Here is a 57,671-nt window from a genome sequence, read left to right on the forward strand (position 1 = left end):
TCCATGATCACCGACGTGATCTCACCCGCTCCACAAAGGCCGCTCACCCCTTGAACTCCCAGCTCAGGGCACCCGTCGGCCGACTACGCAATCACCCTGCCACCAAGCCCGCTCACGCTGGTTCCACCAACGCACCCGACTCAGCCGCGCATACGTCCTGGTCAACTAGCCAATGGCGGCTGCCGTACTAGTCGTCAATGCATAGACTGAAGCAGATTGTTTGAAACGTGGGCGCAACATGGGACCTAACTGCACATCTATACATCATCCCGGCATAGACAGTAATCCCAATTGGACAGCCTACTGCTGCCGCGCGTTCCGCCCAGGCGACCGCTGCCCGGGTATACGTGCAGGAGCACGGCAACCATCACTGTATGCCGGGTGACCAATTATGTGAAGAAAGTGTCGAAAACTTCTGCTGTTGGCAGCCGCTTGCTCCACAGTAAGCCGCTCACATATCCGGCTGCTGTCGGCAACTTTCTCGTAGTGTCCGCCAATTATTATTGACTTCAGCAGCCTTTCGGCGTCAATAGCATCCGCCTTGTTCGGTGCCACTTTTTTGACCACGGCTGGAGTGACCTTGAACCGGGCTGGCTGCGCTTTCAGCGCATCCAGGTCCGCCACCAGCCAATTCTCGAACTTCCGGTCTTTAAGAACAACATGAATCTTGTCGCTGTACCGATTTCCTACGCTGAGGACCAGTTCTTGACGAATAGACTCTGCAACCATGCCACAGCAACTATCCTGCCCTTCTCGGTCCAGCAACAACACGACCAAGTCGGCGTTTTCGGCAAAGGCGAGCAGGATGTTGGAAATGCTCTGCCGGACGACTTTAGACACAGGAACGTCTGACGGCACATTGGTTTTTAGCACTTTAAGGGTATTCCTGCAGCTTGCCTGTATTTGGCTTGAGAGTTTGGGTAAGCCCCGATATTCGCCGACACCCTCGGTAATCACGAATACCTTCACTGCAGCTCCTCGTCGTCGGCCTCGAAGAGCGTAGCTTGACCCTGCACCTGGTCGCCCTGATCGGCGGCATAGTATTGAGGAACCGCTTCGGGAAAAAGCCCTGAGTCGTACGTATCGAACACCCGCACCTGTCCACTTTTCCACAACTCAAGGACGTTAGAGTTAAGCTTGCTCATATGCACGTAATGACTTTTTCCATTGCGAAGCCACATGAGCCTAAGACTTTCATGTGGCACGTAGTCCAGAACAACAGGAGAATGTGTAGTCAGGATTATTTGTTTGCTGTCGTCAGCTCGGCATAGATCGATGAACTGGCGCAGCACCCAAGGGTGCAAGGAGTTTTCGGGCTCCTCCACCACAAGGGTGGGAGAACGTCCATCGAATATCGCGGTAAACAATGCAAAGGCCTGTATTGTGCCATCCGACAATTCGTTGGTATTCCAACTCCGGCCAACGAATCTCTCTTTGAATTGGAGAGCTAGCCGCCGGTCCTCCGTGTGAGTGATCTGTATGCCCTCCAAGCGGGGCACGACCGCTCGCATGGCATTTACGATCTTTTCCCAAGACTCTGGCCGATGCTTCTGAAGGTAGTGGGCGACAGAAGGAAGATTCTCTCCGTACCGGCTTAGCGATGCGTTAGGCGTTGGCACTCCCGTGCTTCTACACTGCTGCGGATTTAACTGAAAAACGCGCGCATGCCCAATTGATCGCGCCAAACGCCATACACCGATGGAGCTAGCACCGAACTGGCGCATCATCAGATCGGTGGCTGGGATGGTTCGCTCTTGAAACAAACGCATAACGGATTGGTCGATGAACGGATAGAACGCGTACTGAAGAGCGTCAGCCAGAGCACCCTGCCCAGATACGGCCTTTTTGAGTCGATCAGACATGCTGATGCTCACGTTTTTGTCCGAGCCTCGCTCGACGCTAATAAGCGAGCCTGATTTGTTTGAAACATCCATCCTGTCGTGCTGGATGCTGAAATCCGACCCGATTGCTCTGCCAGCCGCCCGGAACGCGAAGGAGTGATGGAAGGTAAGCGAACCGAGGGACTTCAGTTTTGTACGCGAGATTCCCAAGTGAGCAGGAAGCGCGTTCGCTAGCTCCTCTAGCGAAATCTCTCCGTCGACTTCTATCGAGATCGGGGCCCTGGCTCGCGTGGAGCGCCGATAGGCAATGCTGTCGTAGCCGCCTGCACGCATGACGGCCATTTCGAGCCCTTCGCGATAAGTATGGGCGATAAAGTCCATCCCATCGGCCAGGTTGCTCTTGCCAGCACCATTGGCACCTGTTATGACTGTAAAAGCGTCAAAGTCGCACACGACGTCATGTAAGGACTTGAATGCCTTGAAGCGGACGCGACGGAGGCGCATGCAGTAAACCTATCAAATCGCTCGGATCGATCAAACCCCCGAGCAGCTACTCACTAGGGCCTGAACGACGCAGGGTTGCCGGTATCGGTGGCGGTTGCAACTAGCTTGTAGGGAATCCGACAGTGACGATGGCTAGGCGATCCGGCTTCGACGACCGCGCAACTTGCCTAGTTGTTCTGCCCACGGACGTTGGTGACAGGGGCTGGGATCTTGAAATGGGTGAGGACCTCCGGGTGAGGTGGAGCTAGTGCCCCGTCATGCAGCCTTGAACGGGTAATCCGGATGGCGGATTTTGGAGCCGACGGCGAATCCGGATTTCGGTTTGGCGCGCTGGTTGCGCCAGCGGATGTAGTCGCCGATGGCGGCGTCCTGCTCGGCGTGGCTGCGGTGGTCGGTGCCGTTGAGGGCGAAGTAGCGCACGGCAGCGAACTCGGCCTCGATCCAGTTCAGCCAGGACGCGTAGGTCGGGAGGAACACCAGCTCCACCTGGTTTGCGGCGCACCAGGCGCGGACCTCGGGGTGTTTGTGCGGGGAGAAGTTGTCCAGGATGACGTGCAGCCTCTGGTCGGGCCAGCGGCGGCGCAGGGTCTTGAGGAAGGCCAGGAACTCGCGCCAGCGTTTGCGGTCACGGATGCGGTAATGCAGCTTCCCGGTGGCCAGGTCCAGAGCGGCGATCATGTGCCGGACGCCCTGGTCGCGGGTGTAGGTGGCCCGCAGTCGCACGGGTCGTCCGACCGGTCGCCATGCCCGTCCTGGGCGGGGTTGCAGGTTCAGCGGCCCGAACTCGTCGACGCAGATCACCCGGCCGTCCGCGGGCGGGTGATCGTAGAGGTCCAGGACCCGGCGCATCTTCGACGTGAAGTCGGGGTCCGTGCTGGCCTTCCACGTCTTGGTGGCCTGCCACGACACCCCGCGCTCGTGCAGGACCCGCCGGACGGTCTCGACGCTGATCGCCGCGACGTAGCCAGCCTCGATCAGGTAGTCGCGCAGCTTCGACAATGACCAGCAGGAGAACGGTTTGCCGAGGAAGCGGGGGTCGCACCGGGCGATGACGCAGATCCAGTCGCGGGTCTGCTCATCGATCCGTCTCGGTGCGCCCCCGCTCCATTTTGGGTCCAACGCATCGAACCCCCGATCGTTGAATGCGTGGATCACATCCCGGACGTAGTCCTCGCTGGTCTTGAGCAGGTGAGCGATGTCCGGGGCCGGCTGCCCCTGGGCGGACATCAGCACCACGATCGCCCGACGCAGCTTCACCGGGTCCCTCGCCGTCCGACCGATGCGCTGCAACCGCTGACCCTCGGCCATCGACACCTGCCGGACGAACACCTCCGGGCGTCTACCCACCCGCCACCACCTCCCACCCTGAACGATGAGAGACAGCCTGCCGGACAAGTCCTCAGAACCGACGGATTACACGATCAACGTTCAAAGACGAGGCACTAGTTTGCCCCGGTGACGGATGTTGAGCGGGGCACGTATGAACACGTGATAACAAAGGAACTTGCTGCACGGCTCAAGCTCGTCGACCCCACCCTGGTCCAGCACGACAAGCTCGACCCAGCCGACGCCCACGACGTCCTCGCACGGCACATCGCAACCCTCGCCCGCCGCGCCCTGCTTGCCGTGGGTGCTGGCGACGATAAGCTCGCCCGCCAGGTCGAGCTAGCCAACCGGATCGCCGACAGGATCGCCCAGGCCGAGCCGCGCGCCGTCGGCGCCGACGACCAGGTCGCCGACGCGGGACGCCTGCTGCACGCCATCGCCGCCCCCCCGGCACCGCCCGCCACGCCCACATTTCCGGTGCGCCCCGCCACGCCGCTCGCAACCGGCGCGCTGCTAGTCAACGGCCATCAGCCGCGCATCGGCCACGAGGTCAACCACGAGATGGCCTCCGCCGACCAGGTCGACCTGCTCTGCGCGTTCATCAAGTGGCATGGCCTGCGCATCGTCGAGCCCGCTATCCGCGACCTGATCGCCCGCGGCGGCCGCGTCCGCGTCATCACCACGACCTACCTGGGCGCGACCGATCAGCGCGCCCTGGACCGGCTCGCCGAGCTCGGCGCCGACATCAAGGTCTCGTACGAGACCAGGACTACCCGCCTGCATGCCAAGGCGTGGCTGTTCCGCCGGAACAGCGGCACCACCACCGCGTACGTCGGCTCGTCGAACCTCTCGAAGGCCGCACTGGTCGACGGAGTGGAATGGAACGTCCGGATTTCAAACCTGGAACAACCGCACGTCATCGACACCTTCGAGGCCACCTTCACCGACTACTGGAACGACTCTGCCTTCGAGAAGTACGAGCCGTCGAAGGACGCCGAGCGGCTGCGCATTGCGCTGCGGGGTGAGCGCTCCGACGAGGCGCCGACCGAGTTCGCAAACCTAGACGTCCGACCGTTCCCGTATCAGCAAGAGATCCTCGACGACCTGGACGCCGAGCGGCTGGTGCACGGCCGGTGGCGGAACCTGGTGGTAATGGCGACTGGCACCGGCAAGACAGTGGTGGCGGCGTTGGACTATCGGCGACTCTGCAAGGCCGGCCGGGTCGACTCGCTGCTCTTCGTCGCTCATCAGGAGCAAATCCTGCGGCAGAGCCGGTCGGTCTTCCGGCAGGTCATGGGGGACGGCAGCTTCGGCGAAACCCTCGTGGGCGGCGACAGGCCGACAGACTGGAAGCACGTCTTCGCCTCGATCCAATCCATGCATCGCCAGGAGATCGCCCCTGAGGCGTACGACATGGTGATCGTCGACGAGTTCCACCACGCCGAAGCGCCGACTTACGCGCGGCTGTTGGAGCGGCTGCGGCCGCGTGTACTGCTGGGACTGACCGCGACTCCCGACCGGAGCGACGGCGGCGACGTGCGCCGGTGGTTCGACGGCCGCGCATCGGTGGAGCTGCACCTGTTGGAGGCGTTGGAGCGGCAACTGTTGTGTCCGTTCCAGTATTTCGGGCTCCATGACGATGTCGACCTGTCCCAGCTGCGGCGGAAGCGTGGGCAGGGGTACGACCCGGCCGAGCTGGACGGCGTCTACACCGGCAACCACGTCCGGGCCCGGATGATCTTGCGGGCGGTATCCGAGACCGTCGACGTGGGGCGGACGCGGGCGCTCGGGTTCTGCGTGAGCATCGGGCACGCGGAGTTCATGGCGGACTGGTTCACCAAGCACGGCGTACCGTCGGCCTCGGTGACCTCGCGGGTCGATGCCGCCGGGCGGCGGGCGCTGCTCACGGCGTTCCGCAACCGTGAGCTGCGAGTGCTCTTCACCGTCGACCTGTTCAACGAGGGCGTAGACCTGCCAATGGTCAACACGATCCTCATGCTTCGGCCCACCGAGAGCGCCACGATCTTCCTGCAGCAGCTTGGCCGCGGCCTGCGCCTGGATGAGGACAAGCCCTGCCTGACCGTGCTGGACTTCATCGGCGGGCAGCACGCCAACTTCCGATTCGACCTGCGTTGGCGGGCCCTGACGGGGGTCAGCCGGCGGGCCGTCGAGGCAGCCGTGCGAGATGACTTCCCGTCGCTGCCGAGTGGCTGCCACATTGAGCTGGACCGGGTTGCGAAGGAGATCGTGCTCGCCAACCTGAAGTCGGCCCTGCCGACGTCGAAGAACGGCCTCGTAAGCGAGCTGCGGCAGCTCGGCGACGTGAGCTTCGCCGAGTTCCTGCGGGAGACCGGCCTGGAGATCGAAGACGTCTACCGGTCGGCGAGCATCGGGGGGTGGGCCGGATTGCGGCGCCTCGCGGGGATCGACACCTCGGCCAGCGGGCCGGACGACCGCGAGCTCGGCCGCGCTATCGGGCGGATGCTGCATATCGACGATGTCGACCGGCTGGACTTGCTTGTTCGGGTGGCGAGCGGCGAGCAACCCGGCGGGGGACGGCTGCTGGACATGCTGCACTTCAGTCTCTGGGGGCCGTCGGTGTCGCTGACCGAGCGCGACGCCCGCCTGAAGCGGCTCTGGGCGGAGCCGGCGCGCTGCGCGGAACTACGCCAGGTCGCTGAGGTGCTGCGAGACCGGATCCACCGGGTTACGGAGAAGGCAGAATCGGGACCAGTGCCGCTGCGGGTGCACGCCCGCTACAGCCGCAACGAAGCGTGCGCAGCGTTCGGGATGGCGAATCCGGGGTCGCTACGTGACGGGGTGAAGTGGCTTGAGTCGGAGCAGGCTGACCTCTTCTTCGTCACCCTGGTCAAGTCCGAGGCGCACTACTCCCCCACCACGATGTACGCCGACCGAGCCATCACCGACAGCCTGTTCCAGTGGGAGTCGCAAAGCACCACATCGTCGGCGTCGGCTACCGGCCAGCGCTACATCCACCACGGCGAGCGCGGGTCGACCGTGCACCTGTTCATTCGGGAGACCAAGGTCCCCGACCGCGACCTCGGCGCGCCGCCCTACCTGTATGCCGGCTCGATGACCTACCAGGAGCACAGCGGCGACCGACCGATGCGGATCCTCTGGCGCCTGCAGCACCCGCTTCCCGCCGACATGTACGCCGCCGCCCGGGCGATCGCTGCCTGAGCTGCAGCATAGCTGAGCACCTTCGCTCCCTGCACAGCTACTAGGCGCGAAGCGATCATGAACAGCGGCATGTGCCAAGTATTGATATGCGCACCGCGCAAGAGGGGCAGATGTCGATAGGAAGGGTCGGATGTGCAGGCAATGCCAGTCCGAGACGTCTTCCCTCGGAACGGCCGCGCCTGGTCGGCGGTTTGTCGCTTTCCCTACGCGACGGGGCGGGAGCCTGCGCCTTCAGCACCCTTCGCACGTCTGCTTCTGTACAGGTAGCCCACCCGTACCTGCGCAGGTGACGCACAAGACCCGAGACATCCAAGAGGGGCATCCGGGTACGTGCTACTTGGACGGCCTTCTCAATCTCGCTCAGGATGCGGACGCCGCCACCCCCACTCGCCCGGCCTGTTCCCTTCTTCGTTCGGCCCGCCGGTTGCCCTTCAGAGCGGCGCTTCGAGGGCACCACCGCAGGGTTCTTCTCGCGAGCGGTGGCAGTCGGATGGCGTTGCAGCGCCGTACCGACAATCAGGTAGTCGACATGAGTCCACCCGCCTTGGCGAAGCCGCTTCGCGATGCCCTTGTAGCCGATATTGGGAATCTCGGATCGGATCGCGTGCGCAGCATCAGCGATTTGCCGCTCACTTGGGCCGTTGCGGGAGGTACCAGTACCACCGCCTCCGGCAGTGACACGACCCGCTTGCTGTGACTGGCCGGACGAAGCTCTGGTCATTCCCCGCCGCACAACGCCCTCACCCTGCGGAGCGGACGATGACGTCACCCGGTCGAGCCAACTGTCCGGTGAGCGGTCAGGCTGGTCGTCGTTCTCCCAGTCGTATCCTGGCGCGTCCCAACCGCGACCTTCGGCATCGGCGTAAAAATCGCCAATGCCCCCTCTTCCTACCACCAGCCACCCCCGAGATCCGATGGGGCCCACGCCGCGCGGCGACGAGATAGGCCTTGTTGGATTCTTCGACGAGGTCGGCCAACCAAAGAACCGTCGAACGGGCAATAGTCCTGGCCGAACGGCGGCTGGCAGCTCCGGCGGCCCAGCCACGCCCTGACAGCCAACAATTGCGCCGCCCGGGTGATCGCCGGATCACGATCTCCCGGGCGTCAGCACAGTCGGGTCACTCCGGCCGCGGCCAAGCCTTTAGCGCGAAATGGGCCAGCAGGAAAGTCCGCAAATCAATGTGATTCTCCGTCCATCCCTCCGACCACGTGCGGGCCGCCTCAGCCGGCATCGCCTCATGGGGCTGTAGGACGCTGGCGGCCGTCAGCAGGAGGACAGCGTGCTTGTTCAGCTCCGCACGCTTGCCGTGCCACGGGCCGTTGCTTATTGACGAGTTGAGCTTTGTGGTGGTGAGGGTCAGGTTGCCCAGCTTGTGAAGGGCGGCGCTACGCCGGCTCTTGGCTTCGTCTTCCGGCAGGTCGTTGGGGAGCGGATAGTGCTGCGCCCACTCCTGCGGTAGCAGGTGTTCAACGCTGAGGTTGGCGGCCTGGGCGGGGCTGAAGGTCAGCTCGGCCTTGTCGCCGCGCAGATAGGTCTCCAGACCAGCGAGCAGCACGCGCAGCCGTGGGCCGCGCAGGGTGCGATAGAGGTTGTTCTGGAGCAGGCCACCCACAAAGTCGCCGTCGTCGGGCCAGCGACGGGACTCGGCCATGTTCGCAGCGAGCTGGTCGCGGAGCAACTCCCCGACTACGGCGTCTTGGGCCTTGCGAATGTTCTGCAACACGGAGAGGAAGAGGCGGTTGTAGTCCTTGGTGGTGAGCCCACAGACGAACCGGCGCACAATCAGGGATTCGATGGCGTCGGCGGCCCTGGCACGTTGCTCTGCGCTGACTTCCTCTCTGGCCTGCAGGTGCAGAAGGATCGGCACCGGCGTAGTGGTCTTGAGCATGTCAAGCACCTGAAGCAAGCGCCCGGTGGGGTCCACTCCGGGGAGGTTCTCCAGGCGACGCATCGCCCGCCCATGGTGGGCCAGGTCGGCGAGCACCTCCGCCGCCGACGCGTGGGTGCTGGCATGCCAACGTCGGAAGTCGGCGAACAGCCGCTCAACCGGCACTTCGAGGCCGGTCTGGATGGACAACCAGTACGACAGCAGTAGGTCGATCCGAGCACGCTTGAACCGACCGGTGGTGACCTCCTCACCCCACCACGCCGACTCGAACGGAACCCAGTGCTCCTCGTGCAGGGCTATGACGTCCTGCCCCTGCTGTTCGGCCATCCGGAACAGGGTGTTTTTCACAAGGTCAGACGCGCGGAGTCGGGTGCCACGGTCATTCAGAGTTTCGAAGATGACTTGCGCGTCGTCCTGAGACTCCAGTTGAATCTCGACCAGGCCGAGCCGCTCACGTAGTGCAATGACCAGGGCGTCCGCCCGCTCGGCAGGCTTCGGGGATTCGGCGAGCCAGGCACTTACCTCGCCGTCGAAGTAGCGTCGCGCAGCGAGCAGGCGATGCTCGTTGGCGCGCTCGGGCGGCAGTTCTACGGCGAAGACCTTTTTGAACGTGTCCCGATCCGGCAGCGACGGCCATACCTTGTACCGCTCGTAGGGGTGGCTCGGGTGCACCAGTTGCGGGGTGTTGTGGAGGAACAGCCTCAGCAGCGCTTCCGCGTTGTCCGCGGCGTGTTCCTTGGTCGCCGCCCAACATGAGGCCAGCATGACCTGGAGGGTGGTGAGGCGCTGCTGCCCGTCGATCACGTTCATGGCGAGGATCCGGCCCGGCGCCGGAGGCAGCCGTTCCAACACGATAGCTCCGAGGAAGTGGGTCCGTGGCGACTGTCCGAATGCGGCCTTGGCCCCGTTGATCTCTGCCTCTACCTCTTCAGCCGCCATCCGGACATCCGACCAGAGTGGCTCCCAGTTGCGCTCCTGCTCCCACACGTACGGGCGTTGGAAGACCGGAACCACGTGCCGGCGATCGGTGCCGAAGACATGGACGAGCTGGACGGTATCTGCTCTCATACGTGTTCTCCCCGGAGTGGTGGCTGCATACGGCAAGGTGGCTCAGGAGATGCGCGAGGACGCTTCCACCACCCGGTTGCTGGCGATCGCCAACTCCTCGTCGGTGAACAGCGCCCGGAACCTCGGCCGGATGACGACCGCCTCGACGGTCAGGTCCACCCGCCCCCGCTCCCATAGCGCCGTGAACCCGTCAGAAACCCGGGTTGTGGAGCAGTTGCCGAGCCGTCGCCAGCCCCCCCTTCTCGGTGAGCAGGCGGAGGAACAGCGCGGCGTGGTAGTTCGCCTCGTCGCGGGCCCGCTCGTAGCTGCGGACCATGGCCTCGTGGAAGGCCGCCTCCAGCGCCCGCCGATCCCTCGTGTCACCCTCCGGCTCGTCGGGCACTTCCTCGCCGCGGTCGTAGGCCCGCGCCATCGCCTGGCTGAGCGTGTCCTCCAGGGTCGCCCGGTCGGTCGTCTCACGAACGGGCGACGGTGGCGCCGTGGGCACGGAATCCCGATCGTCACCCCCGCCCGACAGCCGCAGCAGCCGGGTGACGCTACGGAACCGGACCGCGGCTGGGCTGGTCGGCGGGAAGTACTGCACGAGCCCGGCGTGGCGGCCCCGGCTGTCCTCCACCGGCATGTCCCGCTTCATCGAGGCGCCGCCGATGACGGCCTTCGCCTCGTGCGGGCGTACCCAGCAGACCAGTCGCGCGCCGGTCGGGTGGGCCCGCTCGATGCGGACGTTGGCCCGATACTTGCGCGCCTCGGGGGATGCGCTGTCGTAGTAGCGGGCCCAGCCCAGCACCTTGCCTTCGTGCCGGATCGGCACATCCCGGCAGTGTTTGTAGCAGTCGACCGCGGCTACCGCCTCGTAGGGCCGCAGCCATGCGACGTTGCGGTAGCCGACCGGTACCGGCACCGTCCCGTCGTCCGCCGCGGGCACGTCGGCCGGCCGCGCGGCCGCGTCCGGCTCAGGCCGCTGCGGGGGTACGACGGCGGCCGGCTTCCGCGCGGGCTGCGGGGATGGCACGACGGCCGAAGGTGGCACCGGCTCTTGAGCGTCGGTCTCGACAGCTGTTGGCGTACCAGGATCGGGCGAGACGGCGACGGTCGGACCGTCTCGCCGACGTCGGGCCTCGGCGACTCGGTGTTGCGGGTGGCCGGCGTGGCAGGCAGCGTCAGCGCTACTGCGGCAGGGGCAGCTGGCACGGCAGGCGCCGGAGATACCTCGTCCACCGGCTCGACCATGATGGGCGCGCTGACGGGCGGCGAGTGCGGCTGCTCGCGGGGCGGCGTCACGGCTTCGGCCAGGGCGGGCTCGGTGGGCCGCGCCGAGGGGACATTCGGCCGCACGGACGGCGCAGACCGAGGCACCTCGACGGCTGGGGGCGGGACGCTGATGCCCAGCTCGTCGATCCGCTGCCACAGTGGCTCGAGGGCCGCCTCCGGGTCTCGGCTGAACACACTTCCCCGGATGCGGACGAAGACGCAGTTGCCGACCCGCTCCAGCACTGCCTGCCGGCGCATGTCGCTCTCCCACTGGTCCGGCCCGTGGTACGCGTCACCGTCGCATTCGATGGCCAGCCGGCGCCCGTCGGACGCGGGCAGGACGAAGTCGATCCGGTAGCCGCCAATGCGGAACTGGGGCAGCGGCCGGTACCCGCGGCGCAGGATGCGGCGCAGCACCTCGCGTTCGAAGTCGCTGTCGCAGCGCTTCTCCAGGTCGTCGTACGCCTCTTCGACGGCGGTGACGTTCTGGCAGTATCGGAGCAGCAGTCCGCGGGCGTCGTCCTCGCGCAGGTCTGCCGGCTGCACCGAGTGGAACACCCACAGTTGGTCTCGGGCGCGGGAGGCGGCGACGTTGACGCGGCGGTGGTGGTCGCGCTTGGTGAAGGCGGATACCGGGCCGTGATGCGGCTCGACGACCATCGACACCAGGACGACGTCCCGTTCGTCGCCCTGAAAGGTGTAGGAGTCGCCGACGCGTAGCCGGCGCCGTTCCATCTCCTCCTCGCCGATCTCCTCGCGGAGGCGGGTGAGCAGGTAGAGGGCCTGGCCACTGGTGCTGAGCAGGCTAACCACCCCGATGCTGCGTCCCTCGTACGCCGGGTCGGCGATGATCGCCGCGACCCGCGCGACGAGGGCTTCGGCCTCGGGGACGTTGACGTCGCCATAGCTGGCGACGTTCTGGCGGATGCCCTCCGGCACGTGCACCGCGATGACCGGGTCGCCGATGCCGGCGGGCCGGTCGGTCCGCAGCGGTTCGATTTCCCCGCCGTAGTACGTCTCGCTGGAGAAGCCGATGATCGCCGGCACCGAGCGAAAGTGCTCGGTGAGCAGGATGCGTTCCGGGGAACGTCGCACGGCGTGGTCGTAGAGGCTGCTCTCCGGGTCGAAGTGTTCAGCCGATGGCACGTCGACCAGGTGTGAGTTGATCAGGCCGGTGACCGTGCCGACGAACGAAAGCTGCGGGCCGATCTGCTGGTCGTCGCCGACGACGACGGCCCGTTCGGCGAGGCTGAGGACGGGCAGGGAGAACATGTCGGCCTGCGACGCCTCGTCGACGATCACGACGTCGAAGTGCGCCCCGCCGGCGAACTGCTCGATGGCCCGGTCGACGGACATGACCCAGACCGGCACGGCGTCCACCGCGGCGCTCATGGCCCGCTGGGCGTGGGCCTGCCACTGGGCGGCGTTCTTTCCCGTGCCCTTGCCGATCTTGCGGAGGGCGGTGGTCCAGTCGGCGAGCGCGGCCCGCCGGCGGTCGTCGAGCGCCTTGGAGACCTCCAGCCAGGAGGAGGCGACGACGAGTTCCTGGGTGAGCCGCCGGATCCGATCCCGGGTCTGCTCGACCCGCCGTCCCAGCGCGACCGGGTCGACGCTGCCCACCACACTGTCGAACCAGGTCTGAGCCCGGCGCCACTGCCACCGGTGCAGGCAGTCACCACCGGTGCCGGTCAGGGCCGCCGCAGTGCCCTCATCGATCTGGGCGGTCCAGGCCGGGGCGGCCGGGCGGAGCCGTTCGGCGAGGTCGGTGAATCGCTGCGCGTCGGGCCGCAGGCCGGCAAGCCGGCGTACCTCATTGAGGAGGCCGTCCCAGCCTTCGACGTCCGCCCGCTGGCGGGTCTGGTCCAGCAGTCGCCACAGCTCGCTGGCGTCGACGTTCGACATGCCCTGCTGCAGCAGCGCACCGAGGTCCTGCTCGTCGGTGACCAGTCGGTCGTACTCGAAGATCGCCGTGCACCGGGCGACCGTGTCGGTGAGCGCGGTCAGCCGACGTACGTCGACCGCCGGCTCGACCCGGGGCACGAGCCGACGGATCGCCGTGTGCAGGTTGGGCCAGCGCCGGCGGTCCCAGTCCAGGGCGGTCGCCGCGTCGGTGAGCAGCCGGCCGGCCCAGAGTTCGGGCTCGCCGGTCTCCTGCGGCAGGTTGAGCCGGCTCCGCCACTCCGTCCACCGGGTGGCCAGTTCCTGCCGGAGCCGCAGACGGTTGACGTACGCCAGGACGACGTCGACATCCTCGGTGGTGCGCAGGATCTCCCCGTCGAGGCGGCAGTCGGCGGCGAGCTTGGCGAGAGTGCCCTGGAACAGTTTGCTGACGCCCTTGCCGGCGGCGAAGCGCTGGCGCAGCTCGCCGAGCTGGGCCAGCAGCCGACGCGGCTCGGCGAGGTGGGGGTCGGCAACTGTCACCCGGTGCCCGGCGACGACCCGGGTCGCCGCGGCGAGTTCGGCGAGCGCCCGCTGGCAGGCCACGACGTGGTCCTCCCACATGGCCCGCCAGTTGGGGTCGGCCTGCAGCAGCTTGGCGAGCGCGTCCGTCCAGGCGCCCTCCCGGGCCGCCAGGACGGCGAGTGCCTCCCGCAGATGCCCGACCAGCTCGTCGACTGCGGGCCGGCCGAACGCGCGTACCTCCGGCAGCGCCACACCGTCCGCGATGAGCCGGTCCAGCTCGGCGCGGGTGGCGGCGAGTTCCCGCCGCGCCGCGAGGAGCGCCGAGGCGGTCGGCAGGGCGGCCGCCATCGGCAGGTGCCGCAGCGCCTGCGTGCGGTCCTGGCGCACGGTACGGCGGGCGATGTCGAGCAGGTCCGTGAACTCCTCGACGGTGAGCGGGGCGTCGAGGTCCGGGGGGATCTCGTCGGGGATGTCGCCGTACCGTTCGGCGCGATCCCGCAGCCAGCCGCCGACGTCGCTCGGCGACAGCCGGATGCTGTCAATCTCGTACTGGGCGGACTCGTTCTCCGCCAGGGTGCGCAGCGCCCCGAGCGCTTGGCCGAGGTCCCGCTCGGCCTCCTCGAGCTGGCGGCGCAGCCGGTCTACCCGCTGCTGCTCGCTCCGCTTGTCGAGGGTGGCGCCGCGGTCGGAGAGTTCCCGTGCGGCGAGCTGGAGCTGGACGAGTTGGTCGGTGGAGCGGCCGAGCACTGCCAGGCACAGCGACTGGATCTCCTGCGGCAGGCCGTCCCGCAGGACGCGCAGCGGGTCCTCCTTCTGCGCGACCACGAGGACCCGCTTGCCGTGCGCCATCAGGTGGCAGATCAGGTTGCGGATGGTGTGGGTCTTGCCGGTGCCGGGCGGGCCCTGGACGGCCACGTTGCGGTGCTGGGCGAGCCGCCGGGCGATGGACTCCTGCGCCTCGTTGGTGGGCAGCGGCATGAGCAGCCGCTCCCCCAGCGGCGCCCACCGTGCCGGCTGGTCCTGCGGCATCTCCAAGCGGCTCGGCTCGTGGGCGAGGATGGCGGCCAGCGCCCCGATGCTCGCGGTGTCGCCGCTGAGCAGGCGGGCCCGCAGTTCCTCGAGGAACCGGCGCAGCATCCGCTGCCTGGGCCGGACGAAGAGCACGCCGGTGTCGTGGACGTACGGGCCGGCCGGAGGGGGCGCGTCGGCGGCCCGGACGGTCGGATCGAGTCCGAGGCGGCGCAGGGCCCGTTCGAGGAACTCCAGGCGGGTGAAGTCGTCCCAGACGTCGAGGTCGAGCTGCCCGCCGGAGCCGGCGAGGGCGAGCAGTTGGCTGAGGTATCGCTCGTCGAGACCGGTCAGCGGGTCGGTCTGGAGGCGGCCGGCGCCCTGCGGCACCACCCGGATCATCGACCGGTCGGCGTCGAACTCGATGGCGACCGGGCTCACCGCCAGCGGGTACTGCACCCGATTTGCGCCGACGTCCGTGCGCAGGACGCCGTGCCCCCACACCAGCTCCTGGCTGGCGGCGTTCATGTCGACGCGGTGCATGAGGTCGAACAGGCTGCGGTGCAGTTTCCGGACCGCTTCGGCACGTCGGGCCTGCTCGGCCCAGGGACGCCAGTCCCGCTCCCGCCACTGCTCGAACCGGGTATGGAGGTGCTCGACCGTCTCCTCATCGCCGGCCAGCCGCGGTTCGCTCTCGTACCACAGCGGCCCGGCGAGATACGGGCTGAACTCGGCGGGTGCCCGCAGCTGCTTCGGCGCGGGCGGAAGGCCGATCCGCAGCCAGCTGCCGTCGTCAGCGGACACGCCTACCTGGCAGTCCGCGTGGACGGGTAGTTCGTGCTGCCAGAACGCGTCGGCCTGCGGCACCGTCCGAGCCGGCTTCTCCATCTGGGCGCGCACGGCCATCAGATAGTCGACCAGGGAGGTGGCACGGTCCAGGATCAGCGCCGGCGATTCCGTGGCGGACGGTGAGCGGGAGAGCATGTGACACCTTTTTGGTTCTGGCGGGTGGGACTGGCCCCGGTGACGAGGTCTGGTCCGATGTCAGCACACGTGATGCAGCACTCCCATCTCCCCACCGGCGGTGTCCAAAACACTACCTGCGGCACGCCAGCCAGCGGGACCCGCAGCGTTCCCCCGATCGGACGGCCCCGTCGGCCCGCTTAACCCTGTCAAGAACCTGCACCGGCAAATAGTGCTCGCAGCAACAATTGTCATCGGGAGCGTATGCACGCCACCCGGCATCCGACAGCGTCCGGCGCCGCGCTCCAGTACGCCCGAGCCACTCAGTACGGGCCGGCCTTCCACAGACTGGTGGCCGCCGACCCGTAGTCGACGGCCACCAGTGTTCAAGTGGTCAATTCGCTAATGGACGGCTACCGACTGCTTGTTGTAGTTCTTGCCCTCACCGTCCGGCTTGTAGCTGCTCTCCACGTTCCCGGCGATGTCGATCGAGAACCAATTCACGGTCGTATCGCTGTTCACCGTGATGCCCTGCACCCCCTCGCGCATCCCGGCCAGGGCCAGCTTGGGCGAGTTGTACGTCGGCCGGCTGCCGTCGAGAGTGTAGTAGACGTTCGCCGGCTCGCTGGTGCTGAAGGTGAAGGCGGTGGCACCCGCTTCCTGCTTGACGGTCCTCAGGCTGGTCCGCGGCTGGATCTTGTCCGTCGCGTACGCCCGGGCCACCTCGAGGATGGCGATGTTGCCGTTGGCGAACTCCATCGCCTCCTCGTGCCCCTCGGCGAACGGTGGCTGGAAGCCCACCGCGGTGAACCGCTTGGTGGTCGGGTTGTAGATATCCGCGCCGACCTCGAAGTCCCAGCCGATGATGCCCCGGTTGTACCAGTGCTCGTCGGCGCTGTTGCCGGCCGCCGAGTACAGCACGTCGGTCACCGGTCCGGTGCGGCCCGGCCAGATCGCCGTGCCACGGTATTCCTGCACCCGGGAGAGGATGTAGTCCGAGGAGGTCCAGAAGTACGCCTCGGTGCCCTGGTCCACCCGCGGCAGCACCTCCCGCCCCGCGGCCTTGTACGTCCCCGGCGGCCACATGAAGTACCCGCCGTAGGAGTGGGTGTTCATCGAGAGCTTGATGTTCGGGAAGTGGTCGACCAGCCAGACCTCGTTGCGCGCCTCCGGCTCGGACAGCTCACCCGGACCGGCGAAGGTCTCGCCGGTGCAGTTGGTCGCCGACGCGCCGACGTAGCCGTCGAAGACGGAACCGACGGAGAAGTTCCGGTTGATATCCACGCCCCAGGCGTTGCGGGCAGCGGGGTCCCCCAATGACGCCGAGCAGTAGTTGGTCATGTTCTTCCGCTGCATGTTGTAGTCGTACATGCTGTAGTGCGCGCCGTCCGGGTTGACGACCGGCAGGATGAAGATGTCCAGGTCGTCGACGATCGTGCGGGTGTTCGGGTCCTGCGCGTAGTTGCGCAGCAGCCGCTCGGCGGACTCCACGCAGACCAGCGGGGTCACCCACTCCCGGGCGTGCTCCTGGCAGTAGAGGAAGACCCCGACCTTCGAGCCGTCGCGGTGCTTGCCGATCCGTAGCACCTTCATCTGGAACGGCTCGCGGGCCACGCTCGCCGGTGCCCTCAGGTTGTCGGTCAGGTTGGTCACCGGAGCGGCGGCCACCACGCCCGTGCCGGCGTTACCCCGGTACGTGCTGGCCGTGAGCAGCTTGGCCGCGTCGGTGTTGCCGTTGACCGCGGCGACGACCTGCGCGGCCGTGCTGGTGATCGCGCCGGAGCCGTTGGTGGCCAGGCTCACCGTGACGGCCTTGCCGGACACGCTCACCGTCAGCGGCGCGTTCGCCGCGCCCGGGTCGACCAGCGACATGGTGACGTCGTTGCCGCCCTCGAAGCCGTACGCCGTCGAGGTGACGTAGACGATGCTCGCCGCGGCGGTGCCGAACTGCGCCTGCGCGTTGCGCCGGTAGCCGTTCGTCTTGTACGGCAGGTCGATCAGCTCGGTCAGCTTCGGGAACTCCGCGGCCAGCCCAGTGAACCGCGCGGTGACCTCGGTCGGGTCCAGGTAGTGGTCGACGAAGTCCGACACGTACGGGTGATCACCGGTGACCTTGCGCGGGCTGCCCAGCCACTTGGAGACGTCGACCGTGACCGAGCCACCCTTGTTGCTGGTGATGGTGGCCTTGGCCGGTGCGGCGTTGATGGCGACCGGGTTGCTGAACCGGTGATACATGTACTGGCCGGCGTCGGTGAACCGGGACATGGTGGCGGTGCCGCCGGAGCCGATCTCCGTGCCCGGCCCGCTGTCCCAGCTCGCCGTCAGCACCGTCGTCGAGTCGGTGCCGGCGCTCGACTTCACCTCGACGTTGAGGAAGAGCTGGTCGTTGAGGCTGGAGAACCATTCGGCCCGCAGCACGGTCAAGGTGTCGGTGCTGGCCGTCGCAGCCGTCGCGGCTCGGATCGAGGCGGACCGCTCGGCCATGTTCTCCGCGTAGTCGCTCTGGTCGGAAATGGCGTCCTGCACGTCGAAGCCCTTGTCGCGCAGCGCCTGGCTCTCCTCCGGGCTGAGGATCGCGTGCACCTCGATGCCGTTGTCGACGGCTTGACGTACTCGGCGAGGTCGACGCCGAGTTCGTTGAGGCGGTCGATGCCCGCCTTGTCGGCGACGACGATGCGCATCAGGCCGACGCCGTTCTGTTCGCCGGTCGACGACCGGTCGGGGACCACCGCGCTGTCCGACGCCGGAGTCGCCAGGCCGGGTGCGCCGACGGCGAGCGCCAGCGGTAGCACGAGCAGGGCCAACAAGCGGCGCGGTCCGTTGGATCTTCTTGTACTCCTCATGAGAGTCCTTCCGGCGAGGCGATCCCGAGAGCCGCGCAGTCAAGGTGTCCGGTAGACGACCTCGATTGCCGCAGCTGCGCAAAGTGTGATCGCCGCCTCACCATCAGTCAAGATCGATGGGGGCTACGGAAGCAGACGCGAGTCTCAGCTGTTCAGGTACGCGAGCACCGCCAGCACCCGCCGGTTGTCGTCATCCGACGGCGGCATCCCCAGCTTGCTGAAGATGTTGTTGATGTGCTTGCTCACGGCCTTCTCGGTGACGAACAGCCTCCCCGCGATCGCCGCATTCGACCGCCCCTCGGCCATCAGCCCCAACACCTCCCGCTCCCGGGCGGTCAGCTCCCCCAACCGCTGCGCCCCGGAATTGCGGGCCAGCAACGCGGCGACCACCTCCGGGTCCATCACCATGCCGCCGTCGGCCACTCGGCGCACCGCGTCGATGAACTGGCCGACGTTCGACACCCGGTCCTTGAGCAGGTAGCCGACTCCCCCACCCCGGTCGGCGAGCAGTTCCCGGGCGTACAGCTGGTCGACGTGCTGGGACAGCACGAGGATCGGCAGGCCGGGCAGCTGCGTGCGGGCCGCGAGCGCCGCCTGCAGGCCCTCGTCGGTGAAGGTCGGCGGGAGGCGTACGTCGAGGACTGCGACGTCGGGGCGGTGCCGGGTGAGCGCCGGCAGCACGGACGGCCCGTCGGCGACCGCCTCGACCACCTGGTAGCCGTACGCGTCGAGGATGCGCGTCAGCCCGTCCCGGAGGAGGGCGAGGTCCTCCGCGATGACAACTCGCACGGCAGCTCCATGGTCACGACGGTGGGTCCGCCGGGCGGACTCGTCACGGTCATCGTGCCATCGAAGGCTGCCAGCCGGCGTCCCACGCCCGCCAGGCCCGTTCCCGCGTCCGGCGACGCGCCACCGCGGCCGTCGTCGCCGACCAGCATCCTCAACACACCGTCGCGGTGCACTACCTGTATCCAGGCGCGGCCCGCGCCGCTGTGCTTGGTGACGTTGGTCAGCACCTCGGCGACCGCGAAGTACGCCGCGGATTCGACCGCCGCCGGCGGGCTGCCCGGTAGCCGCACGTCGACGTCCACGGGCAGCGGCACGGCCAGGGCGAGGGCCTGCACCGCCCCGTCCAGGCCACGCTCGGCGAGCACCGGCGGGTAGATGCCGCGTACGAGATGCCGCAGTTCGGCGAGGGCATGGCCGCTGGCCTCCTGCGCCTCGGTCAGCAGCCGCTGCGCCGCCGCCGGGTCGTCGGCCAGCAACTGCTCGGCCAGGCCGATGCTCATCCGCAGCGCGACCAGCCGGGCCTGCGCCCCGTCGTGCAGGTCGCGTTCGATCCGGCGCAGCTCGGCGGCCTGCGTGTCGATGGTGTCGGCGCGGGTGGCGGCGAGGTGCCGGACCCGCAGCGCCAGCTCCTGCGCCCGGGTGGGCGTCAGGAAGAAGCCGGCGAAGCGGAAGTGCAGCCAGACCAGCCACGGCGCGACGGCCAGCCCACCGGCCAGGAACAACCACCCCTGCGGTACGGAGAGCAACGCCTTCACGATGTTGTCCATCGGCCAGAACACGCCGTAGCCGTACCAGTCGACGGTGAGGTGCAGCGCCAGCGGCACCAGCAGGACGCCCTCCAGCCCGTACGCCAGCAGCGCGAACGCCAGCAGGCAGGCCCCGCCGGTGATCGCGCCCGGGATCAGCCAGGCGAAGTCCCGCCAGGTCGTCGGGTCCCCGACCACACACCGGAACCGCTTCCAGGTGCCGAGCTGGGCGTCGGCCGGCACCAGTTGGTACGGCGACGCGATCGGCAGCCCGCACCACCGGCTCAGCCTCCGTTGCAGCGTCAGCGACAGCCGCACCAGCACAGTCACCGCCGGGAAGAGCGCGAACCCGATGCCGAACACCGGAATCAGCGCGAGCGAGACCACCGACAGCGCGAACAGCAACGTGTTGGTGGTCAGGCTCAGCAGGGCCACGGCCAGGCCCTGCACGGCGGCGAGCGCGCCCGGCCGGAGCTGCTGCCAGACGACGGCACGTACGGAGCTGTCCACGGCGCCATTCTCCGCCCGCGACGCCACCGGATTCGATGGTGCTACCACCACCTCCGTACGGGACCTGGCACTCCTGCCTTCGACCCTCGCCGCCCAAAGGATCGAGGACATGACCACAAGACTGCAAGAAAAGCACCGGCTGGCCGGCCTGGCACCCGGCCGCCGCAGCAAGTACGTCATGCTCGTCTTCTGGCTCGTCCTCATCGCGGCGGCCGGGCCGCTGGCGATCAAGCTGACCGAGGTGCAGGACAACGACACCCTCGGCGCGCTGCCCGCCACCGCCGAGGCCAGCCGGGCGGTGCAGCGGGCGGAGGACGCGTTCCCGGACTCGCAGAAGCCCCTGGCCGTCGCGGTGTACGTCCGCGAGAGCGGGCTCACCGACGCCGATCGCGCGAAGGTCGACGGCGACCGCACGGCATTTTCCCGGTACGCCGACGGCGGCCAGGTGCCCCCGCCGGTGGCCAGCGAGGACGGGCGGGCGCTGCTGCTCTCCTTCCCGGTCGCCGGGGACGCCGACCAGCGCGCCGACGCGGTGGCTGATGTCAAGCAGCGGCTGACCACTGACGCACCGGCCGGCCTGCGGACGGCGCTCACCGGTCCGGCCGGCGCCGAGGACGACGTCTTCGACGCGTTCGGCGGCATGGACACCACGCTGCTGCTGGCGACCGCGGCGACCGTCGCGTTGCTGCTCCTCGTCACGTACCGCAGCCCGGTCCTGTGGTTGATCCCGCTCATCACCGTCGCGGTGGCCAACCAGCTCGCCAGCGCGGTGGTGTACCTGCTGGCCCGGCACGCCGGGCTGGCCGTGGACTTCCAGAGCCAGAGCATCCTGACCGTGCTGGTCTTCGGTGTCGGCGTGGACTACGCCCTGCTGCTCATCGCCCGCTACCGCGAGGAACTGCGCCGGCACGCCGACCGGCACGCGGCGATGGCCGTCGCGCTGCGGCGGTCGATCGGCGCTATCGGCGCCTCGGCGGCGACCGTCGCGATCGGTCTGCTGTGCCTGCTCGCCGCGCACCTGCCGTCCACCCGGGGGCTCGGCCCGGTCGGCGCGGTCGGGATCGCCGCGGCGCTGCTCGCCATGACCACGCTGCTGCCAGCCGTGCTGGTCATCTGCGGACGGTGGCTGTTCTGGCCGTTCGTGCCGCGCTACTCACCGGACGCGGTCGGGCTCGACGTGGCGGCCGAGCACGGAGTGTGGCGCCGAATCGCCGGATTCGTCGCCGGCGGCCCCGCGCGGTGTGGCTGGGCACGGCGGCGGCGCTGGTGACTCTCAGCTTCGGCATTGGCAACCTCAGCATCGGCATGCCGCACGACGAGTCGTTCACCAAGGAGGTCGGCTCGGTCACCGGCCAGCGGATGATCGAGGCGCACTACCCGAGGGGAGCCGTCGCACCCGCCGAGATCCTGGCCGCCGCCGGCCCGGCCGACCAGGTGGTGGCCGCCGCCCGTACCGTGCCGGGGGTTGCCGAGGTGGGCGAGCCGGAGCGCTCACCAAACGGGCGTTGGGTGCGCATCGCGGCGGTCCTGGCCCACACGCCGGACAGCGACGCGGCGCTGGACACCGTCGACCGGCTCCGCGCCGCGGTGCACGCCGTGCCGGGCGCGCAGGCGCTGGTCGGCGGGGACACCGCGTACCTGCTCGACGAGGAGCGGACGGTCGGCCGGGACAACCGGGTCGTCGTGCCGCTGGTGCTGGCGGTCGTCTTCGTCATCCTGGTGCTGCTGTTACGCGCGCTGGTCGCACCGCTGCTGTTGCTGGCCAGCGTGGTCCTGTCCTACGTCGCCGCGATGGGCGCGGCCGGGCTGATCCTCGACGCGATGGGCTACCCGAAGCTCTTCGTCGGGATCCCGCTGCAGACGTTCCTGTTCCTCGTCGCCCTCGGCGTGGACTACACCATCTTCCTCGCCACCCGGGCCCGGGAGGAGACGGCGCGGCTCGGGCACCGGCAGGGCGTGCTGCACGCACTGACCGTGACCGGCGGGGTGATCACCAGCGCGGGCGTGGTGCTGGCCGCCACGTTCGGCGCGCTCAGCGTGCTGCCGCTGGTGCCGTCCGTCCAGACGGCCGTCATCATCGGCGTCGGGGTGCTGCTCGACACGTTCCTCGTCCGCAGCCTGCTCGTCCCGGCGCTGGCGCTGCACGTCGGCCCCCGGACCTGGTGGCCGAGCACGCTCGCGCGGCCGGCATCCCGGCCGGTCGCGGCCCCGCCGGTCGAGCGGATACCGGCGGCGTCGTAGGAGCCCGGCGGGCGACGCCCGCCCGGGGAGTGCTCACGGGGCGCCGGCCGTACCCAGAGGTACGGCGCGCCGCACCCCGGTACGCGAAATCGGGCGGAGCCGGCCTGAACTGACATCCGGTGGTCGCGTGACCCCCGGGCCCAGGTGCCGATCGGATGATCGCCCGGTCAGGCCGCCACGGCGTACGGCTCCGGGTGGGCCGCGACGCGACGCTGGTCGTAGTCGGGGGCGAGGGTGCCGAACAGGCGGTCCCAGATCGACGTGTAGAAGCCGAGGTTGACCGCCGGCTCGACGTGGTGTCCCGCGTGCAGCGTCGGGGTGGCGACCCAGCGGAACACCCGGCTGCGTCGGGCCGCCGGCGGGAGCACCTCCACGCCCAGGTGCCCGAAGATGCCGAAGACGAGGTTCACCGCGGTGTAGGCGAGGATCGCCCAGACCGAGAACGCGTGCGTCGCGAGCGCGGCCAACCAGAGCCCGCCGAATCCGAGGATCTCCAGCGGGTGGAGCGCGTACAGCGTGGCGGGGCGGGCGTCGACGAACCGGTGGTGCAGCGCGTGGGCGAGCGGGAAGAGCCGGGGCCGGTGCGCGACCGCGTGGCCGGTGTACATCAGCAGGTCCATCAGCAGGAGCAGCAGGACGAAGTCGGCCAGGATCCGGATGCCCGGGTCCGCGTTCAGGTGGATGATCCCGGCCCGCCACAGGCCCCAGCCGGCGACCGTGACCACCGCGTTCATCAGGATCGCCCCGGCGGCGAGCCACACCTGCAGCCGGCTGATCCGGCCGGGGTCGGGCAGCAGCCGTACGACCGTCGGCAACCGGAGCATGGCGTTGCCGACGCCGACCGCGGTCAGGAAGAGGATCACGTTCTCGAGCAGGGCGAGCCCGACCACCTGGCCGACATCGAGCCGCCACGCCCAATCGAGCACCGCATCCACGTCTTTCAGTATCCACCGCTCCGGGGAGCTCGGGACGCACCTGATTCGCGGATCGCGCAACAGGCCAGCGCGAACGTCCATAGCCTGGCAGGTGAGAGCACTTCGAGAAGTTGACGGAGGACACCGTGACCAAGGCCGTCAGGGAAGCGCTTGAGGGCGTCAGCGAGATCCAGCTGACCGTGACCGGCCGGAAGACCGGACGGCAGATCACCCACCCCGTGTGGTTCGTCCAGGAGGAGGAGAGCGCCTTCCTGGTCCCGATCACCGGCTCGGACAGCGACTGGTACAAGAACGTACGTCAGACACCGATGGTGCAGCTGGCCGCCAACGGGACGGCGGTGAGCACGACCGCGACACCGATCACCGACGCGGACCGGGTCAACCACGTGGTGCAGATGTTCCGCGAGAAGTACGGCTCGGATCAGGTGGACCAGCACTACCCGAAGCACGACGTCGCCGTCCAGGTCTCCCTCACGTAGCCCGTCGGGTCAGCCGGTGACCGTCAGCGCGACCGGCATGCCCTGCCGCACCTCCAGTACGGCCCGCTCCCCCAGCGGTTGCGCCAGGTCGACGGTGGTGGTGCGGCGCGCTCCGACATCCCCGCACGCCGCGTCGCCGGCTTGGCGGTGCCCGATGACGATCACGACGAGGGCGTTGACCGACTCGACGGCCTCCGCGCTGTAGTCGGCGCCGCACGGCTGCCCGGGCCCGGGGAGCCGGTGAAGGCGACGGTCAGCCGCCGGCTCGTCGTCGCCCCGGTCGCCGACTCGATCGCCAGCCCGCTGTGCGGGTACTCGGGACCCCACGCCGGCGGCGTCACCACGATGGAGGGGGCGACCGCGATCCGGGTCAGCCGCACCGCCGTGCCCTTGAGGGTGTGTTCCCAGGCCGGGGCCGTGGCGGGGCCGCGGGTGGTGGGGATCCGCACAGTGGTCAGGCGCGCGGCGGTGACCTCCAGGGGTACGCATCCGGAGCAGGCGCCGACGCCCGCAGCTCTCAGTTGCGCGAGCGTTTCCTCGGCGGAGATCAGGGGGACCGGCCGTGCTCCCAGACCACCTTCCCGGTCGGTTGCCCGGCGGTGGGGAGCGCCGTGGCGGCGACGACCCGGCCGGCCGGCAACGCCTGCTTGTTGTTGTCCCCGTTCGCCGGTTCCCAGTCGCCGACCTGCCCGGTCAGCTCCCCCACCGGCACGAAGCCTTGCGTTCCGCCGGCGTCGAGGACCGCCTTGTCATACCGGGCCAGGGCGTCGCGCGCCTGCTGGTGCAGCCTGTCCAGGTCATCCCTGCCCGGGCCGCTGCCGGTCGCGGCGCAGCCACCGAGCAGGGCCACCGCGGTGACCCACACCAGCCAGCGCCGTCCGCCCATCCCCGCTCACCTCCGCACCCCTTCGACGTCCGCCTGCCCCGTCAGGGTCCCGGAAAGTCCGGTCGGTGTCACCGGAGTCAGCTCGAAATGCACGGTGCGGCCTGTCCTGGCGCGGCCGAGCCGGTGCATCAACGGCACCAGCACCGCGTGCAGCATCGGGTGCTTGCGCCTGAGCGCCCGGCTGGCGGCGGCGTACTCCGTCCCGCCCAGCCGGCGGGCGGTCGCCTCGATGGCCGGCCCGGTCACTCGTCCATGAGCCGTGGAGGGGGCAAGTGTGACCTGCGGATTGTTCCGGATCCGCTTGGTCTTCCACGCCTTCTCGAAGCTGCGCACGTATGCCCGCTCCCCCACCACAGCGACGCTCAACGGCGTGGGGACAGGTGTTCCATCACGCTTGTAGGTGGTCAGAACCGCGGTCTTCTGCCGCACAAAGGGCCCCCACGGACGGGCGGAAGCCGAGTCGACGTACCCGACGACCCACCCCAGCTCGCGCAGCCGATACATCAGCGCGACCATGGCCAGCACGGCCAACAGCAGGACCAGCCAGGTCTGCATCGCGCTACCGCCGACATCACCGTCGATCGCGTGCGACACCGTGTGCGCCACCCCGCCGACCACGTACCCGGCCAGGGCCACCGCGAGCGCGTCGGACCAGATGAGGGCCAGCAGCAGGGTCGCCCCGATGCCGAGCTGGAACGCCCCCACGTCGTGCACGAAGTGCTCGCTGGGCGGAAAGTCGACCGCCGCGCTGAACGAGGAAGGTCCCACCAGCGCCCATACCCCGATGACCATCGCCGCCAGGCCGAGCAGCGCGACCAGGATCCGCACAATTCTTCTCATGCCCGCTTGACGGGACACCGCCGGACGATGTGACACGGGGAGCCGGCCCCGAAGAGCCGGCTCCCCGCAGCAGAAACGTCAGCCCTCGTAGACCCGCCGCACGTCCACCTCGACGTCGATCCCGTTCTGCACGAAGACATCGGTGAACCGCTTGCCCCACTCGACCGCCTCGTCCCGGGACCGCACGTCGACCAGGGCGAACCCGGCGATGAGTTCCTTGGTCTCGGTGAACGGCCCGTCGGTGACGGTGGTCTTGCCCTTGGACACGGTGATCCGCGCCGCCTCCTCCTTGCTCGCGCAAAGGCCTTCGGCGGCGAGCAGCACCCCGGCCTGGACGACCTCCTCCATGAAGGCGCCCATCGTCTTCATGAACTCGGGGCTCGGGTCGAAGTTGCCCGGGGATGTCCTCGTCCAGCTTGTGCATGATCATGTAACGCATCAGTGCTTCCTTTCCACAAGAGTCACGGTGGTCAGCCACCCGAAGATGAAGACCGAGCCCAGCGCCATCCGGACGCTGATGCTGTCCTGGTCGGGCCAGGCCATGACGACGACGGTCGCCAGAGCGCAGGCCAGGGAGAACATCGCCCAGCCGCGCCGGCCGGTGCGCAGGTACCGGCGGGCGAAGACCAGGCAGGCGATGGTGAGGGACCCGAAGGCCAGCATGGCGCCGACGCCGTGGCCGATGGCGTGCCAGCTCAGCGAGTCGGGCGAGCCCTCGGGCGCGCCAGCCGGCCAGCCCATGCTCGGGTCGGAGGGCATCGCCCCGGCGACGATCAGGCCGATGCCGAAGACCGCCACCAGCGCCGGCCCCCACGTCCCGGCTGGCGTCCCGCCCAGGGCCCGCCGCAGACCGAGAGCACCGGCGAGCGCCAGCAACCCGGTGAGTACGAAGTTGGCGGTCTGGATCCAGCCGTGCTCGCCGAGGGCGAGCAGGCTGAGCGGCTGCCGGCTCAGGTCGAACCCGTCCCGGGTGAGCACCTGCGCCGCCGCCACCACCCCGAACAGCGGCCCGGTGGCGATTCCGGCCGCGAGCAGGGTCCGCGTCGACAGGGCGCCGGTGACCCCGCTTCGCGGCATCGTCGTACTGGTCATCTCGATCTCCTCGTCATCGGCTCTCACTGACGCGTCGATCGGGTCGGCCGGGATCCGACATCACCTCTCAAGATTTTTTCTGCCGGCCGCTGGCGGCGGCGCGGTCGAGCAGCAACGCCCGCTCCCGCGCGTTGCCAGTGAGGGAGGCCGCGCGCTCGAACTCCGCACAGGCCTCGTCGTGGCGGCCGAGCCTGGCGAGCAGGTCGCCGAGCACGCTGGGCAGCAGGTGGTAGTTGGCGAGCGCCGGCTCGTCGGCGAGGGCGCGGGCCAGTTGCAGGCCGGCGGCGGGCCGTCGGCGAAGGAGACGGCGACGGCCCGGTTGAGTTCCACCACGGGCGAGGGCACGCGCCGGGCAAGCTCCGCGTAGAGCGCGGCGATCCGCGCCCAGTCGGTCTCGGCGGGGGTACGCGCCCGCGCGTGGCAGGCGGCGATCTCGGCCTGGACGGCGTACGGGCCGGGGGTGCCGCCGAGTGCCCGGGCCCGGTCGAGGGCGGCGAGCCCGCGGCGGATGAGGAGCTGGTCCCACCGGCTGCGGTCCTGGTCGTTGAGCAGGACGGGTTCCCCGTCGGGGCCGGTGCGGGCGGCGGTGCGGGAGGCCTGGATCTCCAGCAGCGCGGCCAGGCCGTGCACCTCGGGCTCGTCGGGCATCAGCCCCTGCAGGATGCGGGCGAGGCGCAGACCCTCGTCGGTGAGCGCGGGGCGCATCCAGTCGTCGCCGGCGGTGGCCGAGTAGCCCTCGTTGAAGATCAGGTAGATGACCTCCAGCACGGAGTCGATCCGTTCGGCGCGTTCGGTGGGGTCGGGGACCTCGAACGGCACCCGGGCGGCGGCGAGGGTCTGTTTGGCGCGGGTGATCCGCTGGCCGACGGTGGCCTCGGTGGTGAGGAAGGCGCGGGCGATCTCGGCGGTGGTGAGGCCGCCGACCAGCCGGAGGGTGAGCGCGGCCCGGGCGATCGGCGAGAGGACCGGGTGGCAGGCGACGAAGATCAGCCGGAGCAGGTCGTCCTCGATGCGTTCCTCGACGGCGGCGTCGAAGTCGGGGGTGAACTCCTCGCCGAGGTCGCGGCCGAGTTCGGCGACCTTGCGGTCCTCGGTCTGCCGGCGGCGCAGCGCGTCGATGGCCCGGCGCTTGCCGACGGTCATCAGCCAGGCGCCCGGGTTGGCCGGTACGCCGTCGCGCGGCCACGTCTCGAGCGCGGCGACGAGGGCGTCCTGGGCCAGCTCCTCGGCCTGACCGACGTCGCGGACCAGCGCGGCCAGGCCGGCGATCACCCGACCGGACTCCATCCGCCAGACTGCCTCGACGGTACGGCGTGCCTCGGACTCCCCCATGGTCACTCATCAGAGCAGCCCGGCCCGACGTTCTCAAAGGAAGTAAAGAATCCTTGACATCGTGTCGGCCGTGCTTGACACTCATGGTGTCAAAGATTCTTTACCTGGGGGAGAGCTCGGTGGCCTTCGAAGAGAAACGCGCCTGGATCATGGCGCTGGTGGCGGTCGCCGGCTATGCCGCGTACGCGATGGTGGTCCTCGGCCGCGCGGACGGCGACCCGCTCGCGGACGTCTCCTACGCGGGCCCGCTGCTGGCGACGGTGGCCGCGGCGATCGTCACGTCGATCGCGCTGAACATCCTGGTGTCGATCGTCTCGCCCGAGGGGGCGAACGAGAAGGACCAGCGGGACCGGGAGATCCACCGGCTCGGCGAATACATCGGCCAGTCCTTCGTGATCGTCGGCGGGGTCGCCGCCCTCGCGATGGCCCTGGCGAACTGGGACCAGTTCTGGATCGCCAACGTCATCTACCTGTGCTTCGTGCTGTCGGCGGTGGTCGGCTCGGTCGCGAAGATCGTCGCCTACCGGCGGGGCTTCCAGTCGTGGTGAGGCCGACCCGGATCACCAACAGCATCCGGGCGCTGCGCTTCGCCCACGACGAAATGACCCAGGCGGAACTTGCCCGCCGGATCGGCGTGACCCGGCAGACCGTCATCGCCATCGAGCAGGGCCGCTACTCGCCCTCGCTGGAGATGGCCTTCCAGATCGCCGCCGTCTTCGGCGTACCCCTCACCGACGTGTTCCAGTACCCGCAGGAGGAATCGTGAAGGCCATCGTCCAGCACCGGTACGGCCCGGCCGACCTGCTCCGCCTCGCCGACGTCGACCGGCCGACCGCCGGCCCCGGCCAGGTGCTCGTGAAGGTCCGCGCCGCCGGCGTCGACCCCGGCGTCTGGCACCTGATGACCGGCCTGCCCTACGCGGTACGCCTCGGCTTCGGGCTGCGCCGCCCCCGCAACCCCGTCCCCGGCCTGGACCTGGCCGGCCTCGTCACCGCCGTCGGCCCGGGCGTCACCGGGTTCACGCCCGGCGACGCGGTCTACGGCACCGGCGCCGGCAGCTTCGCCGAGTACGCCCTCGCCCCCGCCGACCGGCTCGCCCCGAAACCCGCCAACCTCACCTACGCCGAGGCCGCGGCCGTCCCCGTCTCCGGGCAGACCGCGCTCACCGCCGTCCGCGACGCCGCCCGGGTACGCCCCGGCCAGCGGGTCCTGGTCATCGGCGCCGGCGGCGGCGTCGGCTCGTACGCCGTCCAGCTCGCCCGCGCGGCCGGCGCGCACGTCACCGGCCTCTGCGGGCCCGGCAAGCTCGACCTGGTCCGCTCCCTCGGCGCGGTCGAGGTGGTCGACTACACCCGCACCGACCTCCCCGACCAGCAGTACGACGTGGTCGTCGACACCGCCGGCAACCGGCCGCTGTCCCGGCTGCGCCGCGTCCTCCCGCCGAAGGGGACGCTCGTCCTGGTCGGCGGGGAGGCGAGCGACGGGAAGTGGCTGCAGGGCTTCGACCGGCAGCTGCGGGCGCTGGCGCTGTCACCGGTCGTCGGTCAGCGGCTGGTGCCGCTGGTGGCGAAGGAGAGCACGGCGAACCTGGTGGCGTTGACGGAGTTCATCGAGGCCGGGCAGGTCCGGCCGGTGGTCGACCGGACCTTCTCCCTGGCCGAGGCGGCCGACGCCATCCGGCACGTCGAGGGCGGGCACGCGACCGGCAAAGTGATTGTCGCCATCTGACACCGGTTCAGAAGGTTAGGGGTTCGAGTCCCTTCGGGCGAACAAGGTCAAGAGGCGTCTGACCTACCAAAAGAGGGTCAGGCGCCTCTTGTCGTTCCGTGCCGATCGACGGATTGGCGCTCGAATGGTGCTCGTACGACGAGGCTGTCCTACGTCCCGGCCTGTCCGTCTCCGTCGGTGTAGCCACGGCCGGGGTCGATTGAAGGACTCGATCGTGCGATGTGGGTAGACGAGGGGGAGCCGTCGCCGCCGAGGACCTCCTCGACAGCACGTTGGCCTTCACGCCTTGGGCGTAGAAAATACCCGTGGGCAGCCGCAACATGGTGTGCACGTCGAAGTCGCGCGGCGGATGGATCCGGTCGGCGGTCCGTACCCGGTTGCGCGGTCACCTCGACAGGCTACCGCCTCGGCAGCACGTGCCCGATGATCAGATCCAGCCGCGCCGGGCGGCCTCCATCCCGGCCTGGAACCGGATCTGGGCGCCGAGCAGGTCGAGCAGCCGGCGTACCCGACGGCGCATGGTGCGTACCGACAGGCCGAGCTGGCGGCCGATCGCGTCGTCCTTGACGCCCGCCGCCAGCAGCGCGAGGAGCTGGCGGTCCTCATCGGAGACTCCCTCCTCGCCGGCGGCCGCGTCCAGCGGTGTGGCCCGCTGCCAACAGGACTCGAAGACGATGGCCAACGCCTCCAGCAGCGCCGACGGGTACACCAGCGCCGTTCGCGCGGTCGCCGTGTCGAGATCCAGCGCGACCATCGCGACGCGGTCGTCGACCAGATGCATCTTGAACGGCACATCGGCCAGCACCTGGGCGTGCTCGCCGAGGTCCACCAGCCTACGGACGTCGGCGAGCGCACCGGGCGGCTCGAGCGCGTCGGGGTGGTAGACGGCGCGCCACCGTACGCCTCGGGCGAGAACAGCCGGCTCGACCGGGTTGCCGGCCGCGTGCACGTACGGCGGACGGTCGAACGCGCACACCTCGCGTACGGCGCTCTGCTGCATCCGTACGAATGCACGGCTGATCTCGTGCCCGGTCACCACCTCGACCGGCCCAGCCGTCGGCCGCTCCGTACGAGTGTGGAACAGCGCCGTGAGTTCGGCGACCGCGTCGCGGGCCCGGCGCAGCGCCTGTTCGGCGGGGTGGATCAGGGCGTCCAGCGCGGTCCGCGGATCGGCTGCGGTGTACAGGGCCGGCGGGCCCGCGAGCCGGGCGACCAGGCCCCGCCTGGAGAGCCGGGCAAGCGCGGCGGCTACCTGGTCGATGTGCTGCCCGCTCGCGGTGGCCAGGTCGTCCACGGTCGCCTGTGGCCGGGTCAGCAGCGCCCGCAACACCCGCTCGTCTCCGGCGTCAACACCGGCGCCCGCCAACGCGTTCATCTCGGAGGCCACGGCTGATTGTGGCCGGGATGTGCCATCGGCACCAACGTGACGTTGCCAACCATTGCCCACAGCGGGCGTGACTAGTTGCCTTCATACCCATGATTGTGTCCTTTACCGCCAGCAGGCGAGCCGTCGCGGGAGCGACCGTCCCGCTCCTGGCTCTGACGCTGCTCACTGCGGGTGCGGCGACCGCCGCGCCGGCCAACGGGCCACCCCAAACCGTGATCGTCGAGTTCGAGGCAGCCCCGACGATCGCCGCCGCGCCCGGGCGTGGCACCGTCGACGCGCAGTCGGCCGACCGGGTACGCCAGGCCCGCGAGGCGGTCAACAACGCCGAGCGCGGCGTGACCGAAGCGGCCAAGCGCGCCCGGATCGCGCTCACCCACCGGCGGTCGTACCACGTCCTGCTGCCCGGCATGGCGGTGCAGGTACCGGCCAACCAGGTCGACGCCCTGCGCCGGCTGCGCGGCGTCAAGGCGGTGCACGGTGTCGAGACGTTTCAGACCCGGGCCGTCGACGCCGTACCCGCGAACCTCCGCACCAACAGTGGCGACGCGGCGGCTGGCAGCCCACTGGACAGCATCCCGCTGATCGGCGCCCCGCAGGTGTGGCAGCGCAAAGACCCGGCCGGCCACCCTGTGCGCGGCGCCGGCGTCACCGTGGCGGTCATCGACACCGGCATCGACTACCAGCACCCCTCGCTGGGCGGCGGCTACGGCCCTGGCCACAAGGTGGTCGGCGGGTACGACTTCGTCAACGACGACGCCGACCCGGTCGACGACCACTACCACGGCACCCATGTCGCGGGCATCATCGCGGGTACCGGTGCGGGCGGCGCGATGGCGGTCACCGGCGTCGCCCCGGACGCCACGCTGACCGCGTACAAGGTGCTGAACGCGGGCGGGTCCGGCGACACCGAGGACATCGTGGCCGGCATCGAGGCCGCGGTCGACCCGACGAACCCGTACCGGGCCGACGTGATCAACATGAGCCTCGGCGGCGTCGGGGACGGCACCGATGCGGTCGGACTTGCCGCGACCCGCGCCGCCCAGGCCGGCGTCGTAGTGGTCGCCGCCGCCGGCAACTTCGGACCGGGCGAGCGGACAATCGGCACGCCCGCCGCCGCCGACGGCGTGCTCGCGGTCGGCGCCTCGACCAGCGGGCTGCGACTGCCGGTCGCGGACCTCGTCAGCCCGCTCAGGGAGCGCATCGAGACCATGCGTGATCCGAGTTCGGCGAACCCGCCGGCCAAGCCGGTGACCGGGGACGTGGTCGATCTCGGCTCGGGCACCCCGGACGACTACGCCAAGGCCGGCGATATCCGCGGCAAGGTCGTACTCATCGCCGGCGTGCCGTACGGCGGCCCCGACCTGGACAGCGACCCGTTCATCGAGGCGGAACGGCGCGGCGCGCTCGCCGCGATGGGGTACTTCACCGGGTCGGGCGTATCGGCCGCACCGGGCGAGCTTGCCACCCGAGCGTCAAAGGCCCTCGGCGCCCGGGACGACCTGCGTTTCAACCGGCTGGTCATCCTCGACATCGGCGACACCGGCCAGTACCAGCAGCTGCACACCCTGCTGGGCGCCGGGCGGGTCCGGGTGGCCATCTCGGGCGAGGATGCCACCGACCAGATCGCCAGCTTCTCCTCCCGCGGCCCCGACCCGCGCTGGCGGCTCAAGCCCGAGATCGTCGCGCCCGGGGTCGAGATCCGCTCGTCGGTGCCGACCGCACGTTGGGCGCCCGGCATTTTCCGGCTCAGCGGCACCAGTATGGCCGCCCCGCATGTCGCCGGCGCGGCCGCGCTCCTGCGCCAACTCTGGCCGGACGTGCCCGCGCCGCGGGTCACCGCCGCGCTGATCGGCTCCGCCAAGCCGTTGCCGAACGGCCCGGCCGTGGCCGGTGCCGGCCGGCTGGACATCCCGGCGGCGGTCCGTGCCGGCGTGACCGCCGATCCGGCCACGCTGTCCTTCGGCCTGGCCGACCTTTCCAGCGACCGGGTCGAGATCGCTCGGACCGTGACCCTGCGCAATGACGGCGGCAGTCCGGCGCGTCTCGGGCTGGGTGTGACGCCCGCGAAGGGCAGCCCGGGCGAGGTGCGGGTCGAGCCGAGCCAGGTGACCGTGCCCGCCGGTGGCCAGGCCACCGTGAGCGTACGGGTCACCACCACCGGCCCGGACCAGGGCAGTGGCGATGTCTCCGGCTGGCTGACGGTTGACGCGCCCACCGGCACGTCGGACCTGCGGGTGCCCTACCTGCTCGCGGTGCGCACCCCCTATGTGTTCGTCTCACCCGACCCGAGTGACGGCCACACCGAGGCCTTCGTCTACACGGTGGAGGCGGCCGCCGCGGCGCCGACGGTGGCGATCCGCTCGCCCCGCGGCCAGCAGACCGTGGTGACCCTGCGGGCCGACTTCGGCCTGTGGTGGCGGGCTCCGATCACCGGAAGCGAGCCCGGGGTCTACACACTGACCGCCACGGTGCCCACCGTCGCCGGGCCAACGCTGGTCGGGCGCACCAGTTTTGAGGTCGCCGAACCGCAGGGCGACAGCCGCTGGGACCTGGTGGGACCGCACTCGACCGGCGGGAAACTAAGCACCACGCCCGCCGACCCGAACCGGCTCGTCGTTGCGCCGTCGTACACCGCCGGGATCTGGCTCACCACCGACCGCGCCCGCAGCTGGCGGTACGAACAGCTCACCCTGGTGGCCGGCGTCGCGGGCCAGCCGATCGTGCTGATCGACCCGAAGCGCGCGGACCGGATGTGGGCCGCGGTCAACAACGTGGACGGGACCTATCAGGGCAAGGTGCTGCGCACCGACGACGCCGGCCGGACCTGGCAGACCCTGTCCTTCCCGGACACCCCGATCGACGGCTTTGCGCAGGATCCGTCCGGCGCGGTGCTGGCGGCGGTCAGCACGGACGCGATCCGGACCAGCCGGGACGGCGGCGAGACCTGGGCGGCGACCACCGCGCCATGGACCGGTGGCGTCAAGGACATCGTGTTCGCCGGGCCGGACCTGTACGTGGCGGCCGACGACGGCATCTGGCGGTGGGCCGGCCTGTCCGGCACGCCGCGGCTCGTCCGCGCCGCGGATGGCTACGACACCGCACCCAGCAGCCTGGCCGTGGCCGGCGACACGGTGGCGGTGGGCCAAGGCGACAACACCGTCTGGGGCACCACCGACGGCGGTACGACCTGGCAGCGGCTCACCGGACTCAACAGCCTTCTCTTCGCGCTCAGCGGCACCGGTGACACCCTGCTCGCCGACGCGTACCAGGAGACGCAGCTGAGCCGCGACCGGGGCCGGACCTGGACCAGGGTCGACAAGCCGGTGAACGCGGTCACGTACGACGTGGCGCAGTGGCCCGGCGACGACCGGACGCTGATGTTCGGGATGGAGGGCGTCGGCGTGTACGCCACCGGCGACACGAAGACCTTCACCCGGCTCGGCGTACCCGGCAGTCGGTGAACGCGCTCGCGGTGGCCGGCGGGCAGCTGCTGGCCGGCACCGACGCCGACCTGTACCGCACCCCGATGCCGGCCGACCCGGGCCGGCTGGACTGGGGCGTCTCCGGCGGCGAGGGCCAGATCGGCCTGTCGGTGCGCGGCCTGGCGGTCTCCCCGGCCGATCCGCGGACGGTCTGGAAGCTGGATATGAACGGCTGGTTCGGCATCCGGCTGCTGCGCAGTGGCGACGCCGGCGCCACCTGGTCGACCGTGGTCTTGAACGATCTCACCCCGCTGGGCCTGGCGGTGCACCCGGCCGACCCCCGACAGATCTTCATCGCCTATAAGGACCTCGTTGGCGCCGGACTGTTCGTCAGCCGGGACGGCGGCACGTCGTGGAAGAAGATCGACCACAATACGCAGTACTCGGCGGTGGCCGGTGACCCCAAGGACGCCAAGCGGCTGTGGCTGGGCGACCAGAACGGCCTGTGGCGTTCCGACGACGGCGGCGCCACCCGCGTCAAGGTGCTCGACGGCCCCGTCACCGCACTGCACCTGGACGGCCGGCGGATCGTCGCCGGCGGTCCGCAGATCCGGGTCAGCACCGACGGCGGGCGGACGTTCACGCTCGCGTACCAGATGGGTGCCGGCCGGCAGGGGCTGCCCATTTGGGTCAGCCAGATCGTCGAGTCCGGCGGCACCCTGTACGCCGGCACCAGCGCGTACTCCGCGGCCGGCCTCATCCAGGGCGGCCGGGGCGTGTTGCGCAGCACGGACGGCGGTCGTACCTGGGTGAACATCAGTGTCGGGTTGCCCGATCCGTCGGTGCGGTCACTGGTGGCGAGCCCTGACGGCCAGTGGCTGTACGTCGGCACGAGATCGGGTGGCGTCTACCGGCTGCCGATCCGTCGCTGAACCAAACGGTCGCATCGCTGGGGCGTCGCGCTGCGGCGCCCCAGCGGGACCCGCCGGGCCCTCCGGCGCACCCGGTTCAGCCGGCCGCCTCCCGCAGGAACCGCCACTACCGCGCGGTAGGCCGGTAGCCGAACCAGGTGTTGATGGCGAGCAATGGCGCGTTCTCCGTGTCATTGCCGGTGAACGCCGCGGTGTAGCCGGCCGCCCGGGCCAGGTGCAGGGAATCGTTCTTGGCAAGTTTGGCCAGGCCGCGACTGCGGAAGGCACGGCGCGTTCCGGTCATCCCGGACCAGTAGCGGTCGCGGCCGTCGGTCGGGGCGATCCGGCAGTCGCATTGAGACGCCAACTCCATGATGCTGGCGCCGATCCGCGACCACGAGGATGGCCCGACCGACCGGGTAACGGCGAGGCTGGCTCACCAACGGTCATGGCAACTGAGCTGTCGGTGCACCAGGTCAGCGACAGATCCGGACACCTGGCCAGCCGGCCCGGACCGCGTGCACCGTGACCGCCATCCGATACGTCCCGAGCATTGCCAGCCGCGGTGCGATCCTGTTCCGGGTCGCGCCGCGCCGTCACGACGCTGCCACCTTCGTTGAATCTCATTGCCGGCTGCTGACGACTCCGCGGAGGGGCCAAGCCGCAGGCCAGGGTCAAGGCTGCAACCTTGCGCGAGACTGCGCCACCTCGGCGCCATAACCCACGGCCCACAGCGCGTGCCACCGAGGGACCCCGTCCCGAGAACGCTTTTCGGACGACAGGCCCCGTGACGCGCTCTCGAGTCGGCCAGCAGGACGCCGGCGGTCTCTGCAACGCCGATGTCGGCTGCGGCACGGATAAGAGGATCCTGAATGGATGCCACAACTGAGCCGGCGCCCCCGCTCTATCTGGCGGGCGGCTACCTCGAGGTCCTCAAGCTCCGCGGCGGTGTACAGCGCTTCCGCCTCTGACACGGGGTAGCGTCTGTGCGCGCGCCGCGTCCTCATGGCAGGCACCGCCGCCGCCTAGACGACCTCGCTCTGTCTGTGCAAAGGCGCGGCGGCTGAACCCCGACCGACCGAGCAGATACGTTGAATATGCGACCTAGAAACCGGCGGAGACCTGCGAGTGTCCAGGACCGCCCACGACAAGCGCGAGCGCTACCAAACGAGACCGGCCAGGGACCCGTGGTGGCAGACTGCCGGGTCGGGGCGGAGCTCGGAAGCTCCGGCCCACCGGGAACCGCGATGATGCTGTTGCCTTGTGCAGCTGGCCTACGGCGCCGGGTACTGCACGACGTACACCGGCACACCGATCTTGGTCGTGTCGGCCGGATCGCCCACGCCGTTGACGACGTGGTCGATGGTTCCGGCGCTGAGGTTGACCGTCATGACGTGGTGCAGCTTGACGCCCGGGGTCTCGGGAACCTCGAAGCCGTTCTCGGTGTGGATCGCCGGGTTGTTCTGGTTGAAGACGTAGACGCCACCGCCGTAGAGGGTGTGCGTCTTCACGTGATCGCCGACCTTGTAGCCGGCGTATCCCTCGACACCGCCGTTCATCCAGTCGGCCTGGGTGGGCGGGTCGTACGGCAGTTCGTTCTGGTATAGGATCGTGGTGCCGTGGTCACCGTTCCAGACGGTGTTGTACTGCTGGAAGTGCTCGACGAACAGGCCCGTCGCGGTCACGTGGTCGCCGTTGATCACGGCACCGTAGCGGCCGGTGTTGGTGTTCCAGCGTTCGGTGTCGGAGAACCCCTCGACGCCGTGGTCGGCACGCCACACCCAGGTGTGGTCGATGAGCACGTTGTCGCTGTTGACCTCGAGCGCGATGTCGGTCTTGCCGACGTGCGGTCCACCGACCCGGAAGTACACGTCGGACAGCGTCGTCGGGTTGTCCGCTGAGCTCTTACGCTCGCCGTGCTTCTGGCCAACCCGCAGCAGCACCGGCGATTCCTCGAGGCCCGCGTCGACCGTGACACCGGCGATGACGACGCCCGGGACGCCAGCGACGTCGAGTGGGGTGGAGCCGTTCACGGCGGTGAGCGTGGCGTGCCCGAGCCCGAGCACCACGGTGTCTGGGCGCTTGACCCTGATGCTCCGCGCGATGTCGTACACACCGGGGGTGAGCAGCAGGTGCTTACCGCGCGCGAGTTGGCTGTTGATGAGCTGCACCGAGTCCGACGGCCTCGCGACGAAGAAGTCGGTGATCGGTAGCGTGCGGCCTGCCGTCATGCCGTTGGCCCACGAGGTGCCGCGGCTGTTCTGCTGCGCGGCGGGCACCCGGACGTTGTACCTGCCCTGCGCGTCCACGAACAGGTACGGCTTTTCCCGACTCAGGGGAGTGGCGTCCAGCGCCGTGTAGGGCGGGTTCGGGAAGGCGGCGTCGTTCGGAGCACCGACAACACCCGAGAAGACCTGGTTCCACACCCCGTTGGACCAACCGGTGACCTCGCTGTTGCGGGTCAGCCACTGCTGCTGTGACCCGTTGATGACGAACGGCAGCTTGGAGTCGGCGATGAAGCCGCCGCTGGCGTACTGCGGGCCGGCGGTGCAGTAGTCCATCAGGGACAGGTTGGCGCCGCTGACGTTGAGGCGACGCATGGACACGGCCTGGGAGACGGCCCAGAAGTCGGCCGAGGCGCGGCACCCGTCCTGGCCGGTCGCGTTGACGTTGATCGACAGATTGGACAGGGTTCGCCAGAAGTTGACGAGCGCGAGGCAGTTGCTCGTGCCGCCGTCCGCCAGGCAGCGGTTGTAGACCTCGACCTTGCCGTTGATGACGACGTCGTTGGGTGCGGCGCCCAGGCCCGAGATCTCGGTGTAGTAGCCGACCTTGATCTGCAGCGGGTGCTCGGCGGTGCCATACGATCCCGGCTTGAACAGGAACGCGTGGCGCTGGCTCCCCATCTCGTTGTCGACCTGGGTGGCGTGCGCCGCGTCGAGCGCCGCCTGGATCTCGGTGACCGGCATGCTGGGATCGACGATGGTGACATTCGACCCGAAGTCCGGGGTGGCGGGGGGTGGCGGGGAGGCGGCAGCAGCCGCTCCTGTCGTCATCACGGCGGTCGTCAGTACCAGACCGAGCGCGAACGCCCGCCCGAGTTGCCGGAGGCCGCCGTGCCGCCTCGCGGGCTCGTCATCACCAGGATGCTGGGTCGTCATGCGGTTCGTCCTTTCCACGGGGCGGCCGGCGCTACGGGCACAGCGCCGTCGGGCTGAATGCCGGGCAACGAAGATGGCCCAAGGGGTGCCGGCGGTGGGACGGGCAAAAGAGCCTTCTCCCGCGCCGGCGTGGCTCACGATTGCCATGGACCTGCCTCATCAGGGGGACGGGTGGCCGGACACCGGCGGCAAGGCCTTGGAGAGCGCTCTCACCGCTGCTTCGACTTGTATCAGGCCGTGAAAGATGTAGATGAGGATGTTTCTACCCTGTGAACTGATCCTGCGCTATGTCGCGCGGCCCTGTTTTTTTGGGCGCCGGCTGATCGTCCGGTCGGGCCGGTCGTCGACCGTGCTCGGCCTGCCGGCCCGCAGCCGTAGCCGGACCAGGAAGACCCACGTCAGGAGTCGGAAGACGGCCATTGGCGCCAGCCCCGCGGGCCCGCTGCCGCCCTCGCGGGCTGCAGCGGGTCCTGATGGTCCAGCAGCGGTAAGGCGGTCCCCTCGTTGAACCGGCCGAGGTGGGTCTGCAGGTCGACGGGGAAGGGGACGGATCTGGTGTTCGAGGGTTTCGAGGAGGTGGAGGTCGCCACCACGGACACGACCATCCACGGGCGCCAGGGCGGCGACGGCCCGCCGGTCCTGCTGCTGCACGGCATGCCCGAGACCCACCTCATGTGGCACCAGGTCGCGCCGCGACTCGCGGAACGGTTCACCGTGGTGGCCACCGACCTGCGCGGCTTCGGTGACAGCGGGAAGCCGCCGAGCACCCCGGACCATGCGCCGTACAGCATGCGCCAGGTGGCCCGCGAGCAGGTGGAGGTCATGCGGCTGCTGGGCTACGACACGTTCGCCGTCGTCGGGCACGACCGCGGCGCGCGCTGCGCGTACCGGATGGCGCTGGACCACCCCGACACGGTGACCCGCCTCGCGGTGCTCGACATCGTGCCCACCGGCGACGCTTTCGGCCGGGCCGACATGGCCTTCAGTCTCGGGTTCTGGCTCTGGTCGTTCCTCGCCGCTCCAGAGCCGGTGCCCGAACGCCTCGTCGCCCAGGCGCCGGAGGTGATCGTCGACTACATGCTCGACTCGTTGTCCGAGGCACCGGACGCCTTCCCCGCCGCCGTCCGGGCGGAGTACGTGGCGAAGCTCAGCGCCCCGGACGCCGTCCACGCGATCTGCGAGCAGTACCGGGCGGCCGCCACGCTGGACTACCAGCACGACGAGGACGACCGCGGCAACCGGCGGATCCGCTGTCCCGTCCTGGCGCTGTGGAGTCACGCCGGCCCGGTGGCGAGCTGGTACGAGCCGCTGGAGATGTGGCGGGCCTGGGCCGACCAGGTCGACGGAGGCCCCGTCAAGGCCGGCCACTTCCTGCCGGAGGAGGCCCCCGACGAGACGACCCGGCACCTCCTCGCGTTCCTCGGCTGACCACGCCCTGCACTGGGCCGTCGCGCCGAAGCTGGTCGCCCCCTGCTGCCCAGCGGCACCCGCCCGGACATCGACGGGCTCGACGGACGCCGCTAGTGATGGTGCGGCCGGTTGCGGACGAGAGCGAGGGCGAGCACGGCGGTGGCGAGGAAGACGATGGCATTCACGCGTAGCCCCGCCTGCACCCCCGCGGTCAGCGCCTCGGCGAGGGACGCCCGGACCGGATCGGGCAGCGGCTGGGTGCCGCTGGTGCCGGCGGCCACCGCCGACTGCACCGCGCTGCGGGCCGGCTCCGCGACCTGGTGCGCGGCGAGCCGCTCCGGCAGCTCGGCGAGCAGCCGGGTGGTGAGCAGGGTGCCCAGCAGGGACGCGCCGAGTACCGATCCCACCTGGCGGGCCGCGTTGACCGCCCCGGAGGCCATGCCGGCCCGGGCAGGCGCGACGCTGGCGAGCGCGGCGGCGGTCGCGGGGGCAACCACCAGACCGCTGGCGGCGCCGAAGAGCGCGAGCAGCGGCCAGCGCTGGCCGAAGGTGGTGGCCGGGCCCTGCGCGGCCAGGCCGAGGCTGGCCAGGCCGCCGAGGAGGAGACCGGCGGTGAGCGGCGCCTTGAAGCCGGTGCGGCGGATGGTCCGCCCGGCGCCGAACGCGGCGAGCGCGTAGACGCCGAACAGCACCAGCATCCGCCAGCCCGTGTCCAGCGGGTTGAGGCCCTGGGCGCGTTCGTGGAACAGGACGAGCAGGATCGCCACGCCGGTGAAGCCGAACAGCGACACGGCGGCGACGACCATGACGGCGCTGAACGAGGCCGACCGGAACAGCCGTACGTCGAGCATCGGTGCGGCGGTGCGCAGCTCGACCAGGACGAACCCGACCAGCGCGGCGGCGGAGCCGAGCCACGCGGTGACCACGGGCGGGCTGGTCCAGCCGTCGCGTCCGGACCGGATCAGGGCGTAGACGAACGCGGCGATGGTGACAGTGCCCAGCAGCAGGCCCGGCAGGTCGAGCCGACCGATGCCCTGCCGGGACTCGGCCACCCCGACCGCGGCGACGACGAGGGTGACCACCCCCAGCACGATCGTGGACAGGTAGACGGTGTGCCAGTGGTGCTGCCGCAGCAGCGCCCCGGCGATGAGCGGGCCCACCGCCAGGCCGATGCCGGAGGCGGCCGACCAGGCGGTGATGACCTCGGTGCGCCGGTGCGGGTCGGTGAAGGTCGCACTGAGGATGGCCAGGCTGTTCGGCAGGATCACCGCCCCGCCGATGCCCGCCAGGAGCTGCCCGGCGATCACCCAGGCCGGGGTGCCGGCCTGCGCCAGCAGGGCCCCGCCGGCGATCATCGCGGCGACGCCGGCGCCGAACATCCGCTTGCGCCCGAAGCGGTTGCCGAGCGTGGCGGCGGAGAGGACCAGGCTCGCCACGGCCAGGGTGTAGGCGCTCGGGATCCAGATCAGGGTGGTCGGCTCGACGTGCAGGTCCCGCTGGATGGTGGTCAGGGCGGAGACGGTCGCGGTGATCTGCAGGAAGGTGATCGCCGCGCCCAGGCACATCGCGACGAGGGTCGCCACCTGGGAGCCGCGGGCGGGTGACGGCGGCGCCGACGCCGGCTGGGTGGTGGCCGGCCCGGTCGGGGCCGGGGTTCGCTGGTCGGTCACGTGTACTCCTGGAGGGGTCGGATCCGCGGTGATGCCGGCGGGGAAGGCGGTGCTTCCCGCGCCGGTGGCGCGCGGCGGGAGGTGAGGGGCGGCGGTCACGGGAGCTGCGGGTAGAGCGCGGCCACGCCGCCGGAGAGCTTGCCGCGCACGTCGCGGCTGAGGTCGGATCCTGTCCGGGTGGTAGTGTCGGCCAGCTAGCTTGTGCAGAAGCAAGCCAGCCAGGGACCAGTGAAGCACCTGACTAGCGTCAACGCAAGTCAGCCCGTACGCTGGTCGTTATGACGGATCTACGGGACGACCGGGACGCCTGGTCGATGGCGAACTGCTCGATCGCCCGGGCGATGGACATCGTCGGCAGCAGGTCGGCGATGCTCACCATGCGTGAGGCCCTGCTCGGTACGCGCCGTTTCGACGACTTCGTCCACCGGGTCGGTCTCGGCGAGCCCGCCATGGCGGCCCGGCTCAAGGAGCTGGTGGTCGCCGGCCTGCTTGAACGGGTCCCCTACCGGGAGCCGGGGCAGCGCACCCGCCGCGAGTACCAGCTCACCCGCAAGGGCCGTGAACTGCTGCCCGTCATCACCGCGCTGCGCACCTGGGGCGACACCTGGGCCGCCGACGACGCCGGTCCCGCCGTCCTCGCCACCCACCGGGAGTGCGGCCACCGCGTCCGGGCGGCGCTCCGCTGCGAGCTGGGCCACGACGTCGACGAGGGCGACGTGGACATCGTCGCCGGACCGGGCCTGATCCGCAGCAACTGACGACCGGCGGACATCGGCCGCGGTCCACGGTGCGGGCAGGATGGGCACGTGGACATCGAGCCGGTCGACGTCGCGCCCGAGCGGGCGTTCCCCTGGGCCGTCCTGCGCCAACGCTGGCGGAACCTCACCTTCGTGCACTGGGCCGTGCCACCGGAGGTCGTCGCGCCACTGCTGCCCGCCGGCACCCGACCCGACACGCTCGACGGGCTCACCTACGTCGGCCTGATCGGTTTCCGGATGGTCGGGCTGGGCCTCGGAAGGGGGCCGGGAGTGCCGTACTTCGGCAGCTTCTGGGAGACCAACGTCCGGCTGTACTCGGTCGACGGCACCGGCCGGCGGGCGGTGGTGTTCCGGTCGCTCGACGCGTCCCGGCTGGTCCCGGTGCTGATCGCGCAGCTGAGCCTGCGGCTGCCGTACAAGTGGTCGGCGATGCGGCTGGACCGGGACTGTGACCGCTACACCTACCGCTGTCGGCGCCGCTGGCCCGGCCCGGCCGGTGCGACCAGCCGGATGGTGGTCCGGGTGGGTGAGCCGATCGCGACCCGACCCCGCTGGAACACTTCGTCACCGCCCGCTGGGGCCTGCACACCCGGGCGTACGGGCGCACACTGCACCTGCCGAACTGGCATCCCCAGTGGCCGCTGCACCGGGCCGAGCTGCTGCACCTGGACGACGAGCTGATCAGCGCCGCCGGGCTGCCGCCGCCGTCCGGACCGCCGGCGAGCGTGCTCTACTCCCCCGGCGTCCCGGTCCGGTTCGGCCCACCGGTCACCGTGCGCCAATCCCGCTGACCACCCGGGCCGACGCGGGACCGCGTCCGTCGTCCCCCGCTCGGCGGGTGGCGGTGATCAGCACGTCGACCAGCCGGGCCAGGTCGGTCGCCCCGTCCGGGTCATCGGCGCGGCGGGCGACCACCAGCGCCGGGGCGGCCAGGTCCAGCACCACTCGGTCGCGCCGCAGCACGAAGCGCAGCGGGTCGTGGGTGCCGCAAGCACGCCCGGCTGCGTCGCCCAAGCCGGTGCATCAGTGGCACGAGCCAGCACGTCTCCCGGCATCAAGGTGTTGGCGGGCGAGCCGTCCGCCGGCGGAGAGCGATCCGGCCGGTGCGCTCCCGCAACTTCCGCGCCGTCCGACCCAGCTCGAACGCGATCCGGGCGGCCTCGTACGCCTCTGCGGCGCCCGGCTCCGCCATCCGGCGCGCGCGCAGGTCGTCCCACTCCGCGTGCTCATCCATCTTTGGGTCCCCTCGACGATGCCGGCCGCTCTGCCAGCCATCGCTCAAGAGCCCAACGACGGTCAACGCGCAGGGTGCTGGTGCTGTTCGTCACGTCTCGGCGACACTTCCGCCACCGGTCGGTCAAAGCGCAACCGATCGCGCCGGGCTCAAAATGTCGGGTCCGGGATCACCCGGGTGCCTAGCGTCGGTGGCGGAAAACGGAAGGAGCACCGGGTGCTGGAGCGGCTCAACCAGGCCATGGCGCACATCGAGCGGCACCTCGACCAGCCGGTCGAGGTGGCCGAACTGGCGCGGATCGCGGTCACGTCGGAGTACCACTTCCGGCGGCTGTTCTCCGCCCTCGCCGGCATCCCGCTGTCCGAGTACGTCCGACGGCGGCGGCTCACCGTCGCCGGCGCGGAGGTCCTCGCCGGAGAGGAGTCGCTGCTCGACATCGCGGTCCGCTGGGGGTACGGCTCGAACGAGGCGTTCGCCCGGGCGTTTCGCGCCGTGCACGGCGTCGGTCCGAGCGAGGCCCGGCGTACGGGGGCGGCGCTTCGCGCCCAGCCCCGGATGTCCTTCCGACTCGTCGTCGAAGGGAGCACCAGCATGCGATACCGGATCGTGGAGAAGGACGACTTCCGCCTGGTCGGCCGCAAGGCCCGCGTCCCCCTGGTCCACGAGGGGATGAACCCGGCCATCGTCGCGTTCATCCGGAGCATCGGACCGGAGACCGTACGCCGGATGGAGGCGCTGTCCGACCAGGAGCCGAAGGGCATCGTCAACGTCAGCGACGACCTCGCCGGCAGCCGGGAGGAGGGCACCGAGCTGGACTACTGGCACGGGGTGGTGACCGGCGCCGATGCGCCGGACGACATGGCGAGCCTGCCGGTGGCAGCGGGCACCTGGGCGGTCTTCGAGTCCTCGGGGGAGTTCCCGCAAGCGTTGCAGTACCTGTGGCGGGACGTGTTCACCCAGTGGTTCCCGTCGAACCCATACCAGACCCGGCCCGGCCCGGAGATCTCAAAGGTGCGCGTGTCGGCGGACGGGAAGCGGGCCGAGGCCGAGCTGTGGATCCCGGTGCGGCGGACCTGAGGTTCTCAGCCCTCGGCGGCGGCCCGCGCCAGGCAGGCCGGGACGTCGCCCGCGTGGTACGGGTGCTCGCTCGGCTCGATCGCGGCGAGGAACATCGCGTACACCGCGGCCAGCCGCAACGGGGCGACCGGACGCAGCAGCGCGACCGCCCGCTCCGGGTCGCAGCCGGGCACCTCGGCCCGCCACCGGCCCGCCCACGCCGCCAGCATCGGCGCGGCCGTCGCCGGGGCGAGGGTTTCGGTAAGCCGCAGGATGTCGAAGGCGGGATGGCCGACGAACGCGTCGCCCCAGTCGATGGTCACCCGACGCTCGCCGTCGCCACGCACGTTGCCGGGGTGCAGGTCGCCATGGACGAGGGTGTCGGGCAGCCCGCAGCGGCGTACCTCGTCGAGGCGATCGTCGAGGCCGGCGAGCAGGCCGTCCACGGTGGAGACGTCGTGCGGGGCGAGGGCGGCGCGGATCCACCGGGCCAGGGCCGGCCCCCGCCGGTCCGGTACGCCCGCCGTGACCAGCGCCGGCACCGCGTCGGCGGCGCGGAGCTGGACGGCGTGGTGGTCGGCGGCGACGGCAGTCCGCTCCTCGACGCCGGCCGCGTAGCGGTCCTCGCCCGGCACGTGGTCGAGCAGCACCCGGCCCGCCCCGTCGTCGGCGAGCACCGTCGGGGTGGCGCCCGGCGCGGCGTCGGCGAGCCAGCGCAGCACCGCGCCCTCGTGCCGGAGGAAGACCGGCACCTGCTTGAGCCAGGTGCTGCCGTGCCCGCCGTCGAGGCGCCAGATCGCCGAAAGGTTCCAGGTGCGCTGCTGCGCGACGGCGGTGACCGGCCGGCCGAGGCGGTCCAGCTCGTCGGTGGCCCAGGCGATGCTGCCGGCCGGGCCGCCCGGCTCGGCCCACGGGCCGCGCAGCGGGTGCGGCGACAGGTCCACCGACACCGGGTCCAGTGGCACGGCCGGGCGTTCGGCGACCTGGCCCAGGTAGGTGAGGTGGCCGCCCGGCGGCTCGGGCCGGTCGGCGGCGAGCAGCCGCAGCACCGCCACGTCGAGGCCGTGCCGCCGTCGCGCCTCGGCGACCACCGAGCCGATCTCCTGCCACCACGGCTCCGGCACGTCGTACGCGGGGAGGGCGCCCAGCTGCTCGCCGGCCTGGTCGACCAGCAGGAGGGTCACGGTGCGGGACACGCCGGGACGGTAGCGCCCGGCGCGTCGTGGTGGCGAAGGGATTACCGCGACCCTGACGGACTCCGGGCCGGCCCTTCCGGGGCCGCTGGGGGTGAGCCCTGATGTCCCCGCCTCGTCCCGCTGCCAGGCTGACGCAATGATCGCCACCGATTCCCGCGCCACCGCGCCCGCCCCGTACGCCTGGTTGCGGCCGACGGCCCTGACCGCCTCGATGCTGCTGTTCGGCTACGGCATCCTCCGCCTCCTCGACGGCCTGGACGGGCACCGCGACAAGTCCGCGTGGCCCTGGCTGGCCGGGCACACCCTGTTCCTGCTCGGCATCGTCCTGTTCGCCGTGCTCATGGTGGAGCTGCGCGGTCTGCTGCTCGCCACCTCGCCCCGCCAGCGGGGGTTCACCGACGTGGCGACCGTGGCCGGGCTGGTCGGCGCGGCCGCGTTCGGCTGGGTGATCCTCGGCGACCTGTTCCCGCGGTTCGCCGAGGCGGTGTCGCCGCCGGACGTGGTGCTGATCGGCGGGCCGGCGCTGTTCCAGCTGGGCCTGCTCACGCTGCTGGTCCGCGCGGTCGTGGTCCGGCTGCTGCCGGCGTGGGGGCCGGTGCTCGTCCTGGTCGGCTTCCTCGCGATCGGGGTCGAGCTGGACCTGCTGCCGGTGGGCGCCGCGCTGGTCTTCGCCGGCCTCTTCCCCCTCGCCCGGCCCGCCCGCTGATCGTCGCGCCGGGCACCACCGGCGGGTACGGTCCGGGCATGGAGCAACGCATCAGTCTGGTCACCCTCGGCGTGGCCGACCTGGCCCGGGCCCGCGCCTTCTACGAGCGGCTCGGCTGGCGGGGTCAGGAGGTCGAGCAGACCGTCTTCTTCCAGGCCGGCGGGCTGGCCGTGGTGCTCTGGGGGCGCGACAAGCTGGCCGACGACGCCGGCTTGACCGATCGGGGCGCCGACGGGTTCGGCGGGCTGAGCCTGGCGCAGAACGTACGCAGCCGCGAGGAGGTCGACGCGATCCTGCGCGAGGCGGTGGAGGCCGGGGCGACGGTGACCCGCCCGGCCCGGGAAACCTTTTACGGCGGGTACGCCGGCTGCTTCACCGACCCGGACGGTCACCTGTGGGAGATCGCCTGGAACCCCGGCTTGCCCCTGGGTGAGGACGGCACGCTCATAGTCCCCGACTTCGGCGGCTGACCGGTCAGGTGTGGACGATGCGGCGCACGCCGCCCTGGCCGGCGCAGGCCTCCCGCTGTCCGCCAGTCAGGCTGAGCATCCCGTCGCGGCACTGGACGAGGTAGCCGCTGCCGGACCAGAAGTCGGGCGCGCAGTCGAAGAACTCGCAGGTCCGCGCGGCGGGCCGGCGGACCCGGTAGCCGTCGCCGCAGAAGTCGTACCCGAAGGGGTTCGCCGGGGCGCCGCAGCGCGGTTCCCCGGCGGGCTGCGGCGCGGCGGTGCGGGACCGCGCGGGCGTCGGCGCGGGGCTGGACTTCTTCCGTGGCTTCGGCGCGAGGGTGGTCTCCACCCGCACGGCGGGGGCGACCGGTCGGGGCGCGGGCGTCGCGGTGGCGCCGGGGTGGCGGCGGAGGCGACGTCCGAGCCGGGCCGCACCGGCGGGTCGGACTCGAAGAGCATCGCGGGCACGACCAGGGCGAGGGCCGCGGCGACCGCGACGGTACGGCGGCCGCCCGGCACCCGGGCGGAGAGCCGGGCCTGCGCCGGGGTGACGATGCCCGGCCGGAACGGCTGGACCTGCGCGTGTTCGGCGATCAGCTCGTCGAGCTGGGCGACCACGGCGGCGCGCTGCTCGATGGCGTCGGCGAAGGCGAGGGTCAGCTTGAACCGGAATTCGGCGACCGCGCTGGTCGGCAGCAGCAGCCCGGAGGTGCGCCGCCGGTCGAGCACCTGGATCAGCGTGACCGGGGCCGCCGGGTCGTGGGCCAGCCCGGTCATCCGCCCGTACGCCCAGTCGCGCCGGCCGCGCCCGCCGAGCAGCACCAGCCGGCGGTTGGTGAGGACGGCGAGCCCGGCGTCGGTGACCTTGAGGCCCTCCGGGCGGCGCGGGCGCAGCGCCGGCGGGTCCGGGTCGACGGTCAGTTCGGGGGCCGGCAGCACGGCGGTGTGCCGCACCTCGACCAGTTGGGCGGCCGGCAGCGTCCAGAAGACGACCTCGCCGGGGGCCAGCTCGATCGGCAGGCCGACGCCGGCTTCCGCCGAGCCCTGGAAGGAGCCGGCGAGGATACGCAGCCGGCGCAGTTCGTCGTCGCGCCGTCGCCACGCCTCGTCGGCGTCGCGGAAGGTCCGCTGCCGGCGGTCGTTCTGCCGGTGCGCCCACCGGTACCGCCATGTGGAACCCGTCGAATCAGTCTTCGCCACGCCGACTCCTCCGCCGCGCGAGCCCACCAATCGGGGTGTCATGCACATCAACTGCGACGGAAGGCCGACAAGACACGCGAAAGTCGTTAATCTGACCGATCGGCGGATTGACCCGCACAATCGGCGGAGTCCGCCGCGTCGATTCCCGGCCGGGACCGGGTGCTCCGGGTCGGGCCGCTTCACCATGCGAGGGGGTCCCGGCGTCGGTAACGTCAGCCACAAGCCGGGTGCGCCGTGGCCTCGGGGGGAGGGAGGTGGACCGGTGAGCGACGCGACCTCCACCGTCGTGGTCGGCGTGGACATCGGCACCACCAGCACCAAGGCCGTCGCGTACGACACCGACGGGCGGCGGCTCGCCATGCACACGGTCGGCTACCCGCTCGACGAGCCGCACCCGGGCTACGCCGAGCAGGACCCCCGGCTGATCCTCGACGCGGTGGTCGAATCGGTCCGGGCCGTGGTCGCCGAGCTGCCGGAGCCGATCGCCGGGCTGTCGTTCAGCACCGCGATGCACAGCCTGATCGGCCTGGACGCCGACGGCAACCCGCTCACCCCGTCGGTCACCTGGGCGGACTCCCGGGCCAGCGGGCAGGCCGAGCGGCTGCGCGCCGCGCCGTCCGGGCTGGCCCTGCACCGCCGCACCGGCACGCCGGTGCACCCGATGGCACCGCTGCCCAAGCTGGTCTGGTTCGCCGAGCAGCAGCCGAGGCTCTTCGAGCGGGTGGCGCACTGGGTCGGCATCAAGGACTACGTGCTGCTGCGGCTGGCCGCGGCGCTGGTCACCGACCACTCGGTCGCCTCCGCCACCGGCCTGATGGACATCCACAGGCTGGCCTGGGACCCGGAGGCGCTGGGCGTCGCCGGGATCACCGAGGAGCAGCTGCCGCAGCTGGTCCCCACCACCACCGTGCTGCCCGGGCTCACCGCCGAGGCGGCCGCGGCGACCGGCCTGCCCGCGGCCACCCCGCTCGTCGTCGGCGCCGGGGACGGCCCGCTGGCCAACCTCGGGCTCGGCGCGGTCAAGCCCGGCGTGGTGGCCTGCTCGATCGGCACCTCCGGGGCGATGCGGGTGGCCGTCGAACGGCCCGCCGTCGACCCGCTCGGCGGCGTGTTCTGCTACGCGCTCACCGAGAACCGCTGGGTGGTCGGCGGGGCGATCAACAACGGCGGCATCGTGCTGCAGTGGGCCGGCGACGCGCTCGCCCCGGAGCTGGGCGAGCACGCCGAGGAGGAACTGCTCGAACTGGCCGCCCGGGCGCCGGTCGGCTCCGGCGGGTTGATCATGCTGCCGTACCTGCTCAGTGAGCGGGCGCCGCACTGGAGCGCGCTGCCCCGCGGCGCGTATGTCGGGCTGACCCACGGCCACCGGCGCGAGCACCTGGTCCGGGCCGCGCTGGAGGGGGTCTGCCAGCAGCTCGCCCTGGTCCTGGGCTCGGTGCGGGCGGCCGGTAACGAGGTCCGGGAGATCCGCGGCAGCGGCGGCTTCGCCCGCAGCCCGCTGTGGCGGCAGATCCTCGCCGACGCGCTCGGCATGCCGGTGCGCTTCCCCGCCGGGCACGAGGGGTCCAGCTTCGGCGCCGCGCTGCTCGGCATGCAGGCCCTCGGCCTGATCGGCTCCATCGACGTCGCCGCCGACCTGGTGGAGATCGACGAGACGGTACGCCCCGACTCGGCCTCGGCGGCCACGTACGCCGCCCTGCTGCCCCTCTTCTCCGAGCTGTACGACGCGCTCGTTCCGACGTTCGCGTCGCTGCGACGGCTGGCGCCGAGCCTGCCGCCGGAGCCACCACCCACCGCTGCTCCCATGTGATCGCCCGTCCCGAGGCACGGACGACTACCGAAGGTCGTGATAGCTGTGGTCACTCCGCTCGCCGCACCGGCGGCACCGCTCACCAACGCCGGTGACGCTCAACTGATCACCGCCGCCGTGCTGGGCATCGCCGCTGTGGTGCTGCTCATCGCCTGGGGCAAGGTGCACCCGTTCCTCTCCCTGATCCTCGGCGCGGCCGTGCTCGGCGTGGTCGCCGCCGTGCCGGTCGACAAGATCGTCACCTCGTTCAGCGCCGGGGTCGGCTCCACCGTGGGCGGGGTCGGCCTGCTGATCGCGCTCGGCGCCATGATCGGTGGCCTGCTCGCCGAGTCCGGCGGCGCGGACAGCATCGTCGAACGGGTGGTCGCCCGGGTCGGCGGTGCCGCCCTGCCCTGGGCGATGGCCGGGGTGGCCGCCCTGATCGGGCTGCCGCTCTTCTTCGAGGTCGGCGTGGTGCTGCTGGTGCCGATCGTGCTGCTGGTCTCCCGGCGGGTGGACGTACCGCTGATGAAGATCGGCATTCCGGCGCTGGCCGGCCTGTCGGTGCTGCACGGCCTGGTGCCGCCGCACCCGGGCCCGCTGGTCGCGATCGACGCCCTCGGCGCCAACCTCGGCCAGACCCTCGCGCTGGGCCTGCTGGTGGCCATTCCGACGGTGATCGTCGCCGGGCCGATCTTCGGCAACTTCATCGCCCGCTACGTGCCCGCCACCGCACCGGAGGCGTTGCTGCCCACCAGGCAACCGCTGGCGGTCGCCGGCGGGCGGGGGCCCGCGGCCACCGGTCGCCCCCGGATGGACGCCGACGGGGACCTGGTCGCCGAGGACGACCTGGTCAACCCCGGTACCGGCCGCCCTGGCGAGCCGATCGACGAGGCTGCCACCGCTGCGGTGCGGGCGCGCCGCGCACCCGCGCTGTGGGCCGCGTTCGTCACCGTCCTGCTGCCCGTGGTGCTGATGTTGCTGCGCGCGATCGGCGAACTGGCCCTCGACAAGGGCACCGCGGGCCGCAAGGCGCTGGACATCATCGGCACCCCGATCATCGCCCTGCTCGCCGGCGTCATCTTCGCGATGATCTTCCTCGGCTACCGGACCGGTTTCAGCCGCAGCCAGGTCTCCGGCTTCCTCGGCGGGTCGCTGCCGCCGATCGCCGGCATCCTGCTGATCGTCGCGGCCGGCGGCGGTTTCAAGCAGGTCCTGGTCGACGCCGGCGTGGGAAACCTGGTCGCGGAGTACGCCAAGGACGCCAACCTCTCGCCGCTGCTGCTCGGCTTCCTGGTCGCCGTCGGCATCCGGGTGGCCACCGGCTCGGCCACCGTCGCCACCATCACCGCGGCAGGCATCGTCGCGCCGCTGGCAGCCACCCTCCCGGGACCGGAGGTGGCGCTGCTGGTGCTGGCGATCGGCTGCGGGTCGCTGTTCTTCTCGCACGTCAACGACGCCGGATTCTGGCTGGTCAAGGAGTACTTCGGGCTGACCGTCGGGCAGACCATCAAGAGCTGGTCGGTGATGGAGACGATCATCTCGGTGGTCGGCTTCGTCGGCGTCCTGCTGCTCGACCTCATCTTGTGACGCCCTGAGCGCGAGGGTGGCTGTCTCCGTCGGTCGCGGTCAGCGGGCGGCGAGGAAGTCGAGCACGCGCTGGGTGAGCAGCTTGGCGGCGTCGGCGTCGTAGGACGGCAGGCTGGGGTCGGTGAACAGGTGCCGATCGCCGCGGTAGACGAACAGCTCCGCGTCGTCGGCCGACTCGACGAGCGCGCGGGCCGCGTCGATGTCACCCTCGCCGGCGAAGAACGGGTCGGCGTCCGCGCCGTGGATCTGCACCGGCACGCCCGCCGGCCACGCCGTCCCGAACTCCGAGACGGGCAGGCAGGACTCGAACAGCAGCGCCCCGCACGCGCCGGCCCGGGTCTGCGCGAGCTTCTGCGCCGGCAGCACGCCGAGCGAGAAGCCGGCGTAGACGAGCCCGTCGGGCAGCCCGTCCGCCGCGCCGACGCCCCGATCGAGCAGGTTGCCGAAGCCCACCTCCCGGGCGTACGCCAGGCCGTCGTCCAGCGTCGCGAAGGTGTGGCCGTCGTAGAGGTCCGGCGTGTGCACGGTGTGCCCGGCCCGGCGAAGCTCGTCGGCGAAGGCGAGGACGCCCGTCGTCCGGCCCTGCGCGTGATGGAACAACAACACCTCAGCCATGCGGTCTCCCCGGTCTCGGATGGGATCTTGCCGCGAACACTCCAAAACTTTAGACTGTTCGACAAATGTCGAGCAATACCCGAATCCCGGACTACGACCTGCCCGACACCGTCGAGGTGTCCACACCCGCGCAGTTGCGCGCGATCGCCGACCCGCTGCGGGCCACGATCCTCGACCTGGTGCTCGAGCGGCCGCCACCGTGGCCGAGCTGGCCACCGCCGTCGGCCGTCCGAAGAGTACGGTCGCCCACCACGTCAACGTGCTGCTCGAGGCCGGGATGCTCCGCGTCGTCCGCACCCGGCGGGTGCGCGCCATCGACGAGCGGTACTACGGACGGACGGGCCGCACCATCCATGTGGGCGTGGTCCGGCGCCCGGGCGACACGACGACACCCGTGTGCGTCAACGGCCTGTCCGTCGCGGCCGCCGAGTCGGTGCCGGCCCACGAGGCGGACACGCTCTACTCGACGATCCGCCACGCCCGCATCCCAAGGGAGAGCGCGGCCCAGTTCTGGCGGCGCGTCGAGGCGCTCATCCGGGAGTTCACCGAGCTGCCGCGCTCCGGCGACACGGTCTACGGCTTCGTCGCCGGCCTCTACCCGACCGACCACCCGACCCTGCCCGACCCGGACCAGGCGCCCGCCGGGGACTCGGACTCAGAACCGCGCCGCGTTTCGCCGCGCCCTGGCGGGTGACGGCAGGCGCGCCAGACCCCGGCGCTCAGGGGGCCTCGACGCCGGAGATGCGGTACCGGTGCACCTCGGCGCCGAGGATCGCCACCGTCTGCTCCTCCGACGGGCCGGACCCGCGGAAGGCGAGCAACTGCTCGTCGGTCTCCCACCGCTCGTAGACGTTGATCCGGCCCGGCTCGATCAGGTCGGCACTCACCGCGAAGTCGATGCAGCCCGGGGCGGAGCGCGCCTGTCGGACGGTCTCGACGCAGGAGGCCAGGTAGGCGTCCCGGCCGTCAGGGTCGACGTAGAGACTGCGGCGACGATGAACACTCTGGCCTCCTGCGGTGAGCCCGACCCGTCAGGGCCATCGTGGCACGTCAGGCCCGGCTGATCGCGTTGGCGTGGATGGCCTCGCTCAGATACGCGGCCAGCCCCGGCCGGATCTTCTCGTAGTACGCGGTGAACCGCGGGTCCGCCACGTACATGTCGGCCAGCCCGGTGTGGATCTCGTACGAGCACTCGTAGAACCAGCGGCTGATCAGCTGCCGGTGCTCCTCGGCCAGTTCCATCGCCGCCGGGCTGTCGGCCGGCGCGCCCGAGTCCATGACCGCGGCGACGCGCCGCCCCCAGTCCTCGTTCTCCGCCTTGTTGCGCAGCCAGTCCTCCTTCGAGTAGCGGGCGGCGCGCCGGGTCGACTCCCGGTACGCGTCGGTGCCGCCCCACCGCTGCTCCGCCTCCTCGGCGTGCGCGTCCGGGTCGAAGTCCCCGAAGACCTCGAACCGCTCCTCCGGGGTCAGTTGGATCCCCATCCTTCTCGCCTCCATCGCGAGCTCGATCGCGGCGACCATCTCCTGGAGCTTCCCGATCTGCCCGGTGAGCAGCTCGTGCTGCCGGCGCAGGTGCGCCGCCGGGTCCGCGCCCGGGTCGTCGAGGATCGCCGCGATCTCGTCCAACGGGAACCCCAGCTCCCGGTAGTAGCGGACGAGCTGCAACCGCTCCAGGTCCGCGTCGTCGTAGCGGCGGTAGCCCGCCGCCGTCCGGCCGCTCGGCGAGAGCAGCCCGATCTCGTCGTAGTGGTGCAGCGTCCGCACCGTCACCCCGGCCAGCTTCGCCACCTGACCCACCGTGTACGCCATGGTTCCCTCCCTTCCGCGACCAAGGCTCCCGCCTGCCGTTACGTGAGGGTCAACCCCAATTCTGGGACCGGGCCGACGGACGTGAGCGGGAACACGGCGCCCCCGGTCTCCCGAAGCGGGTGGGAGGCCGGGGGCGGCGGGTGCGGCTGGTCGGGTCAGGTCGTGACGCGCTCCCGAGCCTCATCCGGGGCGGCGAACGTCGCGCTGGCCGGGGTCCGGAAGGCGTGCACCAGGCCGGCGAGCGACAGCACCAGGAGCAGCGCCGCGCCGAGGTACATGGCCAGGGCACCCTGCCCGGCCTTGCGGCCGAACTCGCTGAAGCCGTACGAGGTGAGCAGCAGGCCGCGCAGCGTCTCACCCTTGAAGACCGTCTCCCGCTGCGCGGTGACGTCGGCGAGCTGCTTCTGCAGGTCGGCCAGGTTCGCGGCCCTGGTCTGCTCGGCCTGGGCCACCTGCTCCTTCAGCGCGGTCTGCGGGCCGCCCAGGTCGGCGTACGTCTTGCCGTCACCGGTCGCCGTGAGGTGCAGGCCGATGAACTCGTTGGCGTAGCACTCGGCCTACTTGCCGGTGGTCAGGGCCTGGCCGGCGTACTCGCGCAGGCAGTCGGACTTCTTCTCCTCGTCGGTGAGGGTGTCGGCCGGCTTGAAGCTGATGTGCTGGGCGCCGAGCTGGTCGTGCACGTAGGTGTTGGCGAAGTTGGCCTTCGTGGTGAGGACGATGCCCACGACGAGCAGCAGGACCGCAAGGCCCAGCCCGCCGATGCTGAACAGCAGATCCAACGTCCGTCGCTTCATGTCCGGCTCCTGAGGGGATGGTGGCGTTCTTCGGTGACCGTCCCATCGTCACCGTCGGCACGCGCGCCCGGAGCAGGGCCGAACCGTTACCTCTCAGTGTGCTCTGGTGAGCATGTGATTGGCAGTCCCGCCTTGCGGGACGGTCCCGGCCTTACCCACCTGGGCGGTGCCGGGTTGACGCTTCACGGCCACCGGCCCGCCGGGGCGGGTCTTACGGTCGGCTCCACGTCCTGCCACCGGGCCACTCCCGGCGGTTGTCGCCTCACACGCGAGCGCGGCGAGGTTGCGTGCGGCGTTGACGTCCCGGTCGAGGACCAGGCCGCAGGTGGTGCAGGTGTAGGTGCGCGCGGACAGGGCAAGCTTGGCTTTCACCGTGCCACAGGCCGAGCAGGTCTTGCTGGAGGGATACCAGCGGTCAGCCACCACGAAGTGGCCGCCGTTCCATGTGGTCTTGTACGCCAATTGCCGGCGTAGTTCGCCGAAGCCGGCGTCGGCGATGCGCCGACCGAGGCGCCGGTTGCGTAGCATGCCGGCCACGTTGAGGTCTTCGACCACGATGGTGCCGTACTCGCGGGCCAGCCGGGTGGTGAGCTTGTGCAGGCCGTCGCGGCGCAGGTTCGCCACCCGCCCGTGCGCCCGGGCCACCTGCCTGCGCGCGCGTTCCCACCGGTTCGACGGCTGCTGGCCGCTACGCCGATCCGGGCCGACACCCCGTGACAGGCGCCGGGCGAGACGCCGCATTCGACGGGCCGCGTCCTCAAGGTGGCGGGGGTTGGGCTCCATCTTGCCGGTGGACAGCACCACCAGGTGCCTCACCCCGACGTCCACGCCGACCACCGCCTGCGGGCGCGCCGGTGTGCGCTCGACCCGGTCGACCTCAACGGTGAACGCGACATGCCACCGCCCGGCGTCACGGCGCACGGTAGCCGACATGATCCGGGCCGTGCCCGCTTCCAGCCGGCGAGCGAGCTTGCGGGCGGACTCGTGCAACTTGAGCCGGCCCAGCCGGGGCAGCACGACGTGCTTGCGGTCCGGCTCCACCCGGATCGCACCCGTGGTGAACCGCACGGACGGCGTGCTGCGGCGACGGGACTTGAACCGGGGAAACCCCACCCGCCGCCCCGCCCGCCTACCCGTGCGCGAATCGGACCAGCTCTTCAAACCGCGGGCCAGGGCGTCGAGGCCGGTGTTGAATGCCTCCTTGGAGCACTCGGCCCACCACGGCGCCACGTCCGGCTTGGCCGCGTTCCACGCCCTGCGCAACGCCGGCAACGACCACTCGATCGTCGGCGTCAAGCCCGACTCCGCGACGCCGTAGGAGCGTTCGGCGGCACGCTGCTCCATGACCGCCTTCACCCGGGCGAGGGCCCAGTTGTACGCCACCCGACCCGCACCCGCGTGCGCCAGCACCGCGCGTTCCTGACACGGCGTCAGGTCCAGGGCGAACCGGTACGCCTGCACGACCATCACATCAATCACCATCGTCCGTTGCCGCCGCGACGGCCCGCCGAGCCCACTTGGCGGCCGCCCGACGCCCGTACAGACGGGCGCACAGGCTGGTCAGGATCTCGGTGACATCCCGCACCAGGTCGCCGTCCACCTCCGCCGGGTCCACCACGAGCAGCCGACGACCCTGAGCGGCCAGGGCCGCCTCGACATACTCGGCGCCGAAGCGGGCGAACCTGTCCCGGTGCTCCACCACGATGGTCGTCACCGTCGGGTCGCGCAGCAGGGCGAGGAACTCCTTGCGATGCCCGTTCAGCGCGGACCCGACCTCGGTCACCACCCGGGACACCACCAACTGCTGTCCGGTCGCCCACATAGTCACCCGCGCCACCTGCCGGTCCAGGTCAGACCGCTGGTCAGCCGACGAGACCCGGGCGTACACCACCGTCAGCCCGCCACTGGGCGCCGCCGCGGCGAGAGGCTCGCCCACCATGATGAGCCGGCCCAGCCGATACGTGGGAACAGGCAGCGTCCCAGCCGCGTACTGCCGCCGCGCGGTCACGTACGCGACGCCCTGGGACACCGCCCACTCCTTCAGATTCACATTGCTCACCATAACGGCCTTAAGAGCGCTATAGCCTACTGCGGGCCTATCTGTTGGGTGCCCCCTGTCCTGGTCGGGACCTTCGGCCTCCCCAGGGCGGGCCGGGTTGCCGGTCAGCGGGCGGCGTCGACCGGGGTCAGCGTGGTCAGCAGCTCGGGCAGGGCGACCGGGCGGCCGTACCGGAAGCCCTGGCCGTGCACGCAGCCGATCGCGGTGACCGCCGCGTGCTGCGCGTCGGTCTCCACTCCCTCGGCCACCACGGCCAGGTCGAACGCGGCGGCGAGCCGGTTGACCATGTCCACCGTGGCGTACGCCCGGGCGTCCTCGGTGCCCAGGCGGGACACGAAGGAGCGGTCGACCTTCAGTTCGGTGGCCGGGATCCGGTGCAGGTAGCTCAGCGAGGAGTAGCCGGTGCCGAAGTCGTCGATGGCGATCTGGATGCCCAGCTCGCGGAGCTGGCGCAGCCGGTCCAGCACCACGTCGCTCCCCTCGATCAACGCCGACTCGGTGAGTTCCAGGGTGAGGGCGCGGGCTGGCAGGCCGGCGCCGGCGGTGGCGGCGGTGACCGTGGCGATCAGGTCGGGCCGGC

47 protein-coding genes, 1 tRNA gene and 4 pseudogenes (1 of these 52 running past the window's edge) are annotated in these 57,671 nt (G+C 70.6%); 19 read left to right on the forward strand and 33 right to left on the reverse strand.

Annotation, left to right across the window (positions count from 1 at the left end; genetic code table 11):
* Positions 1-300: 300 nt before the first annotated feature.
* From JNW87_RS03820 to JNW87_RS03830, 3 genes are all read right to left on the reverse strand, one after another.
* Entirely contained in the window at positions 301-969 is a 669-nt protein-coding gene (locus JNW87_RS03820) for a DUF4276 family protein (protein WP_238453023.1), read from the reverse strand.
* Positions 966-2,294 (reverse strand): AAA family ATPase, encoded by a 1,329-nt coding sequence (locus JNW87_RS40415; RefSeq protein ID WP_238453024.1) that lies wholly within the window; start codon positions 2,292-2,294, stop codon positions 966-968. Before JNW87_RS40415 ends, JNW87_RS03820 begins: the two co-directional genes overlap by 4 nt.
* A gap of 306 nt (positions 2,295-2,600) precedes the next feature.
* Positions 2,601-3,692, reverse strand: coding sequence for an IS630 family transposase (locus JNW87_RS03830; protein WP_238453025.1), 1,092 nt, complete (start codon positions 3,690-3,692; stop codon positions 2,601-2,603).
* Positions 3,693-3,800: 108 nt separating this feature from the next.
* On the opposite strand from JNW87_RS03830, the gene JNW87_RS03835 reads away from it, so the two are divergent.
* On the forward strand, positions 3,801-6,872 hold the full coding sequence (locus JNW87_RS03835; RefSeq protein WP_238453026.1) for a DUF3427 domain-containing protein: 3,072 nt from the start codon (positions 3,801-3,803) through the stop codon (positions 6,870-6,872).
* Between the two features lie 1,118 nt (positions 6,873-7,990).
* On the opposite strand, the gene JNW87_RS03840 is transcribed toward JNW87_RS03835, so the two are convergent.
* The 6 genes from JNW87_RS03840 to JNW87_RS03865 all read right to left on the reverse strand — a co-directional run bounded on the left by JNW87_RS03840 (position 7,991) and on the right by JNW87_RS03865 (position 20,342).
* On the reverse strand, positions 7,991-9,829 hold the full coding sequence (locus JNW87_RS03840; RefSeq protein WP_238453027.1) for a DUF262 domain-containing protein: 1,839 nt from the start codon (positions 9,827-9,829) through the stop codon (positions 7,991-7,993).
* Between the two features lie 190 nt (positions 9,830-10,019).
* The gene (locus JNW87_RS03845; RefSeq protein WP_238453028.1) at positions 10,020-10,730 is read right to left on the reverse strand and encodes a hypothetical protein; all 711 of its coding nucleotides are present in this window, start codon (positions 10,728-10,730) and stop codon (positions 10,020-10,022) included.
* Complete coding sequence (locus JNW87_RS03850) at positions 10,673-15,475, reverse strand: AAA domain-containing protein (RefSeq protein ID WP_238453029.1); 4,803 nt, start codon at positions 15,473-15,475, stop codon at positions 10,673-10,675. Before JNW87_RS03850 ends, JNW87_RS03845 begins: the two co-directional genes overlap by 58 nt.
* 381 nt (positions 15,476-15,856) lie before the next feature.
* Positions 15,857-18,037 carry a M14 family zinc carboxypeptidase gene (locus JNW87_RS40420; protein WP_238453030.1) on the reverse strand — a complete coding sequence of 727 codons (2,181 nt, stop codon included), beginning with the start codon at positions 18,035-18,037 and terminating at the stop codon, positions 15,857-15,859.
* A 404-nt stretch (positions 18,038-18,441) separates the two neighbouring features.
* A complete protein-coding gene (locus tag JNW87_RS03860; RefSeq protein ID WP_238453031.1) occupies positions 18,442-19,086 on the reverse strand; it encodes a response regulator transcription factor in 645 nt (214 codons plus the stop codon).
* The gene (locus tag JNW87_RS03865; RefSeq protein ID WP_238453032.1) at positions 19,038-20,342 is read right to left on the reverse strand and encodes a histidine kinase; all 1,305 of its coding nucleotides are present in this window, start codon (positions 20,340-20,342) and stop codon (positions 19,038-19,040) included. The genes JNW87_RS03860 and JNW87_RS03865 overlap by 49 nt, the downstream gene beginning before the upstream one ends.
* 109 nt (positions 20,343-20,451) lie before the next feature.
* Here JNW87_RS03865 and JNW87_RS40425 point away from each other — a divergent pair, with 109 nt between their 5' ends.
* Both JNW87_RS40425 and JNW87_RS40430 read left to right on the forward strand, forming a co-directional pair.
* The gene (locus JNW87_RS40425) at positions 20,452-21,612 is read left to right on the forward strand and encodes an MMPL family transporter (RefSeq protein ID WP_309233896.1); all 1,161 of its coding nucleotides are present in this window, start codon (positions 20,452-20,454) and stop codon (positions 21,610-21,612) included.
* Positions 21,609-22,583, forward strand: coding sequence for an MMPL family transporter (locus JNW87_RS40430; protein WP_309233897.1), 975 nt, complete (start codon positions 21,609-21,611; stop codon positions 22,581-22,583). The genes JNW87_RS40425 and JNW87_RS40430 overlap by 4 nt, the downstream gene beginning before the upstream one ends.
* Positions 22,584-22,750: 167 nt before the next feature.
* Here the strand turns inward: JNW87_RS40430 and JNW87_RS03875 are convergent, their stop codons facing one another.
* On the reverse strand, positions 22,751-23,518 hold the full coding sequence (locus JNW87_RS03875; protein ID WP_238453033.1) for a sterol desaturase family protein: 768 nt from the start codon (positions 23,516-23,518) through the stop codon (positions 22,751-22,753).
* Positions 23,519-23,643: 125 nt separating this feature from the next.
* Between JNW87_RS03875 and JNW87_RS03880 the strand changes: the two genes are divergently transcribed.
* Complete coding sequence (locus tag JNW87_RS03880; RefSeq protein WP_238453034.1) at positions 23,644-23,997, forward strand: nitroreductase/quinone reductase family protein; 354 nt, start codon at positions 23,644-23,646, stop codon at positions 23,995-23,997.
* 9 nt (positions 23,998-24,006) lie between these two features.
* Here the strand turns inward: JNW87_RS03880 and JNW87_RS03885 are convergent, their stop codons facing one another.
* The 7 genes and pseudogenes from JNW87_RS03885 to JNW87_RS03915 form a co-directional block, all read right to left on the reverse strand.
* A complete protein-coding gene (locus JNW87_RS03885) occupies positions 24,007-24,162 on the reverse strand; it encodes a hypothetical protein (RefSeq protein ID WP_238453035.1) in 156 nt (51 codons plus the stop codon).
* On the reverse strand, positions 24,159-24,446 hold the full coding sequence (locus tag JNW87_RS03890; RefSeq protein ID WP_238453036.1) for a hypothetical protein: 288 nt from the start codon (positions 24,444-24,446) through the stop codon (positions 24,159-24,161). The genes JNW87_RS03885 and JNW87_RS03890 overlap by 4 nt, the downstream gene beginning before the upstream one ends.
* 98 nt (positions 24,447-24,544) lie before the next feature.
* Positions 24,545-24,883 (reverse strand): hypothetical protein, encoded by a 339-nt coding sequence (locus JNW87_RS03895; RefSeq protein ID WP_238453037.1) that lies wholly within the window; start codon positions 24,881-24,883, stop codon positions 24,545-24,547.
* 6 nt (positions 24,884-24,889) lie between these two features.
* Positions 24,890-25,741, reverse strand: coding sequence for a PPOX class F420-dependent oxidoreductase (locus tag JNW87_RS40435; RefSeq protein WP_238453038.1), 852 nt, complete (start codon positions 25,739-25,741; stop codon positions 24,890-24,892).
* Between the two features lie 60 nt (positions 25,742-25,801).
* Entirely contained in the window at positions 25,802-26,092 is a 291-nt protein-coding gene (locus tag JNW87_RS03905; RefSeq protein WP_238453039.1) for a YciI family protein, read from the reverse strand.
* A gap of 69 nt (positions 26,093-26,161) precedes the next feature.
* Entirely contained in the window at positions 26,162-26,815 is a 654-nt protein-coding gene (locus tag JNW87_RS03910; RefSeq protein WP_238453040.1) for a DUF998 domain-containing protein, read from the reverse strand.
* A gap of 67 nt (positions 26,816-26,882) precedes the next feature.
* Positions 26,883-28,147: pseudogene (locus JNW87_RS03915) on the reverse strand (RNA polymerase sigma factor).
* Between the two features lie 119 nt (positions 28,148-28,266).
* On the opposite strand from JNW87_RS03915, the gene JNW87_RS03920 reads away from it, so the two are divergent.
* From JNW87_RS03920 to JNW87_RS03935, 4 genes are all read left to right on the forward strand, one after another.
* Positions 28,267-28,695: a hypothetical protein gene (locus tag JNW87_RS03920; protein WP_109803635.1), complete on the forward strand. Its 429-nt coding sequence runs from the start codon at positions 28,267-28,269 to the stop codon at positions 28,693-28,695.
* Positions 28,689-28,913, forward strand: a complete 225-nt coding sequence (locus JNW87_RS03925) for a helix-turn-helix transcriptional regulator (RefSeq protein ID WP_238453041.1) — start codon at positions 28,689-28,691, stop codon at positions 28,911-28,913. The genes JNW87_RS03920 and JNW87_RS03925 overlap by 7 nt, the downstream gene beginning before the upstream one ends.
* Before the next feature lie 83 nt (positions 28,914-28,996).
* Positions 28,997-29,875, forward strand: a complete 879-nt coding sequence (locus JNW87_RS03930; RefSeq protein WP_375373460.1) for an NAD(P)-dependent alcohol dehydrogenase — start codon at positions 28,997-28,999, stop codon at positions 29,873-29,875.
* Positions 29,832-29,917 (forward strand) — tRNA-Arg (locus tag JNW87_RS03935). Before JNW87_RS03930 ends, JNW87_RS03935 begins: the two co-directional genes overlap by 44 nt.
* Before the next feature lie 385 nt (positions 29,918-30,302).
* Here the strand turns inward: JNW87_RS03935 and JNW87_RS03940 are convergent.
* Positions 30,303-31,262, reverse strand: a complete 960-nt coding sequence (locus JNW87_RS03940) for a TrmB family transcriptional regulator (protein WP_238453042.1) — start codon at positions 31,260-31,262, stop codon at positions 30,303-30,305.
* Positions 31,263-31,351: 89 nt separating this feature from the next.
* On the opposite strand from JNW87_RS03940, the gene JNW87_RS03945 reads away from it, so the two are divergent.
* Together JNW87_RS03945 and JNW87_RS03950 are read left to right on the forward strand one after the other, a co-directional pair.
* Complete coding sequence (locus JNW87_RS03945) at positions 31,352-34,723, forward strand: S8 family serine peptidase (protein ID WP_305070440.1); 3,372 nt, start codon at positions 31,352-31,354, stop codon at positions 34,721-34,723.
* Positions 34,720-35,616 carry a hypothetical protein gene (locus tag JNW87_RS03950; RefSeq protein ID WP_238453043.1) on the forward strand — a complete coding sequence of 299 codons (897 nt, stop codon included), beginning with the start codon at positions 34,720-34,722 and terminating at the stop codon, positions 35,614-35,616. Before JNW87_RS03945 ends, JNW87_RS03950 begins: the two co-directional genes overlap by 4 nt.
* A 106-nt stretch (positions 35,617-35,722) precedes the next feature.
* Here the strand turns inward: JNW87_RS03950 and JNW87_RS03955 are convergent, their stop codons facing one another.
* Together JNW87_RS03955 and JNW87_RS03960 are read right to left on the reverse strand one after the other, a co-directional pair.
* Complete coding sequence (locus JNW87_RS03955; RefSeq protein ID WP_238453044.1) at positions 35,723-35,962, reverse strand: hypothetical protein; 240 nt, start codon at positions 35,960-35,962, stop codon at positions 35,723-35,725.
* Between the two features lie 907 nt (positions 35,963-36,869).
* Positions 36,870-38,756 (reverse strand): adenylyl cyclase, encoded by a 1,887-nt coding sequence (locus JNW87_RS03960; protein WP_375373459.1) that lies wholly within the window; start codon positions 38,754-38,756, stop codon positions 36,870-36,872.
* Positions 38,757-39,311: 555 nt separating this feature from the next.
* Between JNW87_RS03960 and JNW87_RS03965 the strand changes: the two genes are divergently transcribed.
* Positions 39,312-40,184 (forward strand): alpha/beta fold hydrolase, encoded by an 873-nt coding sequence (locus tag JNW87_RS03965; RefSeq protein ID WP_238453046.1) that lies wholly within the window; start codon positions 39,312-39,314, stop codon positions 40,182-40,184.
* 92 nt (positions 40,185-40,276) lie between these two features.
* Here JNW87_RS03965 and JNW87_RS03970 read toward each other — a convergent pair whose 3' ends face one another.
* Positions 40,277-41,836 (reverse strand): MFS transporter, encoded by a 1,560-nt coding sequence (locus tag JNW87_RS03970; RefSeq protein ID WP_238453047.1) that lies wholly within the window; start codon positions 41,834-41,836, stop codon positions 40,277-40,279.
* Between the two features lie 278 nt (positions 41,837-42,114).
* On the opposite strand from JNW87_RS03970, the gene JNW87_RS03975 reads away from it, so the two are divergent.
* Together JNW87_RS03975 and JNW87_RS03980 are read left to right on the forward strand one after the other, a co-directional pair.
* Positions 42,115-42,594, forward strand: coding sequence for a helix-turn-helix domain-containing protein (locus JNW87_RS03975; RefSeq protein ID WP_238453048.1), 480 nt, complete (start codon positions 42,115-42,117; stop codon positions 42,592-42,594).
* 48 nt (positions 42,595-42,642) lie between these two features.
* Positions 42,643-43,385: pseudogene (locus JNW87_RS03980) on the forward strand (YqjF family protein).
* Here JNW87_RS03980 and JNW87_RS03985 read toward each other — a convergent pair.
* Together JNW87_RS03985 and JNW87_RS03990 are read right to left on the reverse strand one after the other, a co-directional pair.
* Positions 43,363-43,608: a hypothetical protein gene (locus tag JNW87_RS03985; RefSeq protein WP_238453049.1), complete on the reverse strand. Its 246-nt coding sequence runs from the start codon at positions 43,606-43,608 to the stop codon at positions 43,363-43,365. The pseudogene JNW87_RS03980 and the gene JNW87_RS03985 overlap by 23 nt on opposite strands.
* A gap of 40 nt (positions 43,609-43,648) precedes the next feature.
* Entirely contained in the window at positions 43,649-43,828 is a 180-nt protein-coding gene (locus JNW87_RS03990) for a hypothetical protein (RefSeq protein ID WP_238453050.1), read from the reverse strand.
* 216 nt (positions 43,829-44,044) lie between these two features.
* Between JNW87_RS03990 and JNW87_RS03995 the strand changes: the two genes are divergently transcribed.
* Entirely contained in the window at positions 44,045-44,905 is an 861-nt protein-coding gene (locus JNW87_RS03995; RefSeq protein WP_238453051.1) for an AraC family transcriptional regulator, read from the forward strand.
* A gap of 5 nt (positions 44,906-44,910) precedes the next feature.
* Here the strand turns inward: JNW87_RS03995 and JNW87_RS04000 are convergent, their stop codons facing one another.
* Complete coding sequence (locus JNW87_RS04000; RefSeq protein ID WP_238453052.1) at positions 44,911-46,080, reverse strand: phosphotransferase family protein; 1,170 nt, start codon at positions 46,078-46,080, stop codon at positions 44,911-44,913.
* A gap of 136 nt (positions 46,081-46,216) precedes the next feature.
* Between JNW87_RS04000 and JNW87_RS04005 the strand changes: the two genes are divergently transcribed.
* Positions 46,217-46,786: a hypothetical protein gene (locus JNW87_RS04005; protein WP_238453053.1), complete on the forward strand. Its 570-nt coding sequence runs from the start codon at positions 46,217-46,219 to the stop codon at positions 46,784-46,786.
* A 38-nt stretch (positions 46,787-46,824) separates the two neighbouring features.
* Entirely contained in the window at positions 46,825-47,256 is a 432-nt protein-coding gene (locus JNW87_RS04010; RefSeq protein ID WP_238453054.1) for a VOC family protein, read from the forward strand.
* 4 nt (positions 47,257-47,260) lie between these two features.
* On the opposite strand, the pseudogene JNW87_RS04015 reads toward JNW87_RS04010, so the two are convergent.
* Positions 47,261-48,435 (reverse strand): annotated as a pseudogene (locus JNW87_RS04015) (hypothetical protein).
* A gap of 262 nt (positions 48,436-48,697) precedes the next feature.
* On the opposite strand from JNW87_RS04015, the gene JNW87_RS04020 reads away from it, so the two are divergent.
* A complete protein-coding gene (locus JNW87_RS04020; RefSeq protein ID WP_238453055.1) occupies positions 48,698-50,245 on the forward strand; it encodes a gluconokinase in 1,548 nt (515 codons plus the stop codon).
* Positions 50,246-50,290: 45 nt separating this feature from the next.
* A complete protein-coding gene (locus tag JNW87_RS04025; protein ID WP_238453056.1) occupies positions 50,291-51,814 on the forward strand; it encodes an SLC13 family permease in 1,524 nt (507 codons plus the stop codon).
* Between the two features lie 39 nt (positions 51,815-51,853).
* Here JNW87_RS04025 and JNW87_RS04030 read toward each other — a convergent pair whose 3' ends face one another.
* On the reverse strand, positions 51,854-52,429 hold the full coding sequence (locus JNW87_RS04030; RefSeq protein WP_238453057.1) for a dienelactone hydrolase family protein: 576 nt from the start codon (positions 52,427-52,429) through the stop codon (positions 51,854-51,856).
* Positions 52,430-52,628: 199 nt separating this feature from the next.
* On the opposite strand from JNW87_RS04030, the gene JNW87_RS04035 reads away from it, so the two are divergent.
* A complete protein-coding gene (locus tag JNW87_RS04035; protein ID WP_238453058.1) occupies positions 52,629-53,123 on the forward strand; it encodes a helix-turn-helix domain-containing protein in 495 nt (164 codons plus the stop codon).
* Positions 53,124-53,148: 25 nt separating this feature from the next.
* On the opposite strand, the pseudogene JNW87_RS04040 reads toward JNW87_RS04035, so the two are convergent.
* The 7 genes and pseudogenes from JNW87_RS04040 to JNW87_RS40440 form a co-directional block, all read right to left on the reverse strand.
* Positions 53,149-53,415, reverse strand: a pseudogene (locus JNW87_RS04040) (putative quinol monooxygenase); the annotation flags it as partial.
* Between the two features lie 64 nt (positions 53,416-53,479).
* Positions 53,480-54,238: a MerR family transcriptional regulator gene (locus JNW87_RS04045; protein ID WP_238453059.1), complete on the reverse strand. Its 759-nt coding sequence runs from the start codon at positions 54,236-54,238 to the stop codon at positions 53,480-53,482.
* Positions 54,239-54,393: 155 nt separating this feature from the next.
* Positions 54,394-54,690, reverse strand: coding sequence for a hypothetical protein (locus JNW87_RS04050; RefSeq protein ID WP_238453060.1), 297 nt, complete (start codon positions 54,688-54,690; stop codon positions 54,394-54,396).
* Positions 54,691-54,795: 105 nt separating this feature from the next.
* Positions 54,796-55,032, reverse strand: coding sequence for a hypothetical protein (locus JNW87_RS04055; protein ID WP_238453061.1), 237 nt, complete (start codon positions 55,030-55,032; stop codon positions 54,796-54,798).
* Positions 55,033-55,125: 93 nt separating this feature from the next.
* Positions 55,126-56,514 carry an IS607 family element RNA-guided endonuclease TnpB gene (gene tnpB, locus JNW87_RS04060; RefSeq protein WP_238453062.1) on the reverse strand — a complete coding sequence of 463 codons (1,389 nt, stop codon included), beginning with the start codon at positions 56,512-56,514 and terminating at the stop codon, positions 55,126-55,128.
* Complete coding sequence (locus JNW87_RS04065) at positions 56,504-57,082, reverse strand: IS607 family transposase (RefSeq protein WP_238453063.1); 579 nt, start codon at positions 57,080-57,082, stop codon at positions 56,504-56,506. Before JNW87_RS04065 ends, tnpB begins: the two co-directional genes overlap by 11 nt.
* Positions 57,083-57,195: 113 nt before the next feature.
* Positions 57,196-57,671, reverse strand: partial view of an EAL domain-containing protein gene (locus JNW87_RS40440; RefSeq protein ID WP_238453064.1) — the 3' end only. 1,681 nt of this gene lie beyond the right edge of the window; 476 of the gene's 2,157 nt are visible here — the last part of the coding sequence; the start codon falls outside the window, past its right edge; the stop codon is at positions 57,196-57,198.

Source organism: Micromonospora sp. ATA51, from assembly GCF_016802855.1.
Lineage (GTDB): Bacteria > Actinomycetota > Actinomycetes > Mycobacteriales > Micromonosporaceae > Micromonospora > Micromonospora sicca.

Bases quoted from the DNA above. Each gene is read 5' to 3' on its own strand.
- JNW87_RS03945 (WP_305070440.1), top strand. From the start codon at position 31,352: ATGATTGTGTCCTTTACCGCCAGCAGGCGAGCCGTCGCGGGAGCGACC.
- JNW87_RS03850 (WP_238453029.1), bottom strand. From the start codon at position 15,475: ATGCTCTCCCGCTCACCGTCCGCCACGGAATCGCCGGCGCTGATCCTG.
- JNW87_RS03990 (WP_238453050.1), bottom strand. From the start codon at position 43,828: ATGGATGAGCACGCGGAGTGGGACGACCTGCGCGCGCGCCGGATGGCG.
- JNW87_RS04030 (WP_238453057.1), bottom strand. From the start codon at position 52,429: ATGGCTGAGGTGTTGTTGTTCCATCACGCGCAGGGCCGGACGACGGGC.
- tnpB (WP_238453062.1), bottom strand. From the start codon at position 56,514: ATGGTGATTGATGTGATGGTCGTGCAGGCGTACCGGTTCGCCCTGGAC.
- JNW87_RS03975 (WP_238453048.1), top strand. From the start codon at position 42,115: ATGACGGATCTACGGGACGACCGGGACGCCTGGTCGATGGCGAACTGC.
- JNW87_RS03905 (WP_238453039.1), bottom strand. From the start codon at position 26,092: ATGAAGACGATGGGCGCCTTCATGGAGGAGGTCGTCCAGGCCGGGGTG.
- JNW87_RS40425 (WP_309233896.1), top strand. From the start codon at position 20,452: ATGACCACAAGACTGCAAGAAAAGCACCGGCTGGCCGGCCTGGCACCC.
- JNW87_RS03840 (WP_238453027.1), bottom strand. From the start codon at position 9,829: ATGAGAGCAGATACCGTCCAGCTCGTCCATGTCTTCGGCACCGATCGC.
- JNW87_RS03895 (WP_238453037.1), bottom strand. From the start codon at position 24,883: ATGGGCGGACGGCGCTGGCTGGTGTGGGTCACCGCGGTGGCCCTGCTC.
- JNW87_RS04055 (WP_238453061.1), bottom strand. From the start codon at position 55,032: ATGAAGCGACGGACGTTGGATCTGCTGTTCAGCATCGGCGGGCTGGGC.
- JNW87_RS03910 (WP_238453040.1), bottom strand. From the start codon at position 26,815: ATGACCAGTACGACGATGCCGCGAAGCGGGGTCACCGGCGCCCTGTCG.
- JNW87_RS04045 (WP_238453059.1), bottom strand. From the start codon at position 54,238: ATGGCGTACACGGTGGGTCAGGTGGCGAAGCTGGCCGGGGTGACGGTG.
- JNW87_RS03960 (WP_375373459.1), bottom strand. From the start codon at position 38,756: ATGACGACCCAGCATCCTGGTGATGACGAGCCCGCGAGGCGGCACGGC.
- JNW87_RS04010 (WP_238453054.1), top strand. From the start codon at position 46,825: ATGGAGCAACGCATCAGTCTGGTCACCCTCGGCGTGGCCGACCTGGCC.
- JNW87_RS04005 (WP_238453053.1), top strand. From the start codon at position 46,217: ATGATCGCCACCGATTCCCGCGCCACCGCGCCCGCCCCGTACGCCTGG.